The sequence below is a fragment of the Streptomyces sp. NPDC052773 genome (genome assembly GCF_044547145.1).
In the GTDB taxonomy this organism is placed as follows: Bacteria; Actinomycetota; Actinomycetes; order Streptomycetales; family Streptomycetaceae; genus Streptomyces.
In genome coordinates this window covers 1-56,801 of record NZ_JBITZX010000021.1, presented here as the reverse complement: position 1 = coordinate 56,801, position 56,801 = coordinate 1, and the positions used below count along the sequence as shown (strand labels likewise).

Annotated in this window: 51 protein-coding genes and 1 pseudogene (1 of these 52 running past the window's edge); 12 read left to right on the top strand and 40 right to left on the bottom strand. The window is 73.6% G+C overall.

The window, feature by feature from the left end; all coding sequences use genetic code 11:
- Positions 1–1,419: the 5' portion of a prolyl oligopeptidase family serine peptidase gene (locus tag ACIG0D_RS32740; protein ID WP_399808323.1), read on the bottom strand. The gene continues 408 nt to the left of window position 1, outside the view; only the first 1,419 of its 1,827 coding nucleotides appear in the window; its start codon is at positions 1,417–1,419; its stop codon lies off the left edge, out of view.
- A 159-nt stretch (positions 1,420–1,578) separates the two neighbouring features.
- Between ACIG0D_RS32740 and ACIG0D_RS32735 the strand changes: the two genes are divergently transcribed.
- Positions 1,579–2,409 (top strand): SURF1 family protein, encoded by an 831-nt coding sequence (locus tag ACIG0D_RS32735; protein ID WP_399808321.1) that lies wholly within the window; start codon positions 1,579–1,581, stop codon positions 2,407–2,409.
- 67 nt (positions 2,410–2,476) lie between these two features.
- On the opposite strand, the gene ACIG0D_RS32730 is transcribed toward ACIG0D_RS32735, so the two are convergent.
- From ACIG0D_RS32730 to ACIG0D_RS32700, 7 genes are all read right to left on the bottom strand, one after another.
- A complete protein-coding gene (locus tag ACIG0D_RS32730; RefSeq protein WP_399808318.1) occupies positions 2,477–3,709 on the bottom strand; it encodes a hypothetical protein in 1,233 nt (410 codons plus the stop codon).
- The gene (locus ACIG0D_RS32725; RefSeq protein WP_399808316.1) at positions 3,706–4,395 is read right to left on the bottom strand and encodes a SigE family RNA polymerase sigma factor; all 690 of its coding nucleotides are present in this window, start codon (positions 4,393–4,395) and stop codon (positions 3,706–3,708) included. Before ACIG0D_RS32725 ends, ACIG0D_RS32730 begins: the two co-directional genes overlap by 4 nt.
- Positions 4,396–4,693: 298 nt before the next feature.
- The gene (locus ACIG0D_RS32720) at positions 4,694–5,746 is read right to left on the bottom strand and encodes an aspartate-semialdehyde dehydrogenase (protein ID WP_399808313.1); all 1,053 of its coding nucleotides are present in this window, start codon (positions 5,744–5,746) and stop codon (positions 4,694–4,696) included.
- A complete protein-coding gene (locus ACIG0D_RS32715) occupies positions 5,743–7,020 on the bottom strand; it encodes an aspartate kinase (protein WP_399808311.1) in 1,278 nt (425 codons plus the stop codon). Before ACIG0D_RS32715 ends, ACIG0D_RS32720 begins: the two co-directional genes overlap by 4 nt.
- Positions 7,021–7,344: 324 nt before the next feature.
- Complete coding sequence (locus tag ACIG0D_RS32710; protein WP_399808309.1) at positions 7,345–8,007, bottom strand: DUF5063 domain-containing protein; 663 nt, start codon at positions 8,005–8,007, stop codon at positions 7,345–7,347.
- Complete coding sequence (recR, locus tag ACIG0D_RS32705) at positions 8,000–8,599, bottom strand: recombination mediator RecR (RefSeq protein ID WP_351844681.1); 600 nt, start codon at positions 8,597–8,599, stop codon at positions 8,000–8,002. The genes ACIG0D_RS32710 and recR overlap by 8 nt, the downstream gene beginning before the upstream one ends.
- Positions 8,600–8,686: 87 nt before the next feature.
- A complete protein-coding gene (locus ACIG0D_RS32700; RefSeq protein ID WP_166000830.1) occupies positions 8,687–9,028 on the bottom strand; it encodes a YbaB/EbfC family nucleoid-associated protein in 342 nt (113 codons plus the stop codon).
- A 283-nt stretch (positions 9,029–9,311) separates the two neighbouring features.
- Here ACIG0D_RS32700 and ACIG0D_RS32695 point away from each other — a divergent pair, with 283 nt between their 5' ends.
- Complete coding sequence (locus ACIG0D_RS32695; RefSeq protein WP_399808306.1) at positions 9,312–10,058, top strand: SLATT domain-containing protein; 747 nt, start codon at positions 9,312–9,314, stop codon at positions 10,056–10,058.
- A gap of 21 nt (positions 10,059–10,079) precedes the next feature.
- Here ACIG0D_RS32695 and ACIG0D_RS32690 read toward each other — a convergent pair whose 3' ends face one another.
- From ACIG0D_RS32690 to ACIG0D_RS32680, 3 genes are all read right to left on the bottom strand, one after another.
- Complete coding sequence (locus ACIG0D_RS32690; RefSeq protein WP_399808303.1) at positions 10,080–12,452, bottom strand: protein kinase; 2,373 nt, start codon at positions 12,450–12,452, stop codon at positions 10,080–10,082.
- 74 nt (positions 12,453–12,526) lie between these two features.
- The gene (locus ACIG0D_RS32685) at positions 12,527–12,994 is read right to left on the bottom strand and encodes a MarR family winged helix-turn-helix transcriptional regulator (RefSeq protein WP_399808300.1); all 468 of its coding nucleotides are present in this window, start codon (positions 12,992–12,994) and stop codon (positions 12,527–12,529) included.
- Positions 12,991–13,626 (bottom strand): type 1 glutamine amidotransferase family protein, encoded by a 636-nt coding sequence (locus ACIG0D_RS32680; RefSeq protein ID WP_399808298.1) that lies wholly within the window; start codon positions 13,624–13,626, stop codon positions 12,991–12,993. Before ACIG0D_RS32680 ends, ACIG0D_RS32685 begins: the two co-directional genes overlap by 4 nt.
- A gap of 179 nt (positions 13,627–13,805) precedes the next feature.
- On the opposite strand from ACIG0D_RS32680, the gene ACIG0D_RS32675 reads away from it, so the two are divergent.
- From ACIG0D_RS32675 to ACIG0D_RS32665, 3 genes are all read left to right on the top strand, one after another.
- The gene (locus ACIG0D_RS32675; protein ID WP_399808295.1) at positions 13,806–15,170 is read left to right on the top strand and encodes an aspartate aminotransferase family protein; all 1,365 of its coding nucleotides are present in this window, start codon (positions 13,806–13,808) and stop codon (positions 15,168–15,170) included.
- A 113-nt stretch (positions 15,171–15,283) separates the two neighbouring features.
- Positions 15,284–15,985: a GntR family transcriptional regulator gene (locus tag ACIG0D_RS32670; RefSeq protein WP_399808293.1), complete on the top strand. Its 702-nt coding sequence runs from the start codon at positions 15,284–15,286 to the stop codon at positions 15,983–15,985.
- A 175-nt stretch (positions 15,986–16,160) separates the two neighbouring features.
- A complete protein-coding gene (locus ACIG0D_RS32665) occupies positions 16,161–16,811 on the top strand; it encodes a hypothetical protein (RefSeq protein WP_399808291.1) in 651 nt (216 codons plus the stop codon).
- Positions 16,812–16,833: 22 nt separating this feature from the next.
- Here the strand turns inward: ACIG0D_RS32665 and ACIG0D_RS32660 are convergent, their stop codons facing one another.
- The 5 genes from ACIG0D_RS32660 to ACIG0D_RS32640 form a co-directional block, all read right to left on the bottom strand.
- Positions 16,834–21,330, bottom strand: coding sequence for a caspase family protein (locus tag ACIG0D_RS32660; RefSeq protein WP_399808289.1), 4,497 nt, complete (start codon positions 21,328–21,330; stop codon positions 16,834–16,836).
- A gap of 179 nt (positions 21,331–21,509) precedes the next feature.
- Complete coding sequence (locus ACIG0D_RS32655) at positions 21,510–22,031, bottom strand: hypothetical protein (RefSeq protein WP_399808286.1); 522 nt, start codon at positions 22,029–22,031, stop codon at positions 21,510–21,512.
- Between the two features lie 123 nt (positions 22,032–22,154).
- Complete coding sequence (locus tag ACIG0D_RS32650) at positions 22,155–22,322, bottom strand: hypothetical protein (RefSeq protein ID WP_399808449.1); 168 nt, start codon at positions 22,320–22,322, stop codon at positions 22,155–22,157.
- Positions 22,323–22,439: 117 nt separating this feature from the next.
- Positions 22,440–22,997, bottom strand: coding sequence for a heme-binding protein (locus ACIG0D_RS32645; protein ID WP_399808433.1), 558 nt, complete (start codon positions 22,995–22,997; stop codon positions 22,440–22,442).
- Positions 22,998–23,446: 449 nt separating this feature from the next.
- Positions 23,447–24,730, bottom strand: a complete 1,284-nt coding sequence (locus tag ACIG0D_RS32640; protein ID WP_399808284.1) for an adenylosuccinate synthase — start codon at positions 24,728–24,730, stop codon at positions 23,447–23,449.
- 187 nt (positions 24,731–24,917) lie between these two features.
- Here ACIG0D_RS32640 and ACIG0D_RS32635 point away from each other — a divergent pair, with 187 nt between their 5' ends.
- Positions 24,918–25,799, top strand: a complete 882-nt coding sequence (locus ACIG0D_RS32635; RefSeq protein WP_399808282.1) for a diacylglycerol kinase — start codon at positions 24,918–24,920, stop codon at positions 25,797–25,799.
- A gap of 1 nt (position 25,800) precedes the next feature.
- Here the strand turns inward: ACIG0D_RS32635 and ACIG0D_RS32630 are convergent, their stop codons facing one another.
- Positions 25,801–26,439, bottom strand: coding sequence for a Uma2 family endonuclease (locus tag ACIG0D_RS32630; protein ID WP_399808280.1), 639 nt, complete (start codon positions 26,437–26,439; stop codon positions 25,801–25,803).
- A gap of 87 nt (positions 26,440–26,526) precedes the next feature.
- Entirely contained in the window at positions 26,527–27,033 is a 507-nt protein-coding gene (locus ACIG0D_RS32625) for a GbsR/MarR family transcriptional regulator (RefSeq protein WP_399808278.1), read from the bottom strand.
- A gap of 116 nt (positions 27,034–27,149) precedes the next feature.
- On the opposite strand from ACIG0D_RS32625, the gene ACIG0D_RS32620 reads away from it, so the two are divergent.
- Both ACIG0D_RS32620 and ACIG0D_RS32615 read left to right on the top strand, forming a co-directional pair.
- On the top strand, positions 27,150–28,055 hold the full coding sequence (locus tag ACIG0D_RS32620) for an ATP-binding cassette domain-containing protein (RefSeq protein WP_399808275.1): 906 nt from the start codon (positions 27,150–27,152) through the stop codon (positions 28,053–28,055).
- Positions 28,052–29,668 carry an ABC transporter permease gene (locus tag ACIG0D_RS32615; protein ID WP_399808273.1) on the top strand — a complete coding sequence of 539 codons (1,617 nt, stop codon included), beginning with the start codon at positions 28,052–28,054 and terminating at the stop codon, positions 29,666–29,668. Before ACIG0D_RS32620 ends, ACIG0D_RS32615 begins: the two co-directional genes overlap by 4 nt.
- Positions 29,669–29,686: 18 nt before the next feature.
- Here ACIG0D_RS32615 and ACIG0D_RS32610 read toward each other — a convergent pair whose 3' ends face one another.
- Entirely contained in the window at positions 29,687–30,892 is a 1,206-nt protein-coding gene (locus ACIG0D_RS32610) for a cytochrome P450 (protein WP_399808271.1), read from the bottom strand.
- 75 nt (positions 30,893–30,967) lie between these two features.
- Between ACIG0D_RS32610 and ACIG0D_RS32605 the strand changes: the two genes are divergently transcribed.
- Positions 30,968–31,774 (top strand): hypothetical protein, encoded by an 807-nt coding sequence (locus tag ACIG0D_RS32605; protein ID WP_399808269.1) that lies wholly within the window; start codon positions 30,968–30,970, stop codon positions 31,772–31,774.
- Here the strand turns inward: ACIG0D_RS32605 and ACIG0D_RS32600 are convergent, their stop codons facing one another.
- From ACIG0D_RS32600 to ACIG0D_RS32565, 8 genes and pseudogenes are all read right to left on the bottom strand, one after another.
- Complete coding sequence (locus tag ACIG0D_RS32600) at positions 31,775–32,440, bottom strand: response regulator (protein ID WP_399808266.1); 666 nt, start codon at positions 32,438–32,440, stop codon at positions 31,775–31,777.
- Positions 32,437–33,825 carry a sensor histidine kinase gene (locus ACIG0D_RS32595; RefSeq protein WP_399808264.1) on the bottom strand — a complete coding sequence of 463 codons (1,389 nt, stop codon included), beginning with the start codon at positions 33,823–33,825 and terminating at the stop codon, positions 32,437–32,439. Before ACIG0D_RS32595 ends, ACIG0D_RS32600 begins: the two co-directional genes overlap by 4 nt.
- A gap of 238 nt (positions 33,826–34,063) precedes the next feature.
- Complete coding sequence (locus ACIG0D_RS32590) at positions 34,064–34,738, bottom strand: response regulator (RefSeq protein ID WP_399808262.1); 675 nt, start codon at positions 34,736–34,738, stop codon at positions 34,064–34,066.
- On the bottom strand, positions 34,735–36,075 hold the full coding sequence (locus ACIG0D_RS32585) for a sensor histidine kinase (RefSeq protein WP_399808430.1): 1,341 nt from the start codon (positions 36,073–36,075) through the stop codon (positions 34,735–34,737). Before ACIG0D_RS32585 ends, ACIG0D_RS32590 begins: the two co-directional genes overlap by 4 nt.
- A pseudogene (locus ACIG0D_RS32580) lies at positions 35,960–36,199 on the bottom strand (hypothetical protein); the annotation flags it as partial. The gene ACIG0D_RS32585 and the pseudogene ACIG0D_RS32580, both read right to left, overlap by 116 nt.
- A 72-nt stretch (positions 36,200–36,271) precedes the next feature.
- A complete protein-coding gene (locus ACIG0D_RS32575; protein ID WP_399808259.1) occupies positions 36,272–37,471 on the bottom strand; it encodes an acyltransferase in 1,200 nt (399 codons plus the stop codon).
- Positions 37,464–38,486: an alpha/beta hydrolase gene (locus ACIG0D_RS32570; RefSeq protein ID WP_399808258.1), complete on the bottom strand. Its 1,023-nt coding sequence runs from the start codon at positions 38,484–38,486 to the stop codon at positions 37,464–37,466. The genes ACIG0D_RS32575 and ACIG0D_RS32570 overlap by 8 nt, the downstream gene beginning before the upstream one ends.
- Before the next feature lie 214 nt (positions 38,487–38,700).
- Positions 38,701–39,612 carry an alpha/beta hydrolase gene (locus ACIG0D_RS32565; RefSeq protein ID WP_399808255.1) on the bottom strand — a complete coding sequence of 304 codons (912 nt, stop codon included), beginning with the start codon at positions 39,610–39,612 and terminating at the stop codon, positions 38,701–38,703.
- A 193-nt stretch (positions 39,613–39,805) separates the two neighbouring features.
- Here ACIG0D_RS32565 and ACIG0D_RS32560 point away from each other — a divergent pair, with 193 nt between their 5' ends.
- Positions 39,806–40,417, top strand: coding sequence for a TetR/AcrR family transcriptional regulator (locus ACIG0D_RS32560; protein WP_399808252.1), 612 nt, complete (start codon positions 39,806–39,808; stop codon positions 40,415–40,417).
- A gap of 29 nt (positions 40,418–40,446) precedes the next feature.
- Here ACIG0D_RS32560 and kynU read toward each other — a convergent pair whose 3' ends face one another.
- The 11 genes from kynU to ACIG0D_RS32505 all read right to left on the bottom strand — a co-directional run bounded on the left by kynU (position 40,447) and on the right by ACIG0D_RS32505 (position 51,140).
- Positions 40,447–41,631, bottom strand: coding sequence for a kynureninase (gene kynU / locus ACIG0D_RS32555; protein ID WP_399808250.1), 1,185 nt, complete (start codon positions 41,629–41,631; stop codon positions 40,447–40,449).
- The gene (locus tag ACIG0D_RS32550) at positions 41,624–42,463 is read right to left on the bottom strand and encodes a tryptophan 2,3-dioxygenase family protein (RefSeq protein ID WP_399808248.1); all 840 of its coding nucleotides are present in this window, start codon (positions 42,461–42,463) and stop codon (positions 41,624–41,626) included. The genes kynU and ACIG0D_RS32550 overlap by 8 nt, the downstream gene beginning before the upstream one ends.
- Before the next feature lie 198 nt (positions 42,464–42,661).
- On the bottom strand, positions 42,662–43,075 hold the full coding sequence (locus ACIG0D_RS32545) for a DUF3151 domain-containing protein (protein ID WP_399808245.1): 414 nt from the start codon (positions 43,073–43,075) through the stop codon (positions 42,662–42,664).
- A 12-nt stretch (positions 43,076–43,087) separates the two neighbouring features.
- Positions 43,088–44,578 carry an MFS transporter gene (locus tag ACIG0D_RS32540; protein WP_399808242.1) on the bottom strand — a complete coding sequence of 497 codons (1,491 nt, stop codon included), beginning with the start codon at positions 44,576–44,578 and terminating at the stop codon, positions 43,088–43,090.
- Between the two features lie 93 nt (positions 44,579–44,671).
- A complete protein-coding gene (fbaA, locus tag ACIG0D_RS32535) occupies positions 44,672–45,694 on the bottom strand; it encodes a class II fructose-bisphosphate aldolase (RefSeq protein ID WP_399808239.1) in 1,023 nt (340 codons plus the stop codon).
- Between the two features lie 154 nt (positions 45,695–45,848).
- Entirely contained in the window at positions 45,849–46,421 is a 573-nt protein-coding gene (gene pyrE / locus ACIG0D_RS32530; RefSeq protein WP_399808237.1) for an orotate phosphoribosyltransferase, read from the bottom strand.
- A gap of 10 nt (positions 46,422–46,431) precedes the next feature.
- A complete protein-coding gene (locus tag ACIG0D_RS32525; protein WP_399808235.1) occupies positions 46,432–47,220 on the bottom strand; it encodes an aldose 1-epimerase in 789 nt (262 codons plus the stop codon).
- A 63-nt stretch (positions 47,221–47,283) separates the two neighbouring features.
- Positions 47,284–48,081, bottom strand: coding sequence for an SRPBCC family protein (locus ACIG0D_RS32520; RefSeq protein WP_399808233.1), 798 nt, complete (start codon positions 48,079–48,081; stop codon positions 47,284–47,286).
- Between the two features lie 180 nt (positions 48,082–48,261).
- On the bottom strand, positions 48,262–49,851 hold the full coding sequence (locus ACIG0D_RS32515) for a polyamine aminopropyltransferase (protein ID WP_399808231.1): 1,590 nt from the start codon (positions 49,849–49,851) through the stop codon (positions 48,262–48,264).
- Between the two features lie 90 nt (positions 49,852–49,941).
- The gene (locus ACIG0D_RS32510) at positions 49,942–50,460 is read right to left on the bottom strand and encodes a DUF2617 family protein (RefSeq protein ID WP_399808228.1); all 519 of its coding nucleotides are present in this window, start codon (positions 50,458–50,460) and stop codon (positions 49,942–49,944) included.
- A gap of 329 nt (positions 50,461–50,789) precedes the next feature.
- A complete protein-coding gene (locus ACIG0D_RS32505; RefSeq protein ID WP_399808226.1) occupies positions 50,790–51,140 on the bottom strand; it encodes a hypothetical protein in 351 nt (116 codons plus the stop codon).
- 128 nt (positions 51,141–51,268) lie between these two features.
- Between ACIG0D_RS32505 and ACIG0D_RS32500 the strand changes: the two genes are divergently transcribed.
- Positions 51,269–52,459 (top strand): pyridoxal phosphate-dependent aminotransferase, encoded by a 1,191-nt coding sequence (locus ACIG0D_RS32500; protein ID WP_399808223.1) that lies wholly within the window; start codon positions 51,269–51,271, stop codon positions 52,457–52,459.
- 48 nt (positions 52,460–52,507) lie between these two features.
- Here the strand turns inward: ACIG0D_RS32500 and ACIG0D_RS32495 are convergent, their stop codons facing one another.
- Complete coding sequence (locus tag ACIG0D_RS32495; protein ID WP_399808221.1) at positions 52,508–53,035, bottom strand: YbjN domain-containing protein; 528 nt, start codon at positions 53,033–53,035, stop codon at positions 52,508–52,510.
- Positions 53,036–53,167: 132 nt separating this feature from the next.
- Positions 53,168–55,783, bottom strand: coding sequence for an ATP-dependent chaperone ClpB (gene clpB / locus ACIG0D_RS32490; RefSeq protein ID WP_399808218.1), 2,616 nt, complete (start codon positions 55,781–55,783; stop codon positions 53,168–53,170).
- Between the two features lie 95 nt (positions 55,784–55,878).
- On the opposite strand from clpB, the gene ACIG0D_RS32485 reads away from it, so the two are divergent.
- Positions 55,879–56,295 carry a pyridoxamine 5'-phosphate oxidase family protein gene (locus tag ACIG0D_RS32485; protein ID WP_399808216.1) on the top strand — a complete coding sequence of 139 codons (417 nt, stop codon included), beginning with the start codon at positions 55,879–55,881 and terminating at the stop codon, positions 56,293–56,295.
- Positions 56,296–56,801: the final 506 nt, after the last annotated feature.

Below are 56,801 nucleotides of genomic sequence, written 5' to 3'. Positions count from 1 at the left end.
GAGGGTGAGGTAGCCGCCCCAGGAGCCGCCGGTGAGGATCAGGCGCCTCGGGTCGGCGAGGCCGGAGGAGATCGCCCACTCGCGGACCGCGGCGATGTCCTCCAGCTCGATGAGGCCCACCCGGTGCTTCAGGGCGTCGGTCCAGGCGCGGCCGTAGCCGGTGGAGCCGCGGTAGTTGACGCGGACGACCGCGTACCCGTGGTCCACCCAGGCGGCGGGGCCGGCGGCGAAGGAGTCGCTGTCGTGCCAGGTGGGGCCACCGTGGATGTCGAAGACGGTGGGGAGCGGGCCGGTCGCGCCGGCCGGCTTCTGCACCAGGGCGTGGATACGGCCGCCGGGCCCCTCGACCCAGACGTCCTCGACCGGGACCGAGCCCGGCGACTTCATGCCCGGCGGGTCGAGGACGACACCGCCGCGCGTGGAGCGCACCGCGGACGGCTCCGCGGCCGACGACCACAGGTACTCCACGCTGCCGTCCGGGCGGGGCGTGGCGCCGGAGACCGTGCCGGGCGGGGTGGGGATCCTCTCCAGGCGGCGGGTGGCGAGGTCGTACCGGAACAGCTCGCTGCGGGCCTCGTAGCTGTGCGAGACGAGCAGGGCCGAGCCGTCCGGGAACCACTCGGCGCCCACGTCGCCGGGCAGCTCCAGGGCGAGGTCGGCCTCCTCCCCCGTGGCCACGTCCCACACCAGCGGCTCCCAGCGGCCTCGGCGCTGGTGGCCGATGAGCAGCCGGGTGTCGCCGTCCACCGGGGCGAAGCCCAGCACCTCAAGGCCCAGCTCGCGCGTGCCGTCCTTGGTGTCGTCCAGCTCGGCGACCGTGGTGCCGTCGGGGCGCAGCACGCGCAGCGCCGCGTGCATGGCGTCGCCGTGCTCGGTGTGCTCGACGGCGATCAGCGTGCCGTCGTGCGAGAGGTCGCCGACGCCCGCGGACTCGCGGTGCCGGTAGATCTCCACCGGTGCCTCGCCCTCGCGGGCCAGGTGGATCGTGGTGCCGTCCTCGTCGGTGGAGCGGCCGACCACCGCCGTACGGCCGTCGCGACCGAGGGCCAGGCCCGCCGGGTAGGAGGGGTCCAGGCCGGGGATCGCCGGCTCGTCCTCGCCGCCGTGGAAGGGCTGGCGGCGCCAGATCCCGAACTCGTCGCCGTCCTTGTCGTCGAACCACCAGATCCAGGCGCCGTCCGGGGAGAGAACCCCGTCCGTCGTGCCGTTGGGCCGGTCGGTGACCTGGCGCTGCTCGCCGGTCGCCCGGTCCCAGGCATACAGCTCGTACGTCCCCGTCGCGTTCGACACGAACAGGGAGCGGTCCGGCGCGTCCAGCGCCCAGTCGGGCAGTGACACCCGCGGCGCCCTGAAGCGCTTCTCCCAGTCCGGCATGTCCTCGGCCCGCTCCGGCGCGGCGACCCCGTTGCTCTCAGTCATGAGCCCATACTGCACGCCCGCGCCGACAATCCGCTGACACGGCCCCCAGCCTGTGGAAAACCTCCCCACCAGGCCTGTGGACGGACGTCCGGGCCCGACCCCGGCGACGGGCCCGACCCCAGCGGCGGGCCCGCGCCGCCGCCCCCGTACCGTTGAGGCGTGTACCGGTTTCTGCTGACGCCCCGCTGGTGGGGCATCAACGTCTTCGTGCTGCTCGCCATCCCCTTCTGCGTGTTCATGGGGTCGTGGCAGCTGGGCCGGTTCGAGGACCGCGTCGACAGCCATCGCGGCGCGAGCGAACAGGCCGCGCAGAGCCGGCGCGAGGCACCCCGCCCCCTGACCGAGCTGCTGCCGGTCGACAAGGCGACCGCGGGCAAGCAGACCACGGCGACCGGCACCTACGGCGAGCAGCTCCTGGTCCCCGACCGGGAGCTGGACGGCAAGCGCGGCTTCTACGTGCTGACGCTGCTGCGCACCGACGACGGCAAGGCCGTTCCGGTCGCGCGCGGCTGGCTGCCGGGCACCGCCGACCCGGCGAAGGCGCCCGCCCCGCCGTCCGGGAAGGTCACCGTCACCGGGGCGCTCCAGCCGTCCGAGAACCCCGGCGAGAACGGGGTCAGCGCGGCGGGCGGCCTGCCGGCCGGGCAGACCGCCGCGATCAGCGCGGCCTCCCTGGTCAACCTGGTGCCGTACGACGTCCACGACGCCTGGGTCACGCTGAACGAGGGCGACTCCGGGATGCGGGCGGTGCCCGTGGCGGCGACCCCCGACACCGGTCTCGACCTGAAGGCGTTCCAGAACCTCGGCTACACCGGCGAGTGGTTCGTCTTCGCCGGCTTCGTCGTCTTCATGTGGTTCCGGCTGCTGCGCCGCGAGATCGAGTTCGCCCGCGACGCGGAACTGGGCATCCTGCCGGAGGAGAGCGAGAGCGTCACGAACGAGACGCCCGCCGCCACCCCCAGCGGCGCCGCCGGCCCGTCCGGCGGCTGACCCGTCCGGCCCCCGCGGAAGGGGCCGGACCGGGACACAGCGGACTCAGGACGCGGAATCAGCGGCCTCAGGACGCCGACAGCAGCCCGGTGTAGTACACCGTCCCCGCGCACGCGTTCGGCACCGTCGCGCCGGTCGAGACGCCCGCCTCGGCGGTGTAGGAGACGGCGACGCTGCCGTCGGTCACGCCGTCCTCCGTCACCAGCTGGGTGGTCGTGCCGGTGTCGCCGCCCGTGGAGGTGCCCTCGGGGGTCGTACCGCTGGTCTCGGTGGGCGTCGGGTCGGGGGTCGGCTCGGGGCCGCCGGTGCCGCCGTTGTCGCCGCCGCCGTTGTTCGTGGGGCAGGGCTCGGACGGCACCCAGGCGAACCTCACCTCGTACGCCGCCCCCGGCAGCAGCACCAGCTGTCCCACCTCGGCGGAGGGGTCGGGCAGGCCGGTCGCCGCGTCGCCGGCGACATGGCGGGCCTGGCCGATCTTCGCCGGGTCGGCCGCGCCCTGGGCCAGCGGCACCAGGGTGCCGGGGCCGCTGACGGTACAGCTGCCGCCGGAGATGTTGGTGATGCGGAAGGTGCCGTAGACGGTGCCCATGGAGTCCGGGGCGTACGCCTCGCCGGTGGCGCCGAGCTGGTCGGCGGCGCACGCGGCGGCGGCCTGGGAGCTGGGCGCGGAGGGGTCGGCGCTGTCGCCGGAGCCGCTCTCGGTGGAGCCGCCCTTGCCCTTGTCGTGCTCCTTCTTGCCGTCCTTGTCCTTCTCCTCGACCGTGCCGGAGGCGCCGCCGGGCTTCTCGCCCGTGCCCTCGGTGCTCTTGCCCTCGCTGGTGCCGCCCTGGGCCTGGGAGCCGTGGCCGGCGATGGAGGGGTTGGCGTCGCTTCCGGTGGCGTTGGAGACGTGCACCAGGGCCGGTACGGCGGTACCGACGAAGAGCGCGGCGGCGGCGATGCCGACGACGGCCTGCCGCTTGCGCGCCCGCCGGGCGGGCACCGCCCGCCGCAGGTGCTCCAGCGTGCCGTCGCGCGGCTCGAGGTCGTCCACCGCGCCGTGCAGCAGCCTGCGCAGTGCCAGCTCGTCCGAGTCGAGCCCGTCGGGGCCCTGGTCGTCGGGGCCGTGGTTCACAGTTCCGTTCCCAGCGTGCGGTTGGTTCGGCTCTTGCTCATGCGCTGCGGCGGTGCCGGGCGTCGCCTCGGACGCCGCGTCGGGCGTCCCGGCCGCCCCGGCCGCCGCCTCGGTCGGGTCACGGGTCTCGTACGGCTCGTGCGGGACGCCCGGCTCGCGGCGTCCCCGTTCCTCGGGGCCTGTCATGCCGGCGCCCCCGCCCCCATCGCCACCCGCAGCGCCGCGATGCCGCGGGAGCCGTACGCCTTCACCGAGCCGAGCGATATGCCGAGGGTCTCGGCGACCTGCGCCTCGGTCATGTCCGCGAAGTAGCGCAGCACCAGAACCTCGCGCTGGCGGCGCTGGAGGCCCTTCATCGCCTTGATGAGGTCGCGGCGCTCCAGCTGGTCGTAGGCGCCCTCCTCCGCGCTCGCCATGTCCGGCATCGGCTTGGAGAGCAGCTTCAGGCCGAGGATACGGCGGCGCAGGGTCGAGCGGGACAGGTTGACGACCGTCTGCCGCAGGTAGGCGAGCGTCTTCTCCGGGTCGCGGACGCGCTTGCGCGCGGAGTGGACGCGGATGAACGCCTCCTGGACCACGTCCTCGCAGGAGGCGGTGTCGTCGAGCAGAAGGGCGGCGAGTCCCAGCAGCGAGCGGTAGTGCGCGCGATAGGTCTCGGTCAGATGGTCGACGGTGGTACCGGCGGCCACCGTCTCCTCGGCGTACTCGGCGCCGTCACGCTGGCTGGGTATGCGGGCGGGCCGCGCTGCGGGCATGGGCGCGATCACCGGCATGCCGCCGGCCGCGCCGGGCATGCGGGTGCGCTGCGGCCGACGGGCCGGCCGTAGGGCCGTGCCGGGCGTCGCCACGGGAATGTCGAGAACCTCTGCCACGCCAGTTGGACGTGTTCACCCCCGTGAGGGTTGTACGTGCCGAGCGTCACGTTCGCTCTCGCGCCAGGCAGCACAGCCGACGGTGCCCCGAATGCCCTCATGCGTCCCGCTCTTCCCTGTGTTCCATACGAACGACGCGTCCCCACGCCTCGTTCACGGTGCCCCCCACCCCGGAAGGGTGACCGCATAGACGCTCCCCGCCCTCCGCTTGGTTGCGGAGGGCGGGGAGGAATTCTCTTACGCCGATCCTACAAACGGTTCAGGCCGCCGCCGTGAGATTTTCCGTGAGCGGAAGCTCTCACGAAAACTCCGCCGCCACCAGTTCGGCGATCTGCGTGGTGTTCAGTGCCGCGCCTTTGCGCAGGTTGTCCGCGCAGACGAACAGCTCCAGCGCCGTCGGATCGTCCAGTGCCCGGCGCACCCGGCCGACCCAGGTCGGATCGGTGCCCACCACGTCGGCGGGCGTCGGGAACTCCCCGGCCGCCGGGTTGTCGTAGAGCACCACGCCCGGCGCGGTGGCCAGGATCTCCCGGGCCCGGTCGACCGTGACCTCGTTCTCGAAGCCGGCGTGGACGGTGAGCGCGTGCCCGGTGACCACCGGCACCCGCACACAGGTCACCGCGACCGGCAGCCGCGGCAGCCCGAGGATCTTGCGGGTCTCGTCGCGCAGGGCCAGCTCGTCGGACGACCAGCCGTCCTCGCGCGGCTCCCCGGCCCACGGCACCACGTTCAGCGCGACCGGCTCCGGGAACGGCCCGGTCCGGTCGCCGACCGCACGGCGCAGATCGCCCGGTCCGGTGCCCAGTTCGGTGCCGGCCACCAGGGACAGCTGCTCGCGCAGCGTCTGCACCCCGGCCCGCCCCGCCCCGCTGACCGCCTGGTACGACGACACCACCAGCTCGCGCAGCCCGAACTCGGCGTGCAGCGCGCCCAGCGCGACGATCGTCGACAGGGTGGTGCAGTGCGGGCCTGCCACGATCCCGCGCGGCCGGACGCGCACCGCGTGCGGGTTGACCTCGGGGACGACCAGCGGCACCTCCGGGTCCATCCGGAAGACGGCGGAGCCGTCGACGACGACCACGCCCTTGGCGGCGGCGATCGGCGCCCACCGCGCGGACACCTCGTCGGGCACGTCGAACATGGCGATGTCGACCCCGTCGAAGGCCTCCTCCGACAGGGCCGCGACCTCGACCTCCGCACCGCGCACGGCCAGCTTGCGGCCGGCCGAGCGCGGCGAGGCGAGAAGCCGGATCTCGCCCCAGATGTCCGCCCGCTGGGACAGCATCCGGAGTATGACCTCGCCGACGACCCCGGTCGCTCCCACGACCGCGAGCGTCGGCCTGCCGGTCATCGTCCGGTGCCTCCGTACACGACGGCCTCGTCGCTGTCCGAGTCCAGCCCGAACGCGGTGTGCACGGCGCGGACCGCCTCGGGCACGTCGTCCTTGCGGGTGACCACCGAGATACGGATCTCGGAGGTGGAGATCAGCTCGATGTTCACGCCGGCGTCGCTGAGCGCCTCGAAGAACGCGGCCGTCACGCCCGGGTTGGTCTTCATACCCGCGCCGACCAGCGAGATCTTGCCGATCTGGTCGTCGTAGCGCAGCGAGTCGAAGCCGATGCCGGAGCGGTTCTTCTCCAGCGCGTCCATGGCCTTGCGGCCCTCGGTCTTCGGGAGCGTGAAGGAGATGTCCGTCAGGCCGGTCGACGCGGCGGACACGTTCTGCACGACCATGTCGATGTTGATCTCGGCATCGGCGATCGTGCGGAAGATGGCGGCGGCCTCGCCCGGCTTGTCGGGCACGCCGACGACCGTGATCTTGGCCTCGGAGGTGTCGTGCGCGACACCGGAGATGATGGCCTGCTCCACCTGCTTGTCCCCTTGGTTGATCGGCTCGCTGCTGACCCACGTGCCCTGCAGCCCGCTGAAGCTGGAGCGGACGTGGATCGGGATGTTGTAGCGACGGGCGTACTCCACACAGCGGTGGAGCAGCACCTTGGACCCGGAGCTGGCCAGCTCGAGCATGTCCTCGAACGAGATCCAGTCGATCTTCCGGGCCTTCTTCACCACGCGCGGGTCGGCGGTGAACACACCGTCGACGTCCGTGTAGATCTCGCACACCTCGGCGTCGAGCGCCGCGGCGAGGGCGACGGCGGTGGTGTCGGACCCGCCGCGTCCGAGGGTGGTGATGTCCTTGGTGTCCTGGCTGACGCCCTGGAACCCGGCGACGATGGCGATGTTGCCCTCGTTCAGCGAGTCCCGGATACGGCCCGGCGTGACATCGATGATCCGCGCTTTGTTGTGGACCGAGTCGGTGATGACACCTGCCTGGCTTCCGGTGAAGCTCTGGGCGGAGTGGCCCAGGTTTTTGATCGCCATGGCCAGCAGAGCCATGGAGATCCGCTCTCCGGCGGTCAGCAGCATGTCGAGCTCGCGCCCGGCAGGGATCGGGGAAACCTGCTCGGCGAGATCGATCAGCTCGTCCGTCGTGTCGCCCATCGCGGAAACCACGGCGACCACCTGGTGGCCGTTCTTCTTGGCTTCGACGATCCGCTTGGCGACGCGCTTGATGCCTTCGGCATCGGCTACGGAGGAGCCTCCGTACTTCTGCACGACAAGGCCCACGTGCGCTCCTCGCTCGATGTGTGTTCTTTCCGCATATACGACGGTGTACTGCGGGTCGGCTCAGTCTAACGAGCGTCCGAAATCCACCCCCGCGATACCGCATCGTGAGATGCCCCGGCCGCCCGTGACCAGGAGGCTCATGCCCAGGGGCACTGCCGTCACGCGGAAATGTGCCCTGTGTCACTCCACGTTCCCGGGCACCGACATCCTGCCCGGTCACACGGCGACCGCCACGGCCCCCACGCCCCGGTCGACGCCATCGTGCAGGTGCTCTCCGGGCAGACGCCGTCCGTGTGCCAGTGGTCAGCCCGGTGGGTCCGGGGCCTAGTTCTTCGCGGGCCCCAGGCCCAGCGGGCCCAGGATCTCCCGTTCCATGACGCGGCCCGCCTCGATCTCCAGGGTGTCGTCGCCGAGGCCCTGGTCGGTGTCGAGGCCGTCCAGTTCCTCCAGGGGCTGGTTCAGGCGGACGTGGGCGACCACGGACTGCAGGGCCCGCAGGGTCGCCGAGGCCGTCGCGCCCCAGTTGGAGAAGTAGGAGAACTGCCACCACCACAGGGCCTCCGTGGTGCGGCCCGCGCGGTAGTGGGCCATGCCGTGGCGCAGGTCGGTGATGACGTCGGTGAGGTCATCCGAGATACGGGCCGGCACCGGGGCCTTGCGGGGCTCGTACGGGTCGAACACCTCGGAGTAGACGTCGATCGGCTCCAGCAAGCGGGCCAGGTTCTCACGGAGTTCGTCCACGTCCGGCTCGGGGCCCGGGTCGGGCTCGTAGCGCTCGTCGGGGACGATGTCCTCGTGCGCGCCGAGGCGGCCCCCGGCGAGCAGCAGCTGGGAGACCTCCAGGAGGAGGAAGGGGACCGCCGAGTCCGGTTCGTCACCCTTCGCGACCTCCGTGACGGCCACCAGGAAACTTTCGATCTGGTCCGCGATCTGGACCGCGAAGTCGTCCGGGTCCTGCGTCGTGGAGTGCAGCGTGGCGTCAGACATCTAGGAGTCGTCTCCCCTCGAAGGCGCGGCCGAGGGTCACCTCGTCCGCGTATTCCAGGTCGCCACCCACCGGGAGGCCGCTGGCCAGGCGGGTGACCTTGAGGCCCATGGGCTTGATCATGCGGGCGAGGTACGTGGCCGTGGCCTCACCCTCCAGGTTCGGGTCGGTGGCCAGGATCAGCTCCGTGACCGTCCCGTCGGCCAACCGCGCGAGAAGTTCTCGTATACGCAGGTCGTCGGGGCCGACACCCTCGATCGGGCTGATCGCTCCGCCCAGGACGTGGTAGCGACCGCGGAACTCGCGGGTGCGCTCGATGGCCACGACGTCCTTCGGTTCCTCGACGACGCAGATCACCGAGGGGTCGCGGCGCGGATCGCGGCAGATCCCGCACTGTTCCTCCTGCGCGACGTTGCCGCACACCGCGCAGAAGCGGACCTTCGCCTTCACCTCGAGCAGTGCCTGGGCGAGGCGGCGGACGTCCGTCGGCTCCGCCTGGAGGACGTGGAACGCGATCCGCTGGGCGCTCTTGGGACCGACGCCGGGCAGCCGACCCAGCTCGTCGATGAGGTCCTGGACCACGCCTTCGTACAACGGACTGCCGTCCTTCCTCGGGTGCCTTCACTACGTACGGTAGATGCCCCGTCCTCGTCTTCGTAAGGCAGGGCGGGGACCGGAAGGTCAGAAGGGCAGGCCCGGGATGCCGCCGCCGCCCAGGCCCTGGGCGAGCGGGCCGAGCTTCTGCTGCTGGAGGGTCTGCGCGTTCTCGTTGGCCGCGTGGACGGCCGCGACGATCAGGTCGGCGAGGGTCTCGGTGTCCTCCGGGTCCACCGCCTTGGGGTCGATGACCAGGCCGCGCAGCTCGCCGGCGCCGGTGACCGTCGCCTTCACCAGGCCGCCGCCCGCCTGCCCGTCGACCTCCGTGTTCGCCAGCTCCTCCTGGGCGCGGGCCAGGTCCTGCTGCATCTTCTGGGCCTGCTGGAGCAGCTGCTGCATGTTGGGCTGGCCACCACCGGGAATCACGATCAGCTCCTGTTTTCGTAGGACTCGGTCCACCTGGCACGAGCCTACGTGGTCCGCGCGGTCGTCGCCCCGGCACTCTTTCGAGTGACTTGTCTCCGTGGCGTATACCTGACCAAGACCCCCTTCCGGGCGGAAAAGCGATGAAAGGGTCACTCCCGCCACCCATTGGGCGGTAGGAAGGGTCCGGCACGTCAGCAACCGTCATCAGCATCCGTCATCAGCGTCAGGCGTCACGCAGAGTCGGTGCGCAGAGTCAGTGCGCAGAGTCAGTAGGGAGTGCCGGGTGGGTCAGCCGGAGATGCAGCCCGAGGGTCCGCCTCAGGACGGGCGGGGTGAGGGGGCGGCCGGGCTGCGGCCGGGCGATCTGACCGGGCGGGCGTTTCCGCTCGGGGACTGGGCGGAGCCCGCGCAGCGCCTGGACGAGCTGTACCGGTGGGTGGAGCGCGGCGCGCTCGACACGGCGGCCTGGTATCTCGCCGACCGGGTCTGGAAGCGGCGCGGCGCGCGGACCCTGCGGACGGGTGCGGCGGCGGGCGCGGTGGCGGGGGCCGCGCTGCCGCTGCTGGATCTGACCGGGGTGATCGGCGGGGTCGCGCCCTGGGGGTATCTCGCGCTGCTGCTCGCCGTGGCGTGCGTGGGGGTGGACCGGTTCTTCGGGGTCACCTCGGGGTGGATAAGGGACGTGGCGACCGCGCAGGCCGTGCAGCGGAGGTTGCAGGCACTTCAGTTCGACTGGGCGTCGGAGAGTGTGCGCGAGGTGCTGGGGCCGACCGAGGGGACGGCGAGCGAGGCGGCCGAGCGGTGCCTGGGCGTGCTGCGGCGGTTCTGCGAGGACGTGACCGAGCTGGTGCGCACCGAGACCGCCGACTGGATGGTGGAGTTCCGTACCGGGTCGGCGCCGCTGGGCATCCAGGCGACGGTCGCGTCCGGGCCGCGCGTGGACCAGGCGGGTACGCACGGCCGGTTTCCCCTGCCGCCCGGGCCCGCCCGTCCGAACATGCCGCGCCAGCGTCCGCCGGAGCCGCGCTGAGGCGACCGTGGCGGGCCGGGCTCACTGACGGGTGTACGTCAGCTTCTCCCCCGTGCTCGTGTTCACGCGCTGGAGGGTGTCCTCCGACAGCAGGGTGATCTCGGTGGCCTGGCCGGGGCTGCACGCGGAGCGCGGTTCGCCGACCGTCACCGTGGACGGGCCGATCCGCAGCGGCCCGTCGCCCGTCGGCTCGGCGGTCAGCTCCGCCTCGAAGACGCAGTGGTAGTCGGCGCCGTCCGCGGTGAGCGACAGCACCGTGTCGCCCGGCTCGCCCTGCTGGATGGTCAGCCGGCGGGTGTGCGTCCCGTCCGCGTTCTCGATCGTCGCCCCCCAGGTCCCCAGGTACGCGGCCGGGACCGCGCCGTCCTCCTCTTCGGATGCGGACGGCGACGGGGAGGGCGTCGCCTGGCCGGAGCCGGTGGGTCCCGGGGTGGTGGGCGCGGCGGACGAGGTCGGCGTCGGCGACGGGGACGCGTCGGCTTCGCCCCCGCCGTTCATCAGGGCGTACACCGTCCCACCCGCCCCCAGCGCCACCACCACGGCCACGGCCACGAGCAACGCGGTCGCCTTGCCGTTCCTGCGCGGCGGCTCCTGGGACGGGGCCGGGTTGTAGGGCGTGGGCCCGTACGGCGGCGGGTAGCCCTGACCGGGCTGCTGAGGGTGGCCGTAGCCCTGGGGGGCGGGGCCGCTGTAGGCGTGCTGGGGGGTGCCTGGCGCGGGCTGGGGATAGCCGTAGCCGTGGTGGGGGGTGGCTGGTCCGTGCTGGGCGTGGCCGTATCCGTGGTGGGCGGGGTCGTATCCCTGGTGGTGCGGGGCGCTCGGGGACGGCGGGGCGGCGGGCGTCGGCGATGCCTGCGGGGCGCCGTAGGCCGGGGGTGCGGGTGGCGTGGCCGGGGTTGCCGGGGGCACGGTGCCATGGGCAGCCGACGGCGCGGGCGGCGTGTTCGGGGCCGCCGGGTGCGTGGGCGGTGGCGTGCTCGGAGCCGCGGGGTGACCTGCGGTGACGGTGGGGAAGTGGTCCAGCGGCGCGGGGCCCGAGCCGTTCGTTCCCGGGGCTCTCAGCCCGTCCGGCGCGGCGGGCGTGCCCGGTGCGGGGACGCCGGGTGCGCCGGGCGTGCCCGGTGCCACCGGGCCACTCGGGCCGCCGGACGCGCCTGGTCCACCGACCCCGCCGGGTGCGCCCGCCCCGGCCAGTGCGCCGACGCCGACCGGTCCACCGACCCCGGCAGGCGCACCGGACCCGGCAGGTCCACCGGAGCCGGTCGGCCCGCCGGAGCCGGCAGGTGCGCCCGGCCCCCCGGATGCGCCAACACCACCGCCCGGTGCCGCGGCCCCGCCGGGTGCTCCAACACCACCGGCCGGTGCGCCGGCCCCACCGGGTGCGCCGGATACGGCGACTCCCGCCGGGCCCCCAGGCGTCCCGGGTGTGCCCGGTCCCTCACCCCCGCCCTGCCCATCCCGCGCTCCCGACGGCTCCGGGTTCTCCGTGTTCAGGAGTTGGATCGCGTGGCGGCCGAGTTGGGCGACCAGGGGGCTGGGGAGCCAGGGGTCGCGGGTGCGGCCGGCGAGGACGGTGTCGTGGGCGCCCGTGTGGTCGAGGACGTCGTCGAGGGTGGGGCGGGCGGTGGGGTCCTTGCGGAGGCAGGCGCGGACGAGGTCGGCGATGCCCTCGGGGACCCGCTCCAGGTCGGGTTCCTCCTGGGCGATGCGGTACATCAGGGCGGGTACGCCGCTGTCGGCGCCGCCGAAGGGGAGGGCGCCGGTGGCGGCGTAGACGAGGACGGAGCCGAGGCAGAAGACGTCGCAGGCGGGCGTGACGCGGTCGCCGCGGACCTGCTCGGGTGCCATGAAGCCGGGTGAGCCGACGACCACGCCGGTGCTGGTCAGTCCGCTGTCGGTGACGGTCTCCAGCGCGCGGGCGATGCCGAAGTCGATGACGCGGGGGCCGTCGATGGTCACCAGGATGTTCGACGGCTTGAGGTCGCGGTGGACGATCCCGGCGGCGTGGATGTCCTTGAGCGCGTGGGCGAGTCCGGCCGCGAGGACGCGGACCGAGCGCTCCGGCAGCGGCCCGTGGTCGTGGCCGACGACCTGCTGGAGGCTGGGTCCGGCGACGTACCCGGTGGCGACCCAGGGCACGGCGGCCTCGGTGTCCGCGTCGAGCACGGGCGCCGTCCAGTGGCCGCCGACCCGCCGCGCGGCCCGCACCTCCTGCCGGAACCGCGCCCGGAATTCCTCCCGCGCGGCCAGCTCCTCGCGGACCAGTTTCACGGCGACGGTCCGTCCCCGGTCCGACCGGGCCAGATAGACCTGCCCCATGCCGCCGGCGCCGAGCCGCCCCAGCAGCCGGTACGCGCCGACGTGCAGAGGGTCCCCGGGCTCCAGCCTCTCCATCCCCACCGCCTCCCCCCAGCTGAGCAACAGGCCGAGAATAGTGCGGCCGTGGGTGGAGTCGTGCGCCGTGCCGTCTACGGTTCCGTAACAGGCGCGGCGGGCGGCCCCAGTTCGTCCAGCGCCTTCGACAGCCGCTCCAGCGCCTCGACGGCGGCGGCGAGTTCCGCCTCGCCGAAGGCGTCCGCGAGCCGGTCGGCGTAGGCGGCGTGCCCGGGGTCGATGCGGGTGATCGCGGCGCGGCCCTCCTCGGTGGGCGCGAGGAGTTTGGCGCGGCGGTGGGCCGGGTTGGGGCGGTACTCGGCGAGGCCCCGCTCGACCAGCAGGTCCGCGATGCGCTGCACGCTCTGCCGGGTGATGCCCATGGCACGGGCGACACCGGCCACCGGCAGCGGTTCGCGCAGCACCGCGCCCAGCACCTGCCACCAGGCCGCGGTGAGCCCGGCGGGCCGGGCCAGCTCCTCGGCGACGGCGAGGAACTGGCCGTTCAGCCGGAACACGCCGATCGCGCTCCGGCTGAACAGGTCCTGCCGCGCGCGGCTCACAGCGCCCCCGCCTTCTCCAGGACGGCGTACGCCTCGATGTCGGAGTCGTGGAAGAGGCGGTACCAGGCGTCCAGCACCTCGCCCTCGTAGACCCCGAGCAGGCCCAGGATCTCGCGGGCGAAGGCGACCGGCTCGGTGGGGCCGGCGGTGATCAGTCGGCCGTCGGTGACCGCGTCGGCGTCGACGTACCTCTCGCCGCCCCGGTAGCCGGTGGCGGCCAGGTAGAAGGAGACGGCGCTGGTGTGGGCGCGGTCGTCGAGCAGGCCCTCGCGGGCGAGTCCGGCGGTGGCGCCGCAGATCGCGGCGACGGGGACGCCCGCGTCGAGGAACTCGCGGGCCTTGCGGGCGAACGGCGCGAGGTCGTCGCTCGTGTCCCAGAGGTCGGCGCCCGGGAGGATCAGCAGCGCGCTGTCCTCGGGCCGCAGGCCGGCCAGGGCGAGGTCGGGCTGGACGCGCAGGCCGCCGAGGGTGCGGACGGGGGCCGTGGTGGGTCCGACCGTGCGGATCTCATGCCCCGCGCGGGCGAGGTGGGCGGTGGCGTGGCCGGGCTCCCAGTCGGCGAGGGTGTCGTAGACGGCGAGGTGGACGGGCTTGCGGCTGGTGGTTCCCGTGCTCATGGTTCCCGTGCTCATGGCTCCTCCTCGGGCGGGATCCCGTACGGAATCCCTTATGACAGTAGGCTGTCATTTCGACAGCCTGCTGTCAATGGGTCTGGGGACGGCCCTTCGTCGACAACCTGTCGCGGAAAGGCCCTGACCACAGACAGGACGCCGATACCGCGTCCGCATCGCGGACATCTACGCTCGCCCGCATGACCCCTCATCCCGTTCCCGACGCCCAGGCCGGTGCCGCCGTGAAGGCCGCGGACCGCGCGCACGTCTTCCACTCCTGGTCCGCGCAGGAGCTCATCGACCCGCTCGCCGTCGCCGGCGCCGAGGGGTCGTACTTCTGGGACTACGACGGCAAGCGCTACCTGGACTTCACCAGCGGCCTCGTCTACACGAACATCGGCTACCAGCACCCCAAGGTCGTCGCCGCGATCCAGGAGCAGGCGGCGAAGATGACCACCTTCGCGCCCGCGTTCGCCATCGAGGCGCGCTCGGAGGCCGCCCGGCTGATCGCCGAGCGCACCCCCGGCGACCTGGACAAGATCTTCTTCACCAACGGCGGCGCCGACGCCGTCGAGCACGCGGTGCGCATGGCCCGGCTGCACACCGGCCGCCCCAAGGTGCTCTCCGCCTACCGCTCGTACCACGGCGGCACCCAGCAGGCGGTCAACGTCACCGGCGACCCGCGCCGCTGGGCCAGCGACAGCGCGACCGCCGGGGTCGTGCACTTCTGGGCGCCCTTCCTCTACCGCTCCCGCTTCTACGCCGAGACCGAGGAGCAGGAGTGCGCGCGGGCGCTGGAGCACCTGGAGACGACGATCGCCTTCGAGGGACCGCAGACCGTCGCCGCGATCATCCTGGAGACCGTCCCCGGCACGGCCGGGATCATGGTGCCGCCGCCCGGCTACCTCGCCGGGGTGCGGGAGATCTGCGACAAGTACGGGATCGTCTTCATCCTCGACGAGGTCATGGCGGGCTTCGGGCGCACCGGTGAGTGGTTCGCCGCCGACCTGTTCGGTGTCACCCCCGACCTGATGACCTTCGCCAAGGGCGTGAACAGCGGATACGTCCCGCTGGGCGGCGTCGCGATCTCCGGCGCCATCGCGGAGACCTTCGCCCGGCGGCCCTACCCGGGCGGACTCACCTACTCCGGGCACCCCCTCGCCTGCGCCGCCGCCGTCGCGACGATCAACGTGATGGCCGAGGAGGGCGTGGTCGAGCACGCGGCGCGGCTCGGCGCCGAGGTCGTGGAGCCGGGGCTGCGGGAGCTGGCCGAGCGGCACCCGAGCGTGGGCGAGGTGCGCGGCGTCGGCATGTTCTGGGCGCTGGAGCTGGTGAAGAACCGGGAGACCCGCGAGCCGCTGGTGCCGTACAACGCGGCCGGTGAGGCGAACGCCCCGATGGCCGCGTTCGGCGCCGCCGCCAAGGCCCACGGCATCTGGCCCTTCATCAACATGAACCGCACCCATGTCGTGCCGCCGTGCAACGTCACCGAGGCCGAGCTGAAGGAAGGCCTCGCGGCGCTGGACGCGGCGCTCGCGGTGGCCGACGAGTACGTGGCGGAGTAGGCGGCCGGGTCGCTGCGCAACCCATTACCCCCGGTGGGGGGAGCGCGTATGGTGGCGTGCTCGTAGGCACAATCGTGCCCCGCCATTCGAACGCACGAGGGAGTCCCCCCACCATGCCCGGCACCAGCGGCAACGGCGCTGTGACCCGTAGCACCCTGCGGCAGCAGATCGCGGACGCGTTGCGTGACGAGGTGCTGGCGGGGCGGCTCCAGCCGGGGCAGGAGTTCACCGTCAAGGAGATCGCCGACCAGTACGGGGTCTCGGCGACCCCGGTGCGCGAGGCGCTGGTCGATCTGTCCGCGCAGGGCCTGCTGGAGGCCGACCAGCATCGCGGCTTCCACGTCCGCGAGTACTCCGCCGAGGACTTCCGCGGCCTGGTCGAGGCCCGCAGCCTGGTCACCGACGGCATGTTCCAGGCGCTCGGCGAGGGCCACCGCGGCTTCCGGGACCCCGACGACCCGCGCACGGCGACCGCGCTCGCGGGCGTGCGGCGGCGCGGCGAGGAGGCCCAGCGCGCCGCCACCGCCGGGGACCTCACCGTGCTCATCGGCTACGACCTGCGCTTCTGGCGCGAGCTGAGCGGCCTGTTCGGCAACCCCTACCTCGCCGACTTCCTGCACCGGCTGCGCGTGCAGTCCTGGGTGTGCGCGGTGCAGCATCTGCGCCGGCTGACCGATCTGCGCGGGCAGCTGTGGGCCGGGCACACCGAACTGGTGGACGCCCTGGCGCGCCGCGACATCGAGACCGCGCGGGCGCTCATCGCCGCGTACAACACGCACTCGCTCAGGCTGATCGAACGGCTGGCGGGCGACTGACGGGCCGCTGACGGCCGACCGGTGCGGGGCCGGTGGGTGACTGACGGGCGGTCGGCGGCCGTTGTGGGTATGGGACCGGTACGAGAGGGGACCGGTACGGGTGGGGACCCGTGCGGCCCCCACCCATTACGCTTCCCTGACCACCCGCGTGCGCTCGTACCCGAGGAGCCCTCTTTTGGCCTGTGACCTGTGGCTGGTCCCGCTCGTCGACGTGTTGTGCCACACGCCGGACAACCCCTTCGCCGAGGAACTCGCGCAATACAACCAGGCGCTCGCCGCGGCCGGACTGCCGCCGGTGCCGGTGTACCAGTACATGCCGGGCCTGTCCGGCGAGGTCGCCCCGGTCGCCGGGTTCGACTACGACGCGCTGCACTTCCTGCGCCGGGCCTACCTGCTCCAGGTCTGCGGGCTGCCGGTGACCCCGGTCGACGAACTGGGCGGCGACTACGAGCAGTTGCTGGAGATGTTCGAGTCGACGGCCCAGCAGTCCCACCTGGTCTGGCACTACGACCACGCGGGCGCCTACGTCCCCGTCGACTTCCCGCACCCCCTGTCCAACGACGACCTCCTCGCGGGCGGCGGCCCGCTGGGCTCCTCGCAGACGCTGCTGCGCGAGCTGGAACTCGTCGCCCCGACCCTCGGCATCGACCCGGCCAACCCCCCGGCGGCCCCGCAACCGCCGCTCGGGCCGACCGAGTTGGAGGAGCCCGCCGTCCCCGCCCCGTACGACCCGAGCCCGTTCGCCCGCGAGCGGCACGTCTGGCTGGGGCTGCACGCGGCGGCGACGCGGAGTCTGGCGCAGGGGTCGATGATCGTGTTCAGCTGAGCCGGGGTCCCGGGGCCGCTCCTCAGTCGCAGGAGGGGCGGTGGTCCAGGTGCGGGAACAGTGCCTTCCAGCGGTCCTGGGACAGGCTGACGGGTTGTGAGCGGCACATGGCCTTGTAGAGGCGGTCGGTGTCGTAGTCGAGAATGTAGGTGTTCTCCTCGTTGGGCAGGCGGGGTGATTCGGTCTCGGCGGTCACGGCCAGCCAGCTTCTGCCCGAGGGCAGCCGGACGGACTCCGCGGTGTCCAGGGTGGCGAACTCCGGGGTCACCCAGCGGCCGTCGCGGCCCAGGGACCAGATGCGGTACGGCTCGCCGGTGATGGCGTGCCGCCCGTCGGCGGTGACGGCGAGGGACGTGATGGCGCGGTCGAGGCGTACGGTCCTGGTCTTCTTCCTCGGCTTGTGGGGATCGGAGACGTCCCAGAACTCGATCGTGCCGTCGGCGACCGCGGTCGCCAGTTCGCCCTTCCCGGAGGGGAAGTAGCTCCCCGGAGCGGCCGGGATCCGCCCACCCTCGGCCGGCCGCGCGGGCCGGGGGAGGTCGTACAGCCGGATCGTGTCGCCGCTGTCCTCGGTGATGAGCAGCTTCGAGGTGTCGTCGTACATCGCGCCCTCGCGCAGCGCCGCGTCCTCGATCACGTCGCCCATGCGGGGACGGTCGGGGTCGGAAACGTCCCAGAACCGCAGGTGCCATTCGTTCTCGACCGTCACGACGGTGTGCGGGCCCGCGAACCACAGGGTTCCCGTGGCGAAGAGCCCGCCGTTCGCCCGCGTGGGGATGTCGGCCCGGCGTACCGGCTTCGCGGGGTCGCTGATGTCCCACAGGGCGATGGCCCGCTCCTCCCGCGAGCCCACGGCCAGCAGCCGGCCGTCGGGGCTGACGGTGATGTGCGGGACGTCGGCGGTGAACCGGATACTCGTGCTTCTGCGCGGCGGGCCCTCGGCGCCGAACCGCCAGAGCTGGAGGGTGTGGTCGAGCCCTCCGGTCCAGTGGTGGGCCAGCAGAACCGGGTCGCCGCCGCGCCGGCCGGTCAGGAACCAGTTCGCCTCCCAGCCCTTCGGGAGGGTGTAGCGCGGCTTCGCCGAGCCGTGGTCGCCGATGGTCCAGATCCGGGTGGTCGTGGAGTAGTCCGGCTCGTCCTTCTTGACGATGAGCAGCCTGCCGTCGGCGCTGACGGGGCTGGTGCCCGCCACCTCCTGCACGGGCAGGTAGCCGGGGAGCGCGCGAGCCCAGGTGTGTTCGGTCCACAGCCGGATCTCGCCGCCCACCTCACCGGCGGCGAGGTAGCGGCTGTCGGGGCTGTAGGCGACCGACTGGACCGGCTGCCCCGCGGACAGCACGGGGAGTTCCGGCTTCATCTCCGCCAGCTCGGCCGTCTTGGCCGTCGCCCTGAGCCGCCGTACGCCGTCCTTGCGGTCCGCCCCGGCGAGGAATCTGCCGTCCGGGCTGAACGCGAGCTGCGGCATGCCGTAGTAGCCGCCCCACCTGTCCGAGTAGTCCTCGGCGCGCACCCGCCGCAGTTCCCGTCCGTCCACCACCCGCCACCAGGCCGTCACGCCCTCGCCGCCGTTGGCGACGACCAGGTCGCGGCGCGGGTGTGCGGCGACGGACGTGACCGTGGCGGTTCGCTCGGTGTCCAGCAGGATGGGCCGGCCGGGATCGCTCAGGTCCCACAGCCGCACCTGGGCGGGATGGCCGTTCTTCCCCGGCCCGTTGCCGTTGCCGGTGACCAGATGGTGTCCGTCACGGGTGAACGCCAGGGAGATCAGCTCGGCTTCGGCCACCGTGCGCTGCGCGCGCAGCGCCGGGCGCGCCGGGTCGGAAACGTCCCACAGCCGCAGCCGGCCCTTGTCGCCGCCGGACGCCAGGGTCCGGCCGTCCCCGCTGAACGCCACGCCGAACGTCGTCGTGCTGTCCTCGACCGGCAGGCGCGCCAGCCGCTCGGGCCGCTGCGGGTCCGCGGTGTTCCACAGGGTCAGTTCCGTGCCGGTCTGCGCGGCCAGCAGTGGCTTGACGGGGTGGTGGGCGAGGACGGGTCTGCCGTTCAGCCGGAAGCGGCTTCCCTCGGCCGGCCGCCCGGGATCGGACAGATCCCACAGCTGCACCCGGCCGTCCCGGTGGCTCGCGGCCAGCGCCTTGCCGTCCGAGCGGTAGGCGAGGTTCAGGACGGGCTCGCGGTGGGGCTCGGCGGGGGTGAGGTGGACCGGGGTCAGGGTGATCGCCGACGCGTACAGGCTGGAGCGGGTCTCCGGGGTCTCGGCCGTGCGGTACGCGGCCAGGCTGAGGCGCAGCGCCGTCCCCGGGTCGCGGTCGCGGATGCGGTCCGCGCGGCTCGCCAGCTCGCGGGCGATCAGGGCCCGCTCCCGGCTCGCCGCCTGCCCGTTCTCGTAGAACGCCCAGCCCGCCAGGGAGGCCGCCACCAGGGTCAGCGCCGACAGCACGGAGACCCACGCCCGGACGGCGCGGCGGCGGCGCCGCTCGGCGGCCTCGCTCGCGGTGACGAAGTCGCGCACCACCTGCCGTACGGGCGCCGCCCCGGCCGTCCGGCCGGTGGCCAGCTCACGCGCCTCGCGCAGGTCGAAGCCCCGCCACAGGCCGCTGGGGCCGCGTCCGCCCTCGTCCCAGCCCTCCGCCGCGGCCGTCAGCCGGCGAAGCCGCAGCAGATCGCCGCGGGCCTCCTCGATCCAGCCGGTCAGCCGCTCCCAGGCGTGCAGCAGGGAGTCGTGGCCGAGCTGCGCCCCGCCGTCCTCGTCCACGACGACCAGGTGGGCGTCGGCGAGGAGGCGGAGCAGGTCCCGCGCGTCGGCCAGTTCCTCGCGCGGCACCCGGCGGCGCACCAGCCGGCCCTCGCCGTCGGCCACCTGCACCATGGCGAGCATCAGGGCGCGCAGCCGCCGGCGGCCGTCCTCGTCGAGGCCGTCGTGGATCCGGTCGGCGGCGCGGGCGACCGCGTCACGGATGCCGCCCGCCTCCTGGTACGCGGCGTAGGTGAGCGTGGTGCCGCGCCGCCGCAGCCAGATCTCCTGGAGGACGTAGGCCAGATACGGCAGGGCCGCCGCGTCGCCGGTGCGTCCGCCGCGCCGTTCCTCGTTCACCTCGCGCAGCAGGATGCGCGGGACGCCCGCCTCCCACTCCAGTCCGGCGTACCGGGCGGGCTCCACGATGGCCGCCTCGATCTCGGCGTCGTTCAGGGCGGGGACGACGAAGTGGTCGCGTTCCGCGAACGGGGCGAGGTGCGGGTCGCCGAGGATGTCGCCGTGGTAGTCGGCGCGCAGCGCCAGCACGACGCGCGGGCCGTCGGTCGCGGTGAGCGCGGCGGCGAACCGGGCACGCTCGGCCTCGTCCGCACCGTGCGTGAAGTACTGCTCCAACTGGTCGACGACCAGCACCCCCGGCACCGGCCCGCCGCCGGCCCTGGGCTCGGGGCGGGGGAAGCGTCCCTGTTCCAGATCGCGTACGACCTCCGCGAGCGGGCGGCCCACCGCCTGCGCCCACGCCTCGGCGAGCCGCCGGAACGGCCGCGCGCCCGGTGCGGGCACCAGGCACACCGGACCCAGTCCGGCGCGCTGGGCCGCCACGCTCAGCCCGGCCCGCAGCAGCGACGACTTGCCGACGCCGGAGTTGCCGATGAGGACCAGCGGCTCCCCCGGCCGGATGCCGGCGACTCTGGACAGCAGACGCTCCGTCATCTCCTCGCGGCCGAAGAAGAGGTGGTGCTGTTCGGGCAGGAACGGCCGCAGGCCCGGGTACGGGCACACGGCGTCCGCGTCATCCTCCGGCGCCGCCGGGCCGTCCGCTGCGGGCCGCGCGGGATAGCGGCGATTGGCGGTGAGGACCAGTTCGGCCATGCGGGCGGTGCCACCGCCGTAGGGGCGGGCCGCCTCGCCCTGGAGCCGCTGGTCGAGCAGGCGGTAGACCCCGCCGAGCGTCAGCAGGCGGGCGGCGCCCGCGTCGCCCTCCCGCAGCAGCTTCAGCAGATGCCCCGTGAACAGGGTGTACTCGGCGCCCTTCGGGGCGTACGCCAGGGTGTTGCGCTGGGCGGATCCGAGCAGATAGCTGCCCTGGGGGCGGGACGCGCCGAACGGGTCCGGGGCGGGGGCGCGGCCGGGTTCCCGGGCGTTCCCGGCGAAGCAGCAGTCGAGGATCAGCACCGGGTCCGCGGCGGCGTCGGCGAGGTAGCGCTCGATCTCGGCGTAGGGCACCGAGTGGGCGGTGTCCGTGAGGGACTTGGTCGCCGCCGTCGCCAGGTACAGCCGTCCGCCGGGTCCGCGCAGACCGTGGCCGACGAAGCAGAACACGACGATGCCGCTCTCGGGCCGTTCCTCGGTGGGCGCCGCCCGGTCGGCGGCCTCCGCCAGCGCCTCCAGCACCTCGCTCGGCGACGCGGGGTTCGTCAGCACGCGGACCCGGTCGCCCATGCCGCAGTGGGTGCGCAACGTCTCGGCCAGCGCCTCGGCGGAGGGCACGGCCGCGGGGAGATCGTGCAGCCGGTCTCCCGGGTGGCGGCCCGTGCCGACCACGACCGCGTGGCAGCCGGGCCCGGTCAGGTCCGGCCCTCCTCCTGACGGCGTCGCCCCTCCCCCTGACGGCGTTGCCCCTCCCCCTGACGGCGTTGCCCCTTCCCCTGACGGCGTGGACCGTCCCCCTGACGGCGTGGACCGTCCCTCCGACGGCGTGGACCCTCCCCCTAACGGCATGGTCAGCGCGCCCCCTCGGCCCGCCGGGAGCCGTCTGACCCGGCCGGGTCGTCTCCGGCCGGATCGTCTCCGGCCGGGTCATCTTCGGCCGGGTCGTCTCCGGCCGGGTCGTCTCCGGCCGGATCCCGCTCGTCCGTCTCCCGGGCCGAGGGCTCCCGCAGGGCCTCCGCCACGCGCTGGGCCAGCTCGCCGGTGCCCTCCGCGGTCAGCGGCCGGACCTTCTCGGAGGCGACCACCAGCTGGGTGCCGTCCGGCCGGTTGATGGTGACGGTCACATTGCTCCGCCGGTTCTGGAGCCAGACGACGAGGGCGGCGCCGGCCGCCGCGGTGGGGCCGCCGGGGGCGAGCAGCAGGGTCAGCAGCTCGCTCCAGGCACCGCCCATCGCCCCGGCGGGCGCGCTGTCCGCGAGGTCGCGCCGCACCAGGCCGCGCAGTTCGGGATCCTGGCGCAGCCAGTCGTACAACTCGTCCGTGGCGCCCGCGTGGTCGCCGCTCGCCGCCTGTACGCCGAGTGTGAAACGCACCCCCGCTCCTCCCCCGGCAGCCGCGGCCGTACCGCTCGCGCCGCTGCCGCCGCTCATGCGTCCATGCATGTCCCTGTATCCCCAACTCCCCTTCCCCGCTCGCCAGTTCCCCGCACATCACAGTCACAGCACGGCGATGCCGAGGGGGCGCTCCCCGGCCGGCAGTCGGCGGGTGCGCTCGCTGCCGAGGTCGACGACGGTGATGCCGTTCCAGTGGCCGTCGCGGGTGAAGCCTCCGGTGACGTAGGCGGTGCGGCCGTCCGGGGGGGGCGGCGACGTCCTCGGGCTCATGGGGGAACTCCTCGGGCGGGTCAGGTCGCGCAGCGCGGCGAACGCCCGGCGGCGCACGGCGCGGGGGCCGCGTGCGCCACCGGGGTCCGGACGGGCGTACCGCGCACGGCGGCCCGGTCAGTCGTTCAGGGCGGCGACGCCGGCCCGGGCGAACTTCTCGTCGAGGTCGCCGGAGGGGGCGCCCGCGACACCGATGCCCGCGACCGGGGCGCCCTTGGCGGTGACGGGGGCGCCGCCCGCGAGGAAGAGCGTGCCGGGGATGTCCTTGAGGTTCGGGGCGTTCTGGAGGCGCTTGGCCAGCTCGGAGGTGGGCGCGTTCCAGGACACGGCGGTGTACGCCTTGCGCTCGGCCGACTCGTACGACTGCGGTCCGGCGCCGTCGCCGCGCAGGGTGACGATGGTGTTGCCGTTGCGGTCGACGACGGCGACGGTGACCCGCTGGCCCTCCTGCTCGGCGGCGTCCAGCGCGGCCCGCGCGGCCTCGGTCGCGGCGTCGATCGTCAGGTGGGAGGTCTGGAACAGGTCCCGGTTCTGGGCGTCGGCCTGGACGGCGGCGGGAGCGCTCCGCTCCGGGGAGCCGGCGTGGGCCGAGACGGCGCCGACGGTCCCGAGGGCGACGGCGGCGACGAGGGCGCCGCCGGTGAGGAGGCGGGTGCGCGGGGAGATTCGCTTGATGTTCTGCATGCCGTCCATGCTGTGCCCGCCCACCGGCCCGCCCCGTCGGCGCACCGGGTACGACCGCCGCCCGGAACGGACGAGGCGGGGGTCAACCGAACGGATGACGCCGGGCGGGTGCGGCGAGGCCCGGCCGGCATACGAGGCCCCCAGACCCGGGCCGGGGCCGGGGACGGGCCGCGAACGTGCCCGACCGGGCCCGACCGGGCCGCACGGGGCCCGAACCCGGGCCGAGAACGGCAGGGGACCCCGCCGCACGGGGCCCGAACCCGGCCGTGAACGGCAGGAGACCCCGCCGCACGGAGCCCGAACCCGGCTGAACGGGCCGACCGGGCCGACCGGGCCGGACGCGGGCCGACCAGTGCCCGAACCCGGCCGTGAACGGCGGAGGACCCCGCCGGTTCGCGGCGGGGTCCCTGCCTCAGGCACCCAGGGTGCTCTCACGCACCTCAGATGAACGGGTTGATCTCGATCGTCTCGTCCCGGCCCGGGCCCACGCCGATCGCGGAGATCGGGGCGCCGGACATCTCCTCGAGCGCCTTGACGTACGCCTGGGCGTTCTTCGGGAGGTCGGAGAAGGTCTTGGCCTTGCTGATGTCTTCCGACCAGCCCGGCAGCATCTCGTAGATCGGCTTCGCGTGGTGGAAGTCGGTCTGCGAGTACGGCAGCTCCTCGACGCGCTTGCCGTCGATCTCGTAGGCGACGCAGACGGGGATCTGCTCCCAGCCGGTGAGCACGTCGAGCTTGGTGAGGAAGAAGTCGGTCAGGCCGTTCACGCGGGTCGCGTAGCGGGCGATGACCGCGTCGAACCAGCCGCAGCGGCGGTCACGGCCGGTGGTGACGCCCCGCTCGCCGCCGATCCGGCGCAGCGCCTCGCCGTCCTCGTCGAACAGCTCGGTCGGGAACGGGCCGGCGCCGACGCGGGTGGTGTACGCCTTGAGGATGCCGATGACGCGGCTGATCCGGGTCGGGCCCACGCCCGCGCCGGTGCAGGCGCCGCCCGCGGTCGGGTTCGACGAGGTCACGAACGGATACGTGCCGTGGTCGATGTCGAGGAGGGTGCCCTGGCCGCCCTCGAAGAGCACGACCTTGTCCTCGTCCAGCGCCTTGTTCAGGACCAGCACGGTGTCGGCGACGTACGGCTGGATCTGCTCGGCGTAGCCCAGCAGCTCCTCGACCACCTGGTCCACGGCGATGGCGCGGCGGTTGTAGAGCTTGGTGAGGATCTGGTTCTTGACGTCGAGGGCCGCCTCGACCTTCTGCCGCAGGATCGACTCGTCGTACAGGTCCTGGACGCGGATGCCGACGCGGTTGATCTTGTCGGCGTAGGTCGGGCCGATGCCGCGGCCGGTGGTGCCGATCTTGCGCTTGCCGAGGAAGCGTTCCGTCACCTTGTCGACGGTCACGTTGTACGGCGTGATGATGTGCGCGTTACCGCTGATCAGGAGCTTCGACGTGTCGACGCCGCGCTCGTTCAGCCCGCTCAGCTCGGAGAGCAGGACCGACGGGTCGACGACGACGCCGTTACCGATGACCGGCGTACAGCCGGGGGACAGGATTCCGGAAGGGAGCAGGTGGAGGGCGTACTTCTGATCGCCCACGACTACCGTGTGGCCGGCGTTGTTGCCGCCCTGGTAACGCACCACGTAGTCGACGGATCCGCCGAGCAGGTCCGTCGCCTTTCCCTTGCCTTCGTCACCCCACTGAGCACCGAGCAGCACAAGTGCGGGCACGCGCGTACACCCCTTCCGGGCGGGGCATGTCCAAGGTCAGGGGCGCACGTGACACGGAGTGTGCCTCGCACGCCGGCGACCTTCGTCGGCCGCAACCCGTCGGACCGGATGCCCCGGAATAGACGAAGCCCCTGGCGCAATAGCGCAAGGGGCTCTTGCACAAAGATGCTACCCGAGGAAGCGAGGCATGACCGAGGTGGCGACTTCCGCGACGCCCGAGCAGCTGTTGGTGATCATCGATCCGGTCGCCCGGCGAGTGGACTCGGAGTCCGCGCGAATCGCGAAAGACGTGCTCAGCGCGGGTGCGGCCATCAAGGTGTGCCTCCCGGACGGTCCGGAGGAATTCGCCCGGATGCTGGCCCGGCGCGGCTCACGCCGCCCGGTCGTGGTCGGTGACGACCGGGCGCTGGTGCGGGCCGTGTCCCTTTTGCACCGGCAGCGGGACCTGGCCGGATGTGTGCTGTCGCTGGTGCCGGTGGGCGCCGGTTCGGGGGTGCTGTCGCTGGCACGGTCCCTCGGCGTGCCGACGGGCACGGTGGCGGCGGCGCGGGCGGTGCTGGAGGGCGTGGAGCGGCGGCTGGACCTGCTGGTCGACGACAGCGACGGGGTGGTGGTCGGCGCGGTCGGCATCCCGCCGCTGCCGGGCGGGCATACGGCGCCGAACGGGGCCACCGCCGTGAGCCGGCCGTGGCTGCGGACCTGCCAGTCACTGGTCCGCACCCTGGTGCCGTCACGCCCCGCCCGCGTGGCCACCGCCGCCCCGCCGGGCCCCACCGGACCGGCCCGGCTGCGCGTGGAGGTCGACGGCCGCACCCTGGTGGACCTCGGCCAGCCCCTGACGGCCATCTCGGTGACCCCGGGCCCGTCCGGCCTCGCCGAGGTCGAGGCACGCCCCCTCTCCGTGGGCGCGGAGGCCACCCCCCTGCGCGCGGAGGGCCGCACGGTCACGGTCACCGGCCCCGCCTTCCACTACAGCGCCGACACCCAGGTCACGGGCCCGGTACGGCGCAGGACGTGGACGGTGTCGGAGGGGGCACTGGGGCTGATGGTGCCGGTGCCGGCCGGGTGAGTCAGCCCCGGGTCTGCTCCTGGTCCCGCGCGTCCCGCGCCTCGGCCTCCCGCCGGGGAGCCCGGAAGCCGCTGGTGTCGAGGGAGCACCCGAACGGAGCGGGGAGGTCCAGCTTCTCTCCGAACGGCCTCGTCTGACGGGACTCGTACCCCTTGGGAGAGGGGTCCCAGAAGACGGTGGCCTGCTCCTCCTGCATGTCCAGCAGCAGGTACACGGGGACACCGGCCCGCCCGTAGACCACGACCTTGTCCGTCAGGTCGTCGTCACGGGTGGCGGAGGAGGTCAGCTCGGCGGCCAGGGTCAGGGCTTCGCCGTCGAGGCGGGTGCGGGTCGTCTCGAAGACCTGCCGGGGCGCGACGTGGATGTCGGGTCCGTACGCGCGTTCCTCCCCCGTGAAGACATACAGGAAGGGCGCGCAGCTGATCTCGTGATCTTCGGGAAGGTGCGGCTCCACCTGCTTGCACACCAACCGCATCACGCGCTGGTAGTAACCCTTGGACCACGGCGACAAGACGATGCTCCCCCTGATGACCTCGGCCCTGAAGCCGGGCACGTCCCACTTGTCGAGGGTGTCGAGCAGCTCCTCGAAGCTGCCGGCCTCGGTGCCGCTTGCCGTCGGTCGCTCAGTCATCAAAGTCATGATGCGCCCTCCCCTCGCCGCAGACCAGGCAGCACCCAGCGTAGCGAAACGACTACGGTCGTGTGATCCTTTCGGCGGATCACCAGGTCACCGGCCGAACAACTCCTGCCGCCTCTGCCGCCAGCGCGCCATCAAGGTCTCCAGCTCGCCCTCCACGAACTCGAAGAAGGCCAGGGTTTCGGCGAGGCGGTGGCCTGCGGGGGTGTCGGGGCCGAGGGTGGTGACGCCCTCGCGGAGGGCGTCCTCCCAGCGTTTGATGATCGCCTCGCGGTTGGTCAGCGCCTCGTACCACTGGTCGTTGTGGACCCGGTAGCGCTCGCGGCGGGAGCCGGGCTCGCGTTCGCGGGAGACCAGGTGGACCTGGGCGAGGTAGCGCACCGCGCCGGAGACCGCCGCGGGGCTGATCTTGAGCTGGTCGCCGAGTTCGGCGGAGGTGAGGGCGCCGCTGTCGGAGGCGAGCAGCGCGGCGAAGACGCGGGCCGGCATGCGCGGGACGCCCGCCTCGACGAGCTGGGCCGCGAAGTGCTCCACGAACCGGGAGACCGTCTCGGGGTCGCGCGCCCCTCCGTGTGCCGCTCCGGCTGTGTCCGTCATGCCGTCGATCATCTCCCCTGCCCGGCGCCGTCCGGCCGGTCCCCATCCGAGTCTAGTCGCGTTTTATACGCTTCCTTAACTTCACAAATTTCTGAAAGAAGCGTACGTTCCGAAGCATGACCAAGGCCATCACCGTCTCCGGACTGCGCAAGTCGTTCGGCCGGACGCACGCACTCGACGGTCTCGACCTGGACGTGGAGTCCGGCGAGGTCCACGGCTTCCTCGGGCCCAACGGGGCCGGAAAGTCCACCGCCATCCGGGTCCTGCTCGGCCTGCTGCGCGCCGACTCCGGCGCCGCGCGGGTGCTCGGCCGCGACCCGTGGGCGGACGCCGTCGACCTGCACCGCCGTATCGCCTACGTCCCCGGCGACGTGACGCTGTGGCGCAATCTCTCCGGCGGCGAGGTCATCGACCTGTACGGGCGGCTGCGCGGCGGCCTCGACGCGCGGCGGCGGGCGGAGCTGATCGAGCGGTTCGAGCTGGACCCGACGAAGAAGGGGCGCACGTACTCCAAGGGCAACCGGCAGAAGGTCGCCCTGGTCGCCGCCTTCGCCTGCGACGTCGATCTGCTGATCCTCGACGAGCCGACCTCCGGCCTCGACCCGCTGATGGAGGAGGTCTTCCGGCGGTGCGTCACCGAGGAACGCGAGCGCGGGCGGACCATCCTGCTCTCCTCGCACATCCTCAGCGAGGTGGAGGAGCTGTGCGACCGGGTCAGCATCATCCGCAAGGGGCGCACCGTGGAGAGCGGATCGCTCGCCGAGCTGCGGCATCTGACCCGCACCAGCGTCACCGCCGAGCTGGCCGGACCGCCGAACGGGCTGTCCCGGCTGCCCGGGGTGCACGACCTCGACGTCCGGGGGCGGCGGGTCCGGCTCCAGGTCGACACCGACAAGCTCGACGCCGTACTGCGGCAGCTCGGCGAGGCGGGCGTGCGCTCGCTCACCTCGACACCGCCCACGCTGGAGGAGCTGTTCCTGCGGCACTACCAGGACGAGCCCGCGGAAGGGGCGGCCCGATGACCGCCACCGCAACCGCCCTCGCCGTACGGTCCGGCGGCGGCTCGCGCCCGCTGGCCGGCACCGGCACCCTGCTGCGCTTCGCGCTGCGCCGCGACCGGCTGATGATCCCGGTCTGGGTCGCCGTCAACGCGCTGATGGTGCTGTCCATGCCGAACACGCTGAGGGGCCTGTACGGCACGGCGGCCGAACGCGCCGGCCTCATGCGGCAGATGGAGACCAACTCCTCGCTGCGCGCGATGGTCGGCCCGGTCTTCGGCGACTCGCTGGGCGCGCTGACCGCCTGGCGGGTGGGGGTGTACGCCGGTGCGCTGGCCGCCGTGACCTGCCTGCTCGTCGTCGTGCGGCACACCCGCGACGAGGAGGAGAGCGGCCGTCAGGAACTGATCGCCTCCGGGATCGTGGGCCGCCGGGCCTCCCTCACCGCGGCCCTGCTGACCGCCGCGATCACCTGCGCCGCCCTCGCCCTGCTGGTGACGGCGGGACTCGCCGGGCACGGCGCGGCGGGCGCACTGGCGCTCGGGCTCGGAATCGCGGGCGTCGGCATGCTCTTCGCCACGACGGCCGCGATCGCCGCCCAGCTCACCCAGAGCGCCCGGGCTGCCCGGGGCCTGACCGCGGCGGTGCTGGGCGCGGCGTTCGTGCTGCGCGCGGCGGGCGACTCGGCCACCGACGACGGCTCGTCGGTGCTGACCTGGCTGTCGCCGCTGGGCTGGCTGGAGAACCTGCGGCCGTTCGCGGGCGAACGCTGGTGGGTGCTGCTGCTGTTCGCCGGGGCGGCGCTGCTCCAGGGCGCGGTCGCCTACGCCCTCGCCGGGCGCCGGGACATCGGCATGAGCTTCCTGCCCGCCCGGCCCGGACCGGCCGCCGGGCGCCTCGGCAGCGCGACCGCGCTGGCCTGGCGGCTGCAGCGGGGCGCTCTCGTCGGCTGGAGCATCGGCTTCCTGCTCGCCGGGGTGGTGTACGGCGCGATGGCGGAGGGCGCGGCCGACCTGGTCGGGGACAACGCCGACGCGCGGCGGATCATCGAGCGGATGGGTGGTCAGGCGGGGCTGACCGACGCGTTCCTGTCGGCGATGACCGGGATGCTGGGGCTCGTCGCGGCCCTGTACATCGTCGCCTCGGTGCTGCGTCTGCACGGCGAGGAGACCTCCGGGCGGGCCGAGCCGGTGCTGGCCAACGCGGTGGGGCGGCTGCGGTGGGCCGCGGGCCATCTGGCGGTGGCGTTCGGCGGCACGGTGCTGATCATGCTCCTGGCCGGGCTGGGCTTCGCCGTCGGCCACGGCGGGCGGGTGGGGCCGCTGCTGGGCGCGTGCCTGGCGCAGGTGCCCGCGGTGTGGGTGATCGGCGGGGTGGCGGTCCTGCTGAACGGGCTGCTGCCCCGGGCGGCGGGCGCGGCGTGGGCCGTCGCCGGGGCGGTGCTGCTGCTCGGCTGGGTCGGGCCCGCGCTGGACGTGCCGCGGGCGGTGCTGGATCTCTCCCCGTTCGGTCATCTGCCGAAGCTGCCGGGCGGGGAGATGGAGTGGACGCCGCTGCTGCTCCTCACCGCCCTGGCGGCGGCACTGGTGACGGTCGGCCTGGCGGGGCTGCGACGCCGGGACCTGGTCACGTCCTGAGCGCAGGCCCGGCGCCGGTCACGCGATCTCGACGTCCAGCCCCTCCAGCCCCCGGATCACGAAGTTCGGCTTGCGTTTCGGCTCCGACGCCAGGGACAACGTCGGGGCCCGCTCCAGCAGCGCCCGCATGGACGCGGCCAGTTCGAGCCGGGCCAGGGGGGCGCCGATGCAGTAGTGGATGCCGGCGCTGAACGAGATGTGCGGGTTCTCCTCGCGGGTGAGGTCCAGGCGGCCGGGCTCGGTGAACACCGCGGGGTCGTGGTTGGCGGAGCCGAACAGCAGCGCCAGCTCCGCTCCCCGCGGGATCACCGTCCCGTCGATCTCGATGTCGTCCAGCACCCAGCGCTCGAACAGCTGGAGCGGGGTGTCGTAGCGCATCAGCTCCTCGATCGCGGCGGGGACCAGGGAGTGGTCCGCGCGCAGCGCCGCAAGCTGGTCCGGGTGGCGCAGCAGCGCCCACCAGCCGTTGACCGTGGCGTTCACGGTCGCCTCGTGGCCCGCGTTCAGCAGCAGCACACAGGTCGAGATCATCTCCTGCTCGGTGAGCCGGTCGTCCTCGTCGTGCGCCGCGATCAGACCCGAGATCAGATCGTCGCCCGGGTCCTTGCGGCGCTCGGCGATCAGCTCCCGCAGGTAGTCCGAGAACTCCACCGACGCCCGCACCGCCCGCGCCGCCGTCTCCTTCGACGGGTTCAGCTCGTACATCCCGCAGATGTCCGCCGACCACGGCCGCAGCGGCGCCCGGTCGGACTCCGGCACGCCCAGCATCTCGGCGATCACCGCGACCGGCAGCGGCTCGGCGACCTCGGCGAGCAGATCGCCGCCGCCCCGCCGGACCAGCCCGTCGACCAGTTCCCCGGCCAGCCGCTCCACATACGGCTTCAGCCGCTCCACCGTGCGCGGCGTGAACGCCTTCGACACCAGCCGCCGGATCCGGGTGTGGTCCGGTGGCTCCAGGTCCAGCATCCCGTGGTCGTTGAGGGTGTGGAACGGCTCCTGCTCCGGCGGGGGCGGGGTGCGCCCGAACTCCTCGTGCGAGAAGCGGTGCTGATAGGTCCGCCCCAGCCGGCGGTCCCGCAGCAGCGCCGAGACGTCCGCGTGGTGCGGGACCAGCCACTGGTTCGTGGGCTCGTAGTGGTGCACGCGGCCCCGGGCGCGCAGCTCGGCGTAGGCGGGGTACGGGTCGGCGAGGAACGCCGGGTCCCACGGGTCGAAGGCTGCCATGCACGGACGCTAGCCCGGCGGACCCGTGCCTGACCAGGGGCCGGAATGCCCAGTTCCCCCCTTACGATCGCGCCCATGTCGATCACGCCGTCCGTGCCCGTCCTGCGGGGCCGCAAGAACACCGCCCTCGAGTTCGACGGGTCCGCACTGGTCCTTCGCCGGGCGGCGAAGGAGCACCGCATACCCCTGGCGGCCGTCGCCGCGGTCCGCGCCGAGCGCCGGTCCGTCGAGGTCACCCTGACGGCGGCGCCCGGGACGGCTCCGGCCGCCCACCGGATCGAGGACGTCGGCGAGACCGCCGCCCGCGCTTTCGCCGAGGCCGTCGGCGCCGCGCTCCCCCCGGTGTCCGACCGTGCCGCCGACGGGGCCGCCCTGGTCACCGTGCGGACCCTGGACGCCGAGCGGGCGCGGGCCCGGAAGCGGCTGCGGGGCCGGCTGGGCACGCTCGCCTTCCTTCTGGTGCACGGCGTGCTCGGCGTGCTCACCAGCGACTCCGACACCCCCGAACTCGTCCTCGTGGTGGGGGTGGGGGCCTTCTGCACCGGTGTCTTCCTGCTCGCCGGCCTGCGGGTCATGCCGTTCGGCAAGCCGTCGTGGCGGTTGTCCAAGGACGGCGTCACGGTGATCGCCCAGTACGACGGCTACGTCGACGGCATGCACATCTACAAGTTCGCCGACCTCACCGGCCGGCCCTACGCCTACGCACCCCGCGACTACCGCGGCGAGCAGGTCGAGGTGATCTACGACCCCGGCGACCCCTTCAACGGCGTCGAGCGCGAGTTCCTCCTCGGCCGCGGAATCATGCTCTTCCCCATGTGCCTCCTGGGTGCCCTCGCCCTCGTCTGCTTCCTCCTCACGCTGCTCGTCGCCCTCACCGCCTGATCAGCCCGGCGTCACCAGCCGCGCCTCGTAGGCGAACACCGCCGCCTGGGTGCGGTCTCTGAGGCCCAGCTTCACCAGGATGCGGCTGACATGGGTCTTGATCGTGGACTCGGCGACCACCAGTCGCTCCGCGATCTCCGCGTTCGACAGGCCGTGCGCGATGAGGACCAGCACCTCCGTCTCCCGGTCGGTGAGATCGCCGTACGCCTCTCGCGTCTGCGGCAGGACCTTCGGGCTCTCGGCCAGCTTGGAGAACTCGGTGATCAGCCGCTTGGTGACCGACGGGGCGAGCAGCGCCTCCCCGGACGCCACCACCCGCACGCCCTCGGCGAGCTGCCGCGCCGAGGCGTCCTTCAGCAGGAAGCCGGAGGCTCCCGCGCGCAGCGCCTGGTACACGTACTCGTCCAGGTCGAACGTGGTCAGCACCAGCACCTTCGCCGTACCGTCCGCGGCGACGATCTCCCGGGTCGCCTCGATGCCGTTCAGCTCCGGCATGCGGATGTCCATCAGCACGACGTCCGGCGACAGCTCCCGGACCCGGTCGACCGCCTCCCGGCCGTTGACCGCCTCGCCGACGACCTCGATGTCCGGCATCGCGTTCAGCAGGACCGAGAAGCCCTCGCGCACCATCATCTGGTCGTCCGCGATCAGGACGCGGATGGTCATGCGTCGTCCTCGCTCGCCGTCGGGACGGGCAGGAACACCGTCACCTCGTAGCCTCCCTCGTCCGTGCGGCCCGCCGTCATCTCGCCGCCCAGCATCGAGACCCGCTCGCGCATCCCGGTGATGCCGTGGCCGGCGCCGGGCGAGGGCTTGACCAGGGACGGCTTCGGTGGGGCGGTGTTGACGACGCGCAGGCCGAGCCCGCCGAGGACGTAGCCGATCTCGACGCGGGCGCTCGCGCCGGGCGCGTGTCTGAGGGTGTTGCTCAGCGCCTCCTGCACGATCCGGTACGCCGACAGCTCCACGCCCTGCGGCAGTTCGCGCACCGCTCCGGTCACCGTCTTGTCCACCTCCAGTCCGGCGTCGCGCACATTGGCGAGCAGCGCGTCCAGGTCGGCGAGGGTGGGCTGCGGGGCGTCCGGGGCCTCGTAGTCCTCGGCGCGGACCACGCCGAGCACGCGGCGCAGTTCGGTGAGCGCGGCGACCGCGTTCTCCCGGATCGTCGCGAAGGCGCGCTCCAGCTCCGGCGGCGGGTTCTCCACCCGGTAGGGCGCGGCCTCGGCCTGGATGGCGACCACCGACATGTGGTGGGCGACCACGTCGTGCAGCTCCCGGGCGATCGTGGTGCGCTCCTCCAGGAGGGTGCGCCGGGACCGCTCGTGCGCGGTCACCGTCTGCTGGGCGGTGACCTCCTGCTCGGCCTCCCGGCGGATGTGCCAGACGGTGACGACCAGGAGGATCAGGGCCGAGAGGACCAGCATGGGCCCGGTGTTGGTGCTGTAGTGGCCCCAGCCGAAGAGGCTCTCGGCGAAGAAGCCGTACGCGGCGGTCAGCAGCCACATCCACGCCGCGGTGCGGGGCCGGGTGCGGATCGCGACGACGGTCAGCACCACCAGGTGGGATATGAACGCGCCGGGTGGCCACGGCCAGTCCTGCCAGGCGCCGGCGAGGACGGTGCTGAGGAAGGTCGCGGCCGTCGACGCCCAGAACGCGGCGACCGGGCGGGCCAGGGTGAGCAGCACCGGGGCCAGCGCGAACAGGCAGATGACCGGTTCCATGGACCCGTCGTTGCCGCTCAGCGAGGCGACCAGCAGGGCGAGGAAGCCGGCCGCGCAGATCAGCGCGTGCGGGGTCCAGACCGCGTACTCCCGCAGCCTGCCGCCCAGTCGCCGGGTGATCGGGCCGTCCACCGCCATGCGGGGCAGCGGGCGGTAGGCGAAGGCGTCGAGGAACAGGTCCTGGCGCAGGCCGCGCAGGGCGTCGGCGGCCAGCCGGTACTCGGGGCTGCGCGGCTTGTAGGGGGCGTACGCGGAGTCCGCGGAGTCCGCGTACACGGAGTCCGCGCGGCTCGCGGAGTGTGTCGGGTGCGTCTGGGGCGTCTCGGTCACGCTCGAAACGTTAGGCCGGTCGGGGGGTCACCGTCGTCACCACGGAGAGGGGTCCTTCGGCGTCCCTCTCAGGTACTACGGGTCGCCCCCGTGGCCCCCTGCCCCCCTGCCCCCGTGGCCCCCTGCCCCCCTGCCCCCGTGGCCCCGTGCCCCCGTGCCACCCGCGGCCCCTGCCACCCCGTCGCCCCATCGCCCCATCGCCCCGTCGCCCCGTCGCCCCGTCGCCCCGTCGCCCCGCTCAGTAGCCCGACGGCCGCACCAGCCCCGACTCGTACGCGAACACCGCCGCCTGGGTCCGGTCGCGCAGCCCCAGTTTCACCAGGATGCGGCTCACATGGGTCTTCACGGTCTGCTCGGCGACCACCAGATGGCGGGCGATCTCCGCGTTGGACCAGCCGCGCGCGATCAGGGCGAGGACCTCCGTCTCCCGCTCGGTGAGATCCGCGACGCGCTCTTTGAGCGGGGCGCGGGGCGCGCCGTCCAGGCGGGAGAACTCGGCGATCAGCCGCCGGGTGATGCCGGGCGCGAGCAGCGCGTCCCCCGCGGCCACCACCCGGACCGCCTCGGCGAGCTGCTCGGCGGAGGCGTCCTTCAGCAGGAACCCGGAGGCGCCGGCCCGCAGCGCCTCGTACACGTACTCGTCGAGGTCGAAGGTGGTCAGCACCAGCACGCGGGTGCGCTGGGTCGACGCGGTGACCCGGCGGGTGGCCTCGATACCACCCAGCTCCGGCATGCGGATGTCCATCAGCACGACGTCCGGGTCGAGTTCGGCGACCTTGGCGACCGCGTCCAGGCCGTCCACCGCCTGGCCGATCACCTCGATGCCGGGCTGGGTGTCGAGCAGCACGGTGAAGCCCTGCCGGACCATCTGCTGGTCGTCGGCGATGAGTACGCGGATCGTGCCGCTCGTCATGGGTTCTCTTCTCCTGTCGGGTCCTCGGGAAAGATGTACTCCGCCTCCGGCAGGCCGCGCAGGTCCTCGGCGGAGTCGTCGAGCGCGCCGTCCCTGGGCAGGAAGGCGTTGACCTGGAATCCGCCGTGCAGGGTCGGCGACGCGCTGACGTGGCCGCCGAGCATCGCCGCGCGCTCCCGCATTCCGAGCAGGCCGTGCCCGGCGCCCGGGGAGGGCTGCACGGGCCGCTCGGGACGGCCGTTGACCACGTCCAGGACCAGGCCCTCGGGCATGTGGTCGACCCGGACGCGCACCCGGGAACCCGGCGCGTGCCGCAGCGCGTTGCTCAGCGCCTCCTGCACGATCCGGTACGCCGACAGCTCCACGCCCGGCGGATACGGGGACTCGGGCTCGCCCCGGACGTCGGCGACCACCTCGAGCCCGGCGGCCCTGGTGTTCTCGATCAGGGCGTCCAGGCGGTCCAGGGTGGGCTGCGGGGCGTCCGGGGCGGCGCCGGTGGCGGACTCGCCGAGGCCGAAGGGGTCGTCGGGGTTCTCCGAGCGCAGCACGCCGAGGACGCGGCGCAGTTCGGTCAGCGCCTCCAGCGCGTTCTGGCGGATGCCGGCCAGGTTCTCCTTCAGCTCCGGCGGCGGGTTGTCCACCAGGTGCGGGGCGACCTGCGCCTGGATGGAGATCACCGACATGTGGTGGGCGACCACGTCGTGCAGCTCCCGCGCGATGCGGCTGCGCTCCTCCAGCAGGGTGCGGCGGGCGCGTTCCTCGGCGGTGATCGTGGCCTGCCGGCCGAGTTCGGCGCGGGCCTCGCGGCGCCCGCGCAGAGCGGTGCCGAGGATGACGGCGACGGCGAAGACGGAGACCGCGAGGACGCCGGTGCTCTGGTAGTCGGGCGCGCCCAGCAGGCCTTGCAGCGCCCACGTCAGTGCGAGCGTGACGAACAGCGCCTCGGCGGACACCCGGCTGGGCACCCGCAGCGCGAGCAGCAGCAGCACGAGCAGGCCCGCGATGATCCCGGCGGAGGTCCACGGCCACGTGAACGGGTCCGCGTGCCCGGAGAGCTGCCGCTGCCGCAGCGCCACGGCCCCGACCACGAACACCGCCGTCGACAGCCACCAGGCGGGCACCGGCCGCCACAGCGCGAGCACCACCGCGCCGCCCTTCACCCCGGCGATCAGCAAGGCGAACCCGAAGCCCAGCCCGCCGGGGTCCTGAAGCTGCGCCAGATCACCGATGGTGAGGCCGAGCGCGGCCAGGCACACCAGGCCGTGCGGCAGCCACCGCAGCCACACGAACGGGGGAAGCGGGTCCGCCGCGAGAGTGCAGAGATCGTCGCGCAGCACGCGCAACCAGACCCGCACCCGGCCCCACAGCCCGCGCACCGCCGGCCGCCGGCCCCTCTCCGTCCCCGTCCCCGTCCCCGTCCCCGTCCCCGTCCCCGTCCCCGTCCCCGTCCCCGTCCCCGTCCCCGTCTTCGTCTTCGTCTCCGTCCCCGTCTCCGTCCCCGTCTTCGTCTCCGTCCCCGTCACTCGCCCAACCCTAGGCACGCCGGGCCTCCTTCGCCGCCGCGTCGGCCGGGCCGCGGTGGACGCGGACGACGCGGGACGGGCGCCGCGCCCGCAGGTCCGAACGCCGCTCGTGGGAGCGGAACGCCGTCCGGCACACGCCCAGCGCGAGGGCGAAGACCGGCAGCCAGAGCAGCCGTGCCGCGATCCAGCCCAGCCCGTCGGGGACCGTGTGCAGGCCGGGCAGCCGGCCCGCGAGCAGGGCGGTGGCCGTGGTGGCCATCAGGGCCGTCTGATGCCACAGGAAGATCGTCATGGCGGAGAGGTTGACCAGGACCACCGCCGCCCAGGCGACCGGCCGGCGCAGCGCGCGGCGCAGCGGCGCGCGCAGCAGCAGGGCCAGCCCGCACTGGGCCACGCCGAAGGTGACGGCGGCCAGCGTCGGCGGGTTCAGGTTGGAGACCGCGGCGCCCGGCACCCCCACCATGGACGCCGGATATCCCGCCCAGGCCACCAGCGCCGCCGTCACCGCCGCCCCGCCCGCCAGCAGGATCCAGCCGGCCCGCCGGCGCTCCAGCTCGCCGCGGGTCCAGGCCGCGCCGAGGGTGTAGGGCACCAGCCAGCCCGCGGCCAGGTTCGCCCAGCCCAGCCAGGAGGGCCCGCCCAGGCCGAAACGCACAAGATCCACATGGAGTACGACGGCGAGCGGCCACAGCGGGTTGACCCGGGTGAGCAGCGGGGTCGCCGCCGTCAGCGCGGCGAAGACCAGCAAGAACCACAGCGGGCACAGGGCGAGCTTGACCAGGGTGCGCACGGTGGCGAGGTCGGCGCCGGTCAGCAGCAGCGCCACCGCGGCCACCGTCCACAGGGCGAGCACGGCGGCCACCGGGGCGAACAGCCGGGTGAGCCGGGTGCGCAGCCACTGTCCGTACGACTGGCCGCGGTCCTGTGCCGTGGCGAGGCTCCGGGTCGCGACATGCCCGCCGACCAGGAAGAACACGGCGAGGGTCTGGAACGCCCAGGAGATCGGGGCCAGGTGCGGCAGATGTCTCAGCGGGCTGTCGGTACGCAGGGTGCCGCCGTCGGCGACGAGCGCGGTCACCAGCCAGTGGCCGAGGACGACGCCGACGATCGCGAGGGCGCGCAGCGCGTCGACCGCGCGGTCCCTCGATGCGGGGGTCGCCGCGTCCAGCCGCGCGGCGCCCTTCACGACCGGACGTATCAGCTCACGCACGGGTCACCTCCGAGGTCTCGCCGAGCACGATCCGGGCGAGGTTGGCCAGGGAGGCCGAGCCCGGGGTGAAGTAGTCGCTGTGGCCGCCGTCGCCGGCGGCGAAGACGCGCGCGCCGAACTCCGGGGACACCGGGTCGGCACCGAATCCGACGGTGGTGCCGAACAGGTCCGCTTCGACGTGGGGAACCTCCGCGACCCAGTCGTCACCGCCGCGGGCCGCCCAGATCCGCGCGGGGGTGCGCAGCGCGGCGGCGGAGTCGGCGCCGGTGCCGGGGCTGCCGAGGAGGGCGATGTCGGCGACGGGCGGGCCGCCGCGGGCGGCGGTGCGGGCGCAGACCACCGAGCCGTAGGAGTGGCACAGCAGGGAGACGCGGGTGTCGCGGCCGGTCAGGGCGTACAGCCCGCGCAGGAACTCGCTCAGGCGGGGCGCGGCTTCGTCGGCGCGGCCGGGGGTGAGGACGGCGGTGCCGACCGTGCCGGGAGTGTCGTAGCCCAGCCAGGCCACCACCGCGACCCGGGTGGCCGCGCCGGTGTCCTCGGTGGTGAGCCGGTGGTGCAGGGCCGTCGCCGTCGCGCGGAAGCGGTCGTAGCTGTCGAGGGTGGTGTCGGAGCCGGGGACCAGCACGGCGACGCGGTCGGCGCGGGCGAGGTCGCCGAAGACCTCGACGGCGCGGCCGGTGCCACGGCCGTCGAAGGCGAGGAGCTGCCGGGACGCGGCGGCCAGGTCGCGGTCCGCCTCCGCGCGGTGCCGGTCGCCGTGCCCGGCGGCCATCCGGGAGGCCTGCGCGGCGTTGGCGCGGTTCGCCGCGTACACCGTGTCGAGCGTGGCCGTGGTGAGCGGGGGGAGGGCGGCCGGGGCCGGTGCCGGGATCCGGGGACGCGCGGCGGCGGACAGCGGGAACACCACACAGGCGGTGATGAGCAGGGCGAGCAGAGCGCGCAGCCGACGGGGCGTACGGCGGCCCTGCGGCGGGGCGCCGGTGGCCTCGGGGCCCGGGACGGCGGTCGGCTCCATGGTTCGCTTCCCTTCCGGCCCACCCGTCCATCGGGCAGGTCCACGTGGGAAGTTACGGAGCGCGAGCCGTCGCCCGCGTCACGCCGGAGAGCTCTTCACGGACGTAGCTCTCAGGTACTACGGGTATGACGAGGCAGCCCGCGGCCGGGGCGAGGCGGCTCCCCCTACGGGGAGAAGCGGGGCGGCTCCGCAGGGACGCGGCGCGCTCGCCTCCTCACCACGCCAGCTGCGCGATCTCCTCCGCCACCACCGCGCACGCGTCCGCCGCCGGGTCGATCAGCGGGAAGTGGCCGACGTCCTCCAGCAGCGTCAGCCCGACCACCTCCCCGGCCTTCGCCGCCGCGTCCGCGTACGCCTCGGCGACCGCCTGCGGAACGTCCCGGTCCGTACGGCCCTGGACCAGGGTCGTCGCGATACCCGTCGGCAGCAGCAGCGCCGGGTCGGCGTACGGCTGCCGCTCGGCGAACGCCTCGGCGCCGCCGAGGAGTTGGCGCACCGCGCCCCCGCACACGTCGAGCTTGTCCGCGACCGCCAGGTCGGCGATCGGGGCGAGGGCGACGACCCCGCGCAGCGGTGCCGGCCCACCGGTGCGCCAGCGGGCGTCGGCGGGCAGCAGATGCCGGGCGGCGGCCCACAGCGCGAGGTGGCCGCCCGCGGAGTGACCGGTGATCACCATGCGGCCCGGATCGGCCTGCGGAAGGGGCCCGCGCACGAGCCCGGGGAGCGCGTCGAGCGCGGCGGCGACATCGTCGAACGTGTCCGGCCACCGCCCGGCGACCTGCGGCCCGTCGGCGGCGCCCTGCTCCGCCCCGCCCGCGGCACCCTCCTGCGCCCCGCGCCGGTACTCCACACTCGCCACCGCGAAACCCCTGCGGGCCAGGAAGTCGGCGAACGGGCTGACATGACGGCGGTCGTACGGTGCCCGCCACGCGCCGCCGTGCAGGACGACGACCAGCGGCGCGAGGGCCGTGGGGCCGACGGGCTCGCTGCCGCGCGGGGCGTAGAAGTCGATCACCTGGTCGGGGTGGTCCCCGTACGCGGCGGTGGCGTCGGGGGCGACGGGCGGATGCGAGAAGGCGGACTGCTCCTCGGCGGCGGCCCGTGCTGCTGCGACGTCGTCCGTCATGCTCCAACCTCTCAGCGATGAAACCTCTTTGGCGGACCGGGTGAGTATCAGGCCGTTGGCCGGGACGGTATCAGGCGCGTGACATGCGGGGACATGGGGATGTCACGCTCGGTGAGGGTTAAACGGTTCTCCCGTTTCGTTACCCTGAGGGGACGATCCGTACGGGTCCCCCGTGTGCACCGAGGAGGCCGATATGTCCGCCGAACCCGGCACCGTACGTCCCGGAGGACGTACCGCCCGTGTCCGCGCCGCGGTGCTGCGGGCGGCGGGGGACGTGCTGGCGGAGCACGGTTTCGACCGGCTCGACCTCGCGGACGTGGCCCGGCGCGCGGAGGTCGGGAAGACGACCGTGTACCGGCGGTGGGGCTCGGTGACCGGGCTCGTCGCCGACCTGCTCGTGGACATGGCGGAGCAGTCGTCGCCCCGGGAGGAGACCGGATCGGTGCTCGGGGACCTGCGGGCCAACGCCTCGCTGGTCCAGCGGACCCTGGCCGACCCCCGGCAGGGGGCGCTGTTCCGCGCGGTGATCGCCGCGGCGACGTGCGACGAGCGGACGGCGGCGGCGCTGCGCCGGTTCTACGAGATCCGCGTGGACGAGTGGGCGCCCTGCGTGGAACAGGGCGTGGCCCGCGGCGAGTTGCCCGCGGGCACGGACCCCCGGGCGGTCGTACGGGCCGTGTCCGCCCCCCTGTACTACGGGTTGCTGACGTCCGGGCAGATCCCCGACGCCCCCGCCGCGGAGCGCGCCGCGCGCGCGGCCCACGCCGCTGCCGTGGCGGGGGTGTACGTGACCGACCCGGACTGATCCGAACGAAGGGCCCCGGGGGGCGTCCCCTAGCCCAGCACCTCCCCGAGCACCCGCGCCGCCCGCTCCACGTCCGCGAACCCCACGTACAGCGGCGTGAAGCCGAACCGGAGGACGTCCGGCGCCCGGAAGTCACCGACCACGCCCCGCTCGATCAGGCGCTTCATCACCTCACCGGCGTCGGCGCAGCGCAACGCCACCTGGCTGCCGCGCTCCGCGTGCGGGACCGGAGTCAGGGACTCGACGCGGCCGGGGGCCACGTACGCGGACACGCACTCCAGGAAGAAGTCCGTGAGGGCGAGGGACTTGGCCCGCACCGCCTCGATCGAGACCGCGTCCCAGACGTCGAGGGCCGCCTCCAGGGCGAGCATGGAGAGGATGTCGGGCGTGCCGACACGGCCGCGCGGGGCGCCCGGCGCGGGCTCGTACTCCGGGCGCATGCCGAAGGGTTCCGCGTGGGAGTTCCAGCCCGGCAGGGGGGAGTCGAAGCGGTCCTGGAGTCCGGCGCGCACGTAGAGGTACGCGGGTGAACCCGGGCCGCCGTTCAGGTACTTGTAGGTGCAGCCGACCGCCAGGTCGACGCCGTGCTCGTCGAGGCCGACCGGCAGGGCGCCCGCGCTGTGGCACAGGTCCCAGACGGCGAGGGCGCCCGCGCGGTGCGCGGCGGCCGTCAGCGACGGCAGGTCGTGCAGCCGGCCGGTGCGGTAGTCGACGTGGTTGAGGAGGACGGCGGCCGTACGGTCGCCCAGCGCGTCCGGCACCTCGGCCGGGAGCACCGGGCGCAGGGTGCGGCCGGTCATGCGGGCCGCCGACGCGGCGATGTAGCCGTCGGTGGGGAAGGTGGTCGCGTCGACGAGGATCTCGTCGCGCCCCTCCCCGGCCATGCGCACCGCCGCGACCAGCGCCTTGAAGATGTTCACGCTGGTGGAGTCGCCGACCACCACCTGCCCGGGGGCGGCGCCGAGCAGCGGGGCGATCCGGTCGCCGACCCGCTCGGGCGCGGTCCACCAGCCGCTCTCCTCCCAGGAGCGGATGCGCAGTTCGCCCCACTGGCGGGACACGACGTCGGCGACCCGCCCGGGGACGACGGCGGGCAGCGCGCCCAGCGAGTTCCCGTCCAGGTACACGACGTCGTCGAGAACGAACTCGGCGCGCTTGGCGGCCAGTTCGTCGGCCGCGTCCAGTTTCTCCGCCCGTGCCGTGAGGTCAGACATACGACCTCGCCGTCCACAGCTCCGGAAAGACGTTCTTGCGCGCCCGCTTCTCCAGCCAGGCCACGCCCGCCGAGCCGCCCGTGCCGGGCTTGGCGCCCATGGCCCGGCGGGTGGCGACCAGGTGGTCGTTGCGCCAGCGCCACACCAGTTCGGCCACGTCCGTCAACGCCTCGCCGAGGCGGGCCAGTTCGTCGCTCTCGTCGCCGGAGTAGATCGCGGCCCAGGCCCGCTCGACGTCCTCCGAGGGCTCGTAGCGCCGGGATACGTCCCGGCGCAGGACGGACTCGGGGATCGCGTGGCCGCGGCGGGCCAGCAGCCGCAGCACCTCGTCGTAGAGGCTGGGCTCGTGCAGCGCCTTCTCCAGTTCCGCGTGGACGCGGGGCGCGCCCCGGTGCGGGACCAGCATGGACGCGGACTTCTCACCGAGCAGGAACTCCATCCGCCGGTACATCGCGGACTGGAATCCGGAGCCCTCGCCGAGAGCGCCGCGGTACGCGTTGAACTGCGCGGGCGTGAGCTGGCCCAGCGGCTTCCAGGAGGCGTTCAGCGCCTCCAGCTCCCGGACGGATCGTTTCAGCGCGGCGATCGCCACCGGGACGTCGTCCTCGCGCAGCGCCTTCGCGGCCGTCTCCCACTCGTGGACGACGCAGGTGAACCACAGCTCCATGACCTGGGTCGTGACCAGGAAGACCATCTCTCCGGGATCGTCGGAGAGGGTGTGCTGGAGATGGGTGAGGACATCCGCTTTGACGTAGTCCTCGTACGGGGTGGTCCCCTGGAAGTCGAGATGCGGGGTCTCGGGCTCGTGGATTTCCTGAGCCTCGTGGGACATCGCTGTCTCCTGTTGTTGCTCCGGGTAGCGGTCCGCCCCTGCCGTTACCGGCACGGGGGCCCCGGTCCCCACCCGCATCCTGCGCAATGCCCGGCAACATCGCAAGGCCCGCCCGATCACACCTGGTCGGACGGGCCTCACCGGCGAGGAGGACTCGGCCCGGCGCGGGGAGGTCTCACCCCGGCGCGCGGGGAGGACTCAGCCCAGCGTCTGCGCCGCCGTCGGCGAGGAGTCCTTCAGGAACTGGGTGCAGCGCTCGTACTCCTCCTGCTCGCCGATCGCCTGCGCGGCGCGGGCGAGGGCGTGCAGGGCGCGCAGGAAGCCGCGGTTCGGCTCGTGCTCCCACGGCACCGGGCCGTGGCCCTTCCAGCCGCTGCGGCGCAGCGCGTCCAGGCCGCGGTGGTAGCCGGTGCGGGCGTAGGCGTACGACTCCACCGTGCTGCCCCGCTCGAACGCCTCGTCGGCCAGGCGGGCCCAGGCCAGCGACGAGGTCGGGTACTTCGCGGCGACCTCGGCGGCGGGGGTGCCGCCGGCCAGCAGCTCGCGCGGCTCCGGGTCGTCGGGGAGGTGGGTCGGGGGCGGTCCCCCGAGCAGGTTCTCGTGAATCGTCATGGGTTCAGTCTGTCACTGGGCGGTGCCGTCGGCCGGTGGCCCTCCGGGCACGGCCGACGGGTCCCCCTCCAGCGGCGGTGCCTGCACCCCGCAGTGGGTACGGCACTCCGGGTGCCGGCAGCCGGGCGCGGGCCGGCGGACGGTCGCGCAGGCCAGCACCGCGCCCGCGACCAGCACGCCCGCGCACCACAGCATCGCCCGGCCGAACGCGGCGTCGAAGGCCACCGCCGAGCGGTACGCCTCCGGCCCCATCCCGGCGAGCAGCGGCAGCGCGGCCACCGCGACCAGGCCCGCCGCCCGCGCGGCGGCGTTGTTGACGCCGCTGGCCAGGCCCGCCCGCGCGGTGTCGACGGAGCCGAGGACGGTCGCGGTCAGCGGGGCGACCAGGGTGACCATGCCGAGGCCGAGCACCAGCAGCGCGGGCAGCACGTCCGCCCAGTACGACGCCCCCTGCCCGACCCGCAGCATCAGCAGCATGCCCGCCGCGCACAGCAGCGGCCCCACGGTCAGCGGCAGGCGCGGCCCGGTCTTGTCGCCCAGTTCGCCGGCGCGCGCGGAGAACAGCAGCATCAACGCCGTGGTCGGCAGCAGGGCCGTCCCCGCGCCGAGCGCCGAGTAGCCGGAGACCACCTGGAGCTGGAGGACGACGAGGAAGAAGAAGCCGCCGAAGGCGGCGTACACGCACAGGGTGACCAGGTTGACCACGGTGAACTGGCGGGAGGCGAAGATGTCCGGCGGCATCATCGGGTCGGCCCGCCGCCGCTCCACGGCCACGAACGCGACGGCGGCGAGCAGGCCCGCTCCCGCCGTGAGGACGACGGTCACGGTCCCCGCGTGCGCCTCGATCAGGGCGTACGTCAGCAGGGCCAGCGCCAGCGCGCCCAGCGCGGCGCCGAGGATGTCGAAGCGGCCGTGCGCGCCCGCGTCCGCGGACTCGGGTACGTGCCGCAGCGCGACCGGCACGCACAGCAGCGCGAGCGGGACGTTGATCAGGAACACCCAGCGCCAGCCGGGCCCGTCCACCAGCCAGCCGCCCAGGAACGGGCCGACGGCCGCGCCGATGCCGCCGAACCCGGACCACAGGCCGACCGCCCGGCCCCGGTCGTCGGGGTGGAAGGACGCCTGGATCAGCGCCAGGGACCCCGGGGTGAGCAGGGCGCCGCCGACCCCTTGCAGGGCGCGGGCGGCGACCAGCGTCCCCGCGTTCGGGGCGAGCCCGCACAGCAGGGAGGCGACGGCGAACCACACCACGCCGAGGACGAAGACCCTCCGGCGGCCGTAGCGGTCGCCGAGCGCCCCGCCGAGCAGGATCAGCGCGGCCAGGGTCAGCATGTACGCGTTGACCGTCCACTGGAGCACGGCCAGGTCCGCGTCCAGGTCGCGGCCGATGCGGGGCAGGGCGACGCCCACGACCGTGGAGTCCAGCAGGACCATGGCGGAGCCGAGGACCGTGGTGAGCAGAAGCCACCGGCCCTGGGCGGAGGACAGCCGGACGTCGGGCATGCTCCCAGGTATACAGCGAGCCCGGTGCCGGGGCACCGGGCTCGACGCGTACGGCTCGGCGCCGCCAGGGGTTACCGCTCGGCGCCGCCGGGATTACTTCAGCTTCGTACCGGCCGACCGCAGGCTCTGGCAGGCCTCGACGACCCGCCGGGCCATACCCGCCTCGGCCAGCTTGCCCCAGGTGCGCGGGTCGTAGGTCTTCTTGGAGCCGACCTCGCCGTCGACCTTCAGGACGCCGTCGTAGTTCTTGAACATGTGGTCGGCGACCGGACGCGTGAAGGCGTACTGGGTGTCCGTGTCGATGTTCATCTTCACGACGCCGTTCTCCAGCGCGGTGTGGATCTCCTCGATGGTGGAGCCGGAGCCGCCGTGGAAGACGAAGTCGAACGGCGAAGCCTTGCCGAACTTGGCGGCGACGCCCTCGTTCAGCTCCTTCAGCAGCTCGGGGCGGAGCACGACGTTGCCCGGCTTGTACACGCCGTGCACGTTGCCGAAGGACGCGGCCAGCAGGTAGCGGCCCTTCTCGCCCAGGCCCAGGGCCTCGGCGGTGCGGATCGCGTCGTCGACGGTGGTGTACAGCTCGTCGTTGATCTCGTGGGTGACGCCGTCCTCCTCACCGCCGGTGGGGGTGATCTCCACCTCGAGGATGATCTTGGCGGCGGCGGCGCGGGCCAGCAGCTCCTGGCCGATGGCCAGGTTGTCGGCCAGGGTCTCTGCGGAGCCGTCCCACATGTGGGACTGGAACAGCGGGTTCTCGCCGCGCGCGACGCGCTCCTCGGAGATCGCCAGCAGCGGGCGGACGTACCCGTCGAGCTTGTCCTTCGGGCAGTGGTCGGTGTGCAGGGCGATCGTCACGTCGTACTTCTTGGCGACGATGTGCGCGAACTCGGCCAGGGCGACCGCGCCGGTGACCATGTCCTTGTTGTGCTGGCCGCCCAGGAACTCGGCGCCGCCCGTCGAGATCTGGATGATGCCGTCGCTCTCGGCCTCGGCGAAGCCGCGCAGCGCCGCGTGCAGGGTCTGCGACGAGGTGACGTTGATGGCCGGGTAGGCGAACTTGCCTGCCTTCGCCCGGTCGAGCATCTCGTTGTAGACCTCGGGGGTTGCGATGGGCATCTGTCCGCTCCTTGTATGTGCGGGTGGGCGTGTGGTGCGTTTACGGCCCTGACCTAGACCATGGGGGCGACGTCATCGTCGGCCCCATCTTTCCAGACTCGGCCGGAACGTCCATGGGGCCGTCCGAGCCGTGGGCAGCCGGGGCCGGCCGGAGTCAGTCCAGACCCAGCTCGTCCTTGGAGAAGGCGTACAGGTAGGGCACCCCCGCGCCCTCCTGGATCTTCTCCGCGGCGCCGGTGGCGCGGTCGACGATGGTCGCAACGGCGACGACCTCGGCGCCCGCCTCGCGCACCGCCTCGACGGCGGTCAGCGGGGAGCCGCCGGTCGTGGAGGTGTCCTCCACGACGAGCACCCGGCGGCCGGTGATGTCGGGGCCCTCGACGCGGCGCTGGAGGCCGTGGGCCTTGGCGGACTTGCGGACGACGAACGCGTCCAGGCGCTTCCCGCGCGCGGCGGCGGCGTGCAGCATGGCGGCGGCGACCGGGTCGGCGCCCATGGTGAGACCGCCGACCGCGTCGAACTCCAGGTCGGCGGTCAGGTCCAGCAGCACCTGGCCGACCAGCGGGGCGGCCTCGCCGTCGAGGGTGATGCGGCGCAGGTCGACGTAGTAGTCGGCCTCCAGACCCGAGGAGAGGGTCACCTTGCCGTGCACCACGGCCTTGTCCTTGATCTGCTGCAGCAGCGCCGCACGTGCGCCTTGCGGCGTTGCTTCGTTGACGTCCGTCATGCCGAACAGCTTAGAGCCGCGTCCAGCTCCAGGTCGTGGTGGCCTCCAGCGGCTCCAGGGGCGTGACCAGGCGCGGCATGGTGTTCAGCCCGTTCGGCGGGCCTGTCTGCGGTTCCACGCACACGGCCGCCTCCTGCTCGTCGTAGACCACGACCCACTGCTCGGGGCTGGTGACCTTCAGCCGCAGCACACCCGGCCAGGTCAGGGTGACCTCCACGCCGTCGGGCATGCCGAAGCAGTCGTCCCACGGGCCCGGCTTCGGGTCGATCCGGTTGCCGGTGGGCAGGTGGTCCTCGCCGCGCTCCTCCTGCCAGGCCGGGGAGAAGTCGATCTCCACGCCGGTGCCGTCGAGGGTGCGGTTGAACCACGGGTGCCAGCCCACCTGCGCCGGGAAGGACGAGGCGTACGTCTCGACGGCCATCGTCAGCGTCAGGGCGTCCGGGGTCAGGGCGAAGACCTGGGTGACCCGGCCGGTGTAAGGCCAGGGGTCGGTCAGGTCGTACGTGAGGACCGCCTCGTCCGCGGTGACGCGGGCCACGCTCCAGGCGGCGTCGCGGGCGGTGCCGTGGATGGCGTGCGGGGCGGCGTTGAGCGGCATCCGGTGCTCGGTCGCGCCGTCGCGGAACCGGCCGTCGCGGATCCGGCCGCACCAGGGCACCATCGGGAAGCAGCCGAAGCGGTCGCCCTGCCGCAGCAGCTCGGTTCCGCCGAGCCGCAGTCCCGCGACCCGGCCGCCGTTGCCGGGGGCCAGGGTCACCTCCGCGTCACCCGCGGTCAGCGTGATGTCTTCGTTACTCACGGGACGACCCTACTGGGCCGATCAAGAGGGCGTACGCGCCTTTCGGACACCCCCGGGCCCGGTCTAGCGGCGTCTGCGCAGCGCCCGGCTCACCACGATCGCCGAGGCCACGGCCAGCGCCGCCGCGGGCGCCGCCCAGCGCAGGGCGCTGGAGCGCACCACGGTCTGCGGGGCGGGCACGGGGGCGTACCGGCCGCGCGGCGGGGCGTGGTCGACCTCCTCCGCGCTGCGGCCGATCATCGTGCGCCGCGCGTGCGCGGCCTCGGCGGGCGGCTCGGAGGACTCCCACGGGACGGCGGCCTCGTCGGCGGCCGGGTCGAGGGAGGGGGGCGGGATTTCGGTGTCGAAGAGGGAGGCCTTGGCCTCGGCCCGGGTCACGTCGTCGGACGCGGGTGGCCCCTGCGGGGCCTCCTCGCCTTCGGTGGCCGCGGGCTCGTCGTCCGCCTCGTCCCCCAGATTCTCCGCGAAACGGTTCAGCAGCCTGGTCGTCGCGGAGCGCACCGCGTCCTCGGGCAGCTCGGTGATCCGGCCGTCCGCCGAGGCCGTGCCCTCGAAGAGCACGGTGGTGCCCTCGCCCTCGGGGCGCAGGCGGAGGGTGAGGGAGAGCTTGACCGTGCCGGTGCCGCGGGTCTCGGTGCCCTCGCCGACGACGGTGTGCGCACCGTCGTCCCGCGCGGAGACCCGGACCGTGCCCCGGTAGGTGATGGTGGTGCCGCCCGCCCGCAGCTTCAGCCGCCCGGCGACGGGCTCGGCGCCCGCCTCCTGCTGGAGCCCGGGGACCGCCCGGGCGACCCGGGCGGGGTCCGTGAGCGCCGCCTTCAGCCGGTCGGCCGGTACCGGTACGAACACCTCGTGCTCCATGTCGTCGGAGCCTACCCAGTGACGGCCCCGGCACACCCCGTCCGGCAGCCGTCCGTGACCCACCCGTCACCCACCCGAGCCGCCGCGCCCGCCAAGTGTCGCCGTCCCCGACTCGTACGCCACTCCCCGCCCGGTCGGCGCCTCCGGACCGGGCGGGCGTACCCCCGTCCGTGCCGGTGGTCAGTGCCGGTAGCGCGGATGCATCAGCGTCGACGGTGGCAGTCCCGGCACCCGGGTGGCCGCCGCGTCGGCGCGTCCGGCGGCCAGGCGGCCGGGGGTGAGGGTGCGCGGGCGCGGCGCGCCGGGGGCGGTGTCCAGGCGCAGCGGAGGGCGGGCAGCGGGGGCGGCGAGGATGAGGCCGCGGTCGCGGGTGTCGAGGTAGGGCGTGGTGTGCAGGCCCGCGGCGTGCAGGGTGCTGTCGACGGTCCAGTAGACGCGCGGCCGGACGGTCGCCGGGCCCGCGTGGACCACCAGCCGGCCGCCCGGGGCGAGGACGCGGCGGGCCAGACCGTAGAACTCCTGGGAGTACAGCTGGGGGCTCGCCGTGAAGCGCGGGCCGGGCAGGTCCGCGATCACCACGTCGTACGCCCCGTGCGGCGCCCCGCGCAGCCAGCGGAAGGCGTCCGCCGTGGTCACCCGCACCCGAGGGTCGTCGTACGCGTGGCCGTTGAGCGCGGAGAGCGCCGGGTCCGTCCCGGCGAGCCGCACCAGCTGGGCGTCGCGTTCCACCACGCGCACCCGCCGCACCCCGGCGAACCGCAGCACCTCCCGGGCGGCCAGTCCGTCACCGCCGCCGAGGATCAGCACGCGCGCGTGCGGGCCGTTCATCGCCGGGTGGACCAGCGCCTCGTGGTATCGGTGTCCGTCGCGTGCGCTGACCCGCAGCCGTCCGTCGAGGAACAGGTCGAGGGGGCGGCCGTGGGTGCCGCCGGTGAGGACGACCTCCTGGACGTCGGTGCGCACCGCGACCCGGACGTGCGCGCCGTACACCGCGGTGCGCGCGGCCCGTTCGAAGTCGTCGACGAGGACGGCGGCCCCGCCGAGCGCGCCCAGCACGGTGAGGTTGGCGGCCAGCAGCGCCAGCCGGGCGCGGCGGGTGAGGTCGCGGCCGAACAGGCCGAGCACCAGGGCACCGCCCGCCACCACGTTGACCGCGCCGGTGAGCAGAGCCCCCGTCAACTGGCCCATGAGCGGCAGCAGAAGGAAGGGAAAGGCGAGACCGCCGACGAGCGCGCCGACGTAGTCCGCGGCGAACAGGTCCGCCACCGCGCCGCCCGCGTCCTGGCGGCGGATGCGCTGGATCAGCTCCATCAGCAGCGGGATCTCGGCGCCGATCAGCAGTCCGATGGTGAGGGAGAAGGCCACCATCAGCGCCCGGGGCGCGCCGCCCCACAGTCCGCCCCAGTCGCCGGCCCAGGCGAACACGGCGTACAGGGCCATCGCGCTGCATCCGCCGACCAGGGCCAGCGTCGCCTCGATGGCGCCGAAGCCGATCGCGGCGCGGTGGCGCAGCCCCTTCGCGACGAGGGAGCCGATACCCATCGCGAACACCATGACGGACAGCACGACGGACGCCTGGGTGACCGAGTCGCCCGTCAAGTACGAGGCGAGCGCGAGGAGTTCGAGTTCGTACACGAGTCCGCACGCCGCGCAGACGAACACCCCGGCGAGGACCAGGAACCGTCCGGTTCCCGGACGGACGGGCAGCCGCGCGGGACCGCGCCAGGACGGCGGTGCGCCGGGCCGCGCCGGCGCGTGCGGATCGATCACGACTGCGACGTTACGTCACGGGTGTGGCGCGCTTCGTCACCCACACGTGTGGATCTGCGGGCGGTCGGCGCACTGCGGGTTTGAACCCCGTCAGGTGCTCGCCGGCCGGCGTGACCCCACCCGGGTCCGCGTCGCCACCAGCTGTCCGTCCTGGGGATAGGCGTGCCAGGTCCACCAGTGCACCTGGCCCTCGTGGCGCTGCGCCAGCATGGCGGTGAAGGCGTGCGGGCTGCCGGGGAAGACGCCGGCGAGGCCGTTGGGGTGCTCGGAGACGAGGGCGAGGAGTTCCTGGGCGCGCCCGGCGAAGGAGCCCGGCGACAGCACCTCGACGCGGGCGGCGAACTCGTACTCCCAGTCGCCCACGCGTTTGGCGACGCCGAGCGGCAGGGGTGTGCTGCTGCCGGGGATGCACGCCACCGTCTCCGAACAGGTGCCCCGCTCTTCCTCCACCAGCACTTGGTGGGAGGCGCCGAGCAGGCGCAACTGGAGTTTCGCCCCGGCCAGTTCCAGGTCGAGCGTGGCGAGGGCGGGCAGTGGTTCACGGCCCAGCGCCCAGGCGAGGTCGGCCGCGCGCGTGTCGGTGTAGGAGGTGTTCAGGGTCGTGAGCATGGATCGGCTCCGCAAGCACGCAAAGAGAGATCGACGCCGGGAGATCGGCCCGGTCAGCCCAGCCAGGAAGGGTGTCCGCCAGGACGTCCGAGGGCTGCGTTGGTGATGGAGAGGGAATCATGAACAGCGGCGCTGCCACAGCGTTTTTACCCAACTTCATAGGATTTCCATCCCTCAGAGGGCTCCCCTGCTCAACTGTTCAACCAGGGCGTACGCCTCCGCGACGGCGGCGCGCGCCGGAGCGGGGCGCGAACGGCCGGGCGCCCGCCGGTCGTCGCCGGCGGGCGCCCTGGGATGCGGTTCCCCCTTCGGAGCTCGGCTGCCCCGTGTCAGCTGCCTCCCCCGCATCCGCCGCCGCCCCCGCAGGAGGACCCGCCTCCGCAGGACGACGAGGACCCGCTGCCGCAGGACGACGAGGAGCCGCTCCCGCAGGAGTGCCCGCCCGAGCCGCGGTCCGAGGACCCCGAGTCCGACGACGACGAGCCGACGTCGCCCGTGCTCGCCGCGCCGATCACCCACCAGCTGCTGTCACCGCTGTTGTGGGTGGAGCCGCCGCCCGATCCCGCGCGGCCCCCCGACCGCACCGGTCCCCGTGCGCCGGCCCGCCGGGCGCTGCGGCTCGCCAGCACGCCCACCGCGATGACTACGGCCACGACCGCCAGGATGATGCCGATGACCATGGCGTCACCCTCCTTTCGTTCCCCCGAAGCGGCCCCCCGTGGGCGCCTCGTGTCGTGCGTGACCGGGGGATGCCCGGCGCGCTCGGCGGCCAAAGCAGAGTTGAGGAAGTCCAGAGCTTCGGCGCAGGATGGCCGGCATGACCTCCACCGAGCGCCCCTTCCTCAACCGCAGCCTCGCAGAGTTCGGGACGACGATCTTCGCCGAGATGTCCGCGCTGGCCGTGCGGACCGGGGCGATCAACCTGGGCCAGGGCTTCCCCGACACGGACGGCCCCGAGGAGATCCGCGAGGCGGCGGTGCGGGCGCTGCGGGACGGGCGCGGGAACCAGTACCCGCCGGGCCCGGGCGTGCCCGAGCTGCGCGCGGCGATCGCCGCGCACCAGGAGCGCCGGTACGGGCTGACGTTCGACCCGGACACCGAGGTGCTCGTCACGGCGGGCGCCACGGAGGCGATCGCCGCGTCCCTGCTGGCCCTGCTGGAGCCCGGTGACGAGGTGATCGCGCTCGAGCCGTACTACGACTCGTACGCGGCCTGTATCGCGATGGCGGGCGGGCGGCGGGTGCCGGTGACGCTGCGGCCGGACGGGGAGGCGTTCCGGCTGGATCTGGACGAGCTGCGCGCCGCGGTCACCGACCGCACCCGGCTGCTGCTGGTCAACACCCCGCACAACCCGACCGGCACGGTGCTGACCCGCGCGGAGCTGGCCGCGATCGCGGAGCTGGCGGTGGAGCGGGATCTGCTGGTGGTGACCGACGAGGTGTACGAGCACCTGGTCTTCGACGACGCCGTGCACGTGCCGCTCGCGACGTTCCCCGGGATGCGGGAGCGGACGGTGACCATCGGTTCTGCCGGCAAGAGTTTCTCGTTCACCGGCTGGAAAGTCGGCTGGATCACGGCGCCGCCCGCGCTGGTGACGGCCGTGCGGTCGGCGAAGCAGTTCCTGACGTACGTGGCGTCGGGGCCGTTCCAGTACGCGGTGGCCGAGGCGCTGGCGCTGCCCGAGTCGTACTTCGAGGCGTTCCGCGCGGACATGCGGGCCAAGCGGGATCTGCTAGCGGCGGGGCTGGCGGGGGCCGGTTTCGGTGTCTTCCGCACCTCGGGCACCTACTTCATCACCACGGACATCCGGCCCCTGGGCGAGCGCGACGGCTTCGCCTTCTGCCGCGCGCTGCCCGAGCGGGCGGGTGTGGTGGCCATCCCCAACGCGGTCTTCTACGACCACCGGGAGGAGGGCGCGCCGTTCGTGCGGTTCGCGTTCTGCAAGCGGACGGGGGTGCTGGAGGAGGCGGTACGGCGGCTCAAGTCCCTCGCGGGCTGAGCCGCCGTATCCACCGGGGCGCCCACAGGCTGTGGACGGGCGAGGGGACTACTCCTCGTCCTCCGGCTTGTCCGCGTCGTCGATCTCCTGCTCCAGGCCGAGCTGCTCGATCAGCCACTTGTCGAACTCGATCGCCGCGCGCACCCAGCTGACCGTCGACGACACGAAGAACTCCAGGTTGACCCCGGGGCCGATCAGCATCTGCGCCTCGCCGATGAGGCGGACGGTGCCGTCGTCGTGGGTGTGCGTGTAGACCTTCGGCCACAGGGTGCGGCGGTTCCAGTCGTCGATCGACTCGAGCAGCCGGGGCTTCTCGTCGATGTCGTGCGGGCGGTCGTAGAACGTCCGCACCGAGAAGACCTGCTGGTCACCCTCACCGCGGAACATGAAATACGTACGGAACTGCTCCCACGGCGCCGCGAGGTCGCCCTCTTCGTCGACGACGTACTTCAGCTCCATCTGGTCCAGGAGCTGCTTCACAAGGTCCTGATTCGGGACGACGGGGCCCGCCGGTCCTTGGGGCTGCGGCTGGGGCTGGCCCCCGAAGTTCGGAATCGAGGACGGGTCGATGCTCACCGTGAATTTCCCTTCGTACGGATTCCGCCATCCTCCCCCATGCGGGGCGGGGGGTGGCAAGCCCCGACTCGGCCTGTCAGCCCTCGGCTGACATGATCCGGCCGGTCGGGGCAACGCCGTGGGCGGCGGCCGTCAGAGGGTCTTGCCCAGGTCCGCCGGTTCCGGGGTGGCCGGGCCCACCAGCAGGCCGTCCTCGGAGCGGGTGACGCGGACCGTGTCGCCGTCCTTGATCTCGCCGGAGAGGATCTCCTTGGCGAGGCGGTCGCCGATGGCGGTCTGGACCAGGCGGCGCAGCGGCCGGGCGCCGTAGGCGGGGTCCAGGCCCTCCTCCGCGAGCCAGGCCAGGGCCTCCGGGGTGACCTCCAGGGTGAGGCGCCGCTCGGCAAGGCGCCGGGCGAGGGAGCCGATCTGGAGCCGCGCGATGTGCTCCAGCTCGGGCTTGGTCAGCGCCGAGAAGACCACCAGGTCGTCCAGGCGGTTCAGGAACTCCGGCTTGAAGGAGGCCCGGACCACCTCCAGCACCTGCTCCTTCTTCTCCGCCTCGGTGGTGAGCGGGTCGACCAGGAACTGGCTGCCCAGGTTCGACGTCAGCACCAGGATGGTGTTGCGGAAGTCGACCGTGCGGCCCTGGCCGTCGGTGAGCCGGCCGTCGTCCAGCACCTGGAGCAGGATGTCGAAGACCTCGGGGTGGGCCTTCTCCACCTCGTCCAGCAGGACCACGGAGTACGGGCGGCGCCGGACCGCCTCGGTGAGCTGGCCGCCCTCCTCGTAGCCGACGTATCCGGGCGGCGCGCCGACCAGCCGGGCCACGCTGTGCTTCTCGCTGTACTCCGACATGTCGATGCGGACCATGGCCCGCTCGTCGTCGAAGAGGAAGTCCGCGAGCGCCTTCGCCAGCTCGGTCTTGCCGACGCCCGTCGGACCGAGGAAGAGGAAGGAACCGGTCGGGCGGTCGGGGTCGGCGATGCCCGCGCGCGAGCGCCGCACCGCGTCCGACACGGCCCGCACGGCCTCCGTCTGGCCGATCAGGCGCTTGCCGATCTCCTCCTCCATGCGCAGCAGCTTCTGCGTCTCGCCCTCCAGCAGGCGGCCGGCCGGGATGCCGGTCCAGGAGGCGACGACGTCCGCGATGTCGTCGGGGCCCACCTCCTCCTTGACCATGGTGTCCTTCGCGGCCTGCTCCTCGGCCTGCGAGGCGGCCTCCAGCTCCTTCTCCACGGCCGGGATCTCGCCGTAGAGCAGCTTGGACGCGGTGTCGAAGTCGCCGTCGCGCTGGGCGCGTTCGGCCTGGCCGCGCAGCTCGTCCAGCTTCTCCTTCAGCTCACCGACGCGGTTCAGGGACTGCTTCTCCTTCTCCCAGCGGGCGGTCAGGCCGCGCAGCTCCTCCTCCTTGTCGGCGAGGTCGCGGCGCAGCTTCTCCAGGCGTTCGCGGGAGGCCTCGTCGGTCTCCCGGCTCAGCGCCAGCTCCTCCATCCGCAGCCGGTCGACGGCGCGCTGCAGCTCGTCGATCTCCACGGGGGAGGAGTCGATCTCCATACGCAGCCGGGACGCGGCCTCGTCGACCAGGTCGATCGCCTTGTCGGGGAGGAAGCGGGAGGTGATGTACCGGTCGGAGAGCGCGGCGGCGGCGACCAGCGCGCTGTCCGCGATCTGCACCTTGTGGTGGGCCTCGTAGCGGCCCTTGAGTCCGCGCAGGATCGCGATGGTGTCCTCGACGCTCGGCTCGGCGACCAGCACCTGCTGGAAGCGGCGCTCCAGCGCCGGGTCCTTCTCGATCCGCTCGCGGTACTCGTCGAGCGTGGTCGCGCCGACCATGCGCAGCTCACCGCGGGCGAGCATCGGCTTGAGCATGTTGCCCGCGTCCATGGCGGAGTCGCCGCCGGCGCCCGCGCCGACGACGGTGTGCAGCTCGTCGATGAAGGTGATGATCTGCCCGTCGGAGTCCTTGATCTCGGCCAGGACCGTCTTCAGGCGCTCCTCGAACTCGCCGCGGTACTTGGCGCCCGCGACCATCGCGCCGAGGTCGAGCGCCACCAGCCGCTTGTCCTTCAGCGACTCGGGCACGTCGCCCTTCAGGATCCGCTGGGCGAGCCCCTCGACGACGGCCGTCTTGCCGACGCCGGGCTCGCCGATGAGGACCGGGTTGTTCTTGGTACGGCGCGACAGCACCTGCACCACGCGGCGGATCTCGGTGTCCCGGCCGATGACCGGGTCGAGCTTGCCCTCGCGGGCGGCGGCGGTGAGGTCGGTGCCGAACTTCTCCAGCGCCTTGTACTGCCCCTCGGGGTCAGGGGTGGTCACCCGGCGTCCGCCGCGGGCCTTGCGGAAGGCCTCCTGGAGCTTGGCGGCGCTCGCGCCCTGCTGCGCGAGCAGGTCGGCGACCTGGCCGCCCTTCGCGGCGAGGCCGAGCAGCAGGTGCTCGGTGGACAGATACTCGTCGCCCAGGTCACGGGCGCGCGCCTGCGCGTCCGCGATGACGGCGAGCAGCTCCCGGTTGGGCTGCGGCGGAGCGACCGTGGAGCCGGTCACGCTGGGCAGCCCGGCGAGGATCTTCTCGGCGCCGGCGCGGACGGCCGCGAGGTCCGCCTCGACGGCGACGAGCAGGTCGGTGATGTTCTCGTTGTCCTGCCCCTGGAGCAGAGCCAGGAGCAGGTGGGCCGGCGTGAGGTCCGGGTGCCCCTCGGTCACGGCCCGGTTGCCGGCCGCGTTGATCGCGTCCCGGCTCCGGTTGGTCAGCTCGGCGTCCACGTTCGCGTTCTCCTCCTGGCGTCGTCAGTCGTCATCCATACTGACGAAAGCAACGTACACAAAGTTGAGTCTATTCCACTCAAGGCGGGTTGACCATGGCCACACACTCCATAGACCCGGGTGCCCCGGACCCGGCGTACCTCAGCTTCTGGCGGGAACGGCACCTGTGCACGCTGACGACCCCACGCCCGGACGGCAGCCCGCACGTCGTCCCGGTCGGCGTGACGTACGACCCGGAGACCCGCCTCGCCCGGGTGATCACCAACAAGACCAGCGCGAAGGTGCGTCACGTACTGGCGGCCGGGCCCCAGGGCGCGCGAGTGGCCGTCTGCCAGGTGGACGGCAGACGCTGGGCGACCCTGGAAGGCCGCGCCTTCGTCCACACCGAGCCGGACCGGGTGGCGGAGGCGGTACGCCGCTACGCCGAGCGCTACGCACGCATGCCCGGCCCGAACCCGGACCGCGTGGTCATCGAAATCGAACTGACGCGAGCGATGGGCAGCACTCGCTGACGCGGGGGCGGAGGCGGCGGCCCCCACGCGGGCGCGGCTGAAGGCCGGCCCCAGGCGCCGCCGAGGCTGCCGGAGGCCGGCGCGGAAGCGGTCCCGAGGCGGGGGTGGAAGGGGGCCCCGAGGTGGGGTTGGAAAGGGCCCCGAGGCGGGGGTGGAAGGGGCCCCGAGGCGGCTCGGGCGCCGGTCGGGCTCAAGCGCTGGTTTCAGCCAACCGCCGGGTCGGGTGAAACCCGTGGATAACCGCCGGAAACGGCAGCGGGGGGGGGGGGGGGGGGGGGGGGGGGGGGGGCGGGGGGGGGGGGGGGGGGGCGGGGGGGGGGGGGGGGGGGGGGGGGGGGTGGGGGGGGGGGGGGGGGGGGGGGGGGTCCCCGGGGGGGGGGGGGGCGGGGGGGGCGGGGGGGGGGGGGGGGGTGGGCGAGGCCTGGGGGGCGCCGTAGGCCGGGGGTGCGGGTGGCGTGGCCGGGGTTGCCGGGGGCACGGTGCCATGGGCAGCCGACGGCGCGGGC

Coding starts and splice junctions, on each gene's coding strand:
- ACIG0D_RS32730 (WP_399808318.1), bottom strand. CDS start 3,709: ATGACAGGCCCCGAGGAACGGGGACGCCGCGAGCCGGGCGTCCCGCAC.
- ACIG0D_RS32720 (WP_399808313.1), bottom strand. CDS start 5,746: ATGACCGGCAGGCCGACGCTCGCGGTCGTGGGAGCGACCGGGGTCGTC.
- ACIG0D_RS32710 (WP_399808309.1), bottom strand. CDS start 8,007: ATGTCTGACGCCACGCTGCACTCCACGACGCAGGACCCGGACGACTTC.
- ACIG0D_RS32690 (WP_399808303.1), bottom strand. CDS start 12,452: ATGGAGAGGCTGGAGCCCGGGGACCCTCTGCACGTCGGCGCGTACCGG.
- ACIG0D_RS32680 (WP_399808298.1), bottom strand. CDS start 13,626: ATGAGCACGGGAACCATGAGCACGGGAACCACCAGCCGCAAGCCCGTC.
- ACIG0D_RS32675 (WP_399808295.1), top strand. CDS start 13,806: ATGACCCCTCATCCCGTTCCCGACGCCCAGGCCGGTGCCGCCGTGAAG.
- ACIG0D_RS32670 (WP_399808293.1), top strand. CDS start 15,284: ATGCCCGGCACCAGCGGCAACGGCGCTGTGACCCGTAGCACCCTGCGG.
- ACIG0D_RS32650 (WP_399808449.1), bottom strand. CDS start 22,322: ATGAGCCCGAGGACGTCGCCGCCCCCCCCGGACGGCCGCACCGCCTAC.
- ACIG0D_RS32635 (WP_399808282.1), top strand. CDS start 24,918: ATGACCGAGGTGGCGACTTCCGCGACGCCCGAGCAGCTGTTGGTGATC.
- ACIG0D_RS32630 (WP_399808280.1), bottom strand. CDS start 26,439: ATGACTTTGATGACTGAGCGACCGACGGCAAGCGGCACCGAGGCCGGC.
- ACIG0D_RS32625 (WP_399808278.1), bottom strand. CDS start 27,033: ATGACGGACACAGCCGGAGCGGCACACGGAGGGGCGCGCGACCCCGAG.
- ACIG0D_RS32620 (WP_399808275.1), top strand. CDS start 27,150: ATGACCAAGGCCATCACCGTCTCCGGACTGCGCAAGTCGTTCGGCCGG.
- ACIG0D_RS32615 (WP_399808273.1), top strand. CDS start 28,052: ATGACCGCCACCGCAACCGCCCTCGCCGTACGGTCCGGCGGCGGCTCG.
- ACIG0D_RS32610 (WP_399808271.1), bottom strand. CDS start 30,892: ATGGCAGCCTTCGACCCGTGGGACCCGGCGTTCCTCGCCGACCCGTAC.
- ACIG0D_RS32605 (WP_399808269.1), top strand. CDS start 30,968: ATGTCGATCACGCCGTCCGTGCCCGTCCTGCGGGGCCGCAAGAACACC.
- ACIG0D_RS32600 (WP_399808266.1), bottom strand. CDS start 32,440: ATGACCATCCGCGTCCTGATCGCGGACGACCAGATGATGGTGCGCGAG.
- ACIG0D_RS32590 (WP_399808262.1), bottom strand. CDS start 34,738: ATGACGAGCGGCACGATCCGCGTACTCATCGCCGACGACCAGCAGATG.
- ACIG0D_RS32570 (WP_399808258.1), bottom strand. CDS start 38,486: ATGGAGCCGACCGCCGTCCCGGGCCCCGAGGCCACCGGCGCCCCGCCG.
- ACIG0D_RS32565 (WP_399808255.1), bottom strand. CDS start 39,612: ATGACGGACGACGTCGCAGCAGCACGGGCCGCCGCCGAGGAGCAGTCC.
- ACIG0D_RS32560 (WP_399808252.1), top strand. CDS start 39,806: ATGTCCGCCGAACCCGGCACCGTACGTCCCGGAGGACGTACCGCCCGT.
- kynU (WP_399808250.1), bottom strand. CDS start 41,631: ATGTCTGACCTCACGGCACGGGCGGAGAAACTGGACGCGGCCGACGAA.
- ACIG0D_RS32550 (WP_399808248.1), bottom strand. CDS start 42,463: ATGTCCCACGAGGCTCAGGAAATCCACGAGCCCGAGACCCCGCATCTC.
- ACIG0D_RS32545 (WP_399808245.1), bottom strand. CDS start 43,075: ATGACGATTCACGAGAACCTGCTCGGGGGACCGCCCCCGACCCACCTC.
- ACIG0D_RS32540 (WP_399808242.1), bottom strand. CDS start 44,578: ATGCCCGACGTCCGGCTGTCCTCCGCCCAGGGCCGGTGGCTTCTGCTC.
- fbaA (WP_399808239.1), bottom strand. CDS start 45,694: ATGCCCATCGCAACCCCCGAGGTCTACAACGAGATGCTCGACCGGGCG.
- pyrE (WP_399808237.1), bottom strand. CDS start 46,421: ATGACGGACGTCAACGAAGCAACGCCGCAAGGCGCACGTGCGGCGCTG.
- ACIG0D_RS32520 (WP_399808233.1), bottom strand. CDS start 48,081: ATGGAGCACGAGGTGTTCGTACCGGTACCGGCCGACCGGCTGAAGGCG.
- ACIG0D_RS32510 (WP_399808228.1), bottom strand. CDS start 50,460: ATGCTCACGACCCTGAACACCTCCTACACCGACACGCGCGCGGCCGAC.
- ACIG0D_RS32505 (WP_399808226.1), bottom strand. CDS start 51,140: ATGGTCATCGGCATCATCCTGGCGGTCGTGGCCGTAGTCATCGCGGTG.
- ACIG0D_RS32500 (WP_399808223.1), top strand. CDS start 51,269: ATGGCCGGCATGACCTCCACCGAGCGCCCCTTCCTCAACCGCAGCCTC.
- ACIG0D_RS32485 (WP_399808216.1), top strand. CDS start 55,879: ATGGCCACACACTCCATAGACCCGGGTGCCCCGGACCCGGCGTACCTC.